The 57671-nt window shown below is 65.5% G+C and carries 45 protein-coding genes and 1 pseudogene (2 of these 46 cut by a window edge); 25 read left to right on the forward strand and 21 right to left on the reverse strand.

Annotated elements, in window-relative coordinates; all coding sequences use genetic code 11:
* The 5 genes from EDE12_RS01600 to EDE12_RS01620 form a co-directional block, all read right to left on the reverse strand.
* Nucleotides 1–318, reverse strand: partial view of a glycosyl hydrolase family 8 gene (locus tag EDE12_RS01600; protein ID WP_026599907.1) — the start only. 825 nt of this gene lie to the left of the window's left edge; the window shows 318 of its 1143 coding nt (coding positions 1–318); it begins with the start codon at nucleotides 316–318; its stop codon lies off the left edge, out of view.
* A complete protein-coding gene (locus tag EDE12_RS01605) occupies nucleotides 315–2987 on the reverse strand; it encodes a cellulose biosynthesis cyclic di-GMP-binding regulatory protein BcsB (RefSeq protein ID WP_026599906.1) in 2673 nt (890 codons plus the stop codon). The genes EDE12_RS01600 and EDE12_RS01605 overlap by 4 nt, the downstream gene beginning before the upstream one ends.
* 41 nt (nucleotides 2988–3028) lie before the next feature.
* Nucleotides 3029–5317 (reverse strand): UDP-forming cellulose synthase catalytic subunit, encoded by a 2289-nt coding sequence (gene bcsA / locus EDE12_RS01610; RefSeq protein WP_245275832.1) that lies wholly within the window; start codon nucleotides 5315–5317, stop codon nucleotides 3029–3031.
* A 65-nt stretch (nucleotides 5318–5382) separates the two neighbouring features.
* On the reverse strand, nucleotides 5383–6198 hold the full coding sequence (gene bcsS / locus EDE12_RS01615) for a cellulose biosynthesis protein BcsS (RefSeq protein ID WP_051592612.1): 816 nt from the start codon (nucleotides 6196–6198) through the stop codon (nucleotides 5383–5385).
* A 198-nt stretch (nucleotides 6199–6396) separates the two neighbouring features.
* On the reverse strand, nucleotides 6397–7191 hold the full coding sequence (locus tag EDE12_RS01620; RefSeq protein ID WP_036291309.1) for an alpha/beta hydrolase: 795 nt from the start codon (nucleotides 7189–7191) through the stop codon (nucleotides 6397–6399).
* Nucleotides 7192–7368: 177 nt separating this feature from the next.
* On the opposite strand from EDE12_RS01620, the gene EDE12_RS01625 reads away from it, so the two are divergent.
* Nucleotides 7369–8586 carry a glycosyltransferase family 4 protein gene (locus EDE12_RS01625; protein ID WP_134187963.1) on the forward strand — a complete coding sequence of 406 codons (1218 nt, stop codon included), beginning with the start codon at nucleotides 7369–7371 and terminating at the stop codon, nucleotides 8584–8586.
* Nucleotides 8587–8691: 105 nt separating this feature from the next.
* Nucleotides 8692–10104: a dihydrolipoyl dehydrogenase gene (gene lpdA, locus EDE12_RS01630; RefSeq protein WP_026599902.1), complete on the forward strand. Its 1413-nt coding sequence runs from the start codon at nucleotides 8692–8694 to the stop codon at nucleotides 10102–10104.
* Between the two features lie 149 nt (nucleotides 10105–10253).
* Here lpdA and EDE12_RS01635 read toward each other — a convergent pair.
* A pseudogene (locus tag EDE12_RS01635) lies at nucleotides 10254–10523 on the reverse strand (usg protein).
* A 178-nt stretch (nucleotides 10524–10701) separates the two neighbouring features.
* Nucleotides 10702–11193 carry a heme-binding protein gene (locus EDE12_RS01640; RefSeq protein ID WP_083967461.1) on the reverse strand — a complete coding sequence of 164 codons (492 nt, stop codon included), beginning with the start codon at nucleotides 11191–11193 and terminating at the stop codon, nucleotides 10702–10704.
* A gap of 215 nt (nucleotides 11194–11408) precedes the next feature.
* On the opposite strand from EDE12_RS01640, the gene EDE12_RS01645 reads away from it, so the two are divergent.
* Nucleotides 11409–11978 (forward strand): hypothetical protein, encoded by a 570-nt coding sequence (locus EDE12_RS01645; protein WP_026599901.1) that lies wholly within the window; start codon nucleotides 11409–11411, stop codon nucleotides 11976–11978.
* 21 nt (nucleotides 11979–11999) lie between these two features.
* Here the strand turns inward: EDE12_RS01645 and EDE12_RS22430 are convergent, their stop codons facing one another.
* From EDE12_RS22430 to EDE12_RS01655, 3 genes are all read right to left on the reverse strand, one after another.
* The gene (locus tag EDE12_RS22430) at nucleotides 12000–12134 is read right to left on the reverse strand and encodes a hypothetical protein (protein ID WP_256388657.1); all 135 of its coding nucleotides are present in this window, start codon (nucleotides 12132–12134) and stop codon (nucleotides 12000–12002) included.
* A 211-nt stretch (nucleotides 12135–12345) separates the two neighbouring features.
* Complete coding sequence (locus tag EDE12_RS01650; protein WP_026599900.1) at nucleotides 12346–13338, reverse strand: tyrosine recombinase XerC; 993 nt, start codon at nucleotides 13336–13338, stop codon at nucleotides 12346–12348.
* A 58-nt stretch (nucleotides 13339–13396) separates the two neighbouring features.
* The gene (locus EDE12_RS01655) at nucleotides 13397–13717 is read right to left on the reverse strand and encodes a DUF1476 domain-containing protein (protein ID WP_024878308.1); all 321 of its coding nucleotides are present in this window, start codon (nucleotides 13715–13717) and stop codon (nucleotides 13397–13399) included.
* A gap of 302 nt (nucleotides 13718–14019) precedes the next feature.
* On the opposite strand from EDE12_RS01655, the gene purC reads away from it, so the two are divergent.
* Nucleotides 14020–14814, forward strand: coding sequence for a phosphoribosylaminoimidazolesuccinocarboxamide synthase (gene purC, locus EDE12_RS01660; protein WP_018267133.1), 795 nt, complete (start codon nucleotides 14020–14022; stop codon nucleotides 14812–14814).
* A 346-nt stretch (nucleotides 14815–15160) separates the two neighbouring features.
* On the opposite strand, the gene hemA is transcribed toward purC, so the two are convergent.
* Both hemA and EDE12_RS01670 read right to left on the reverse strand, forming a co-directional pair.
* On the reverse strand, nucleotides 15161–16447 hold the full coding sequence (gene hemA, locus EDE12_RS01665; protein ID WP_026599899.1) for a 5-aminolevulinate synthase: 1287 nt from the start codon (nucleotides 16445–16447) through the stop codon (nucleotides 15161–15163).
* 265 nt (nucleotides 16448–16712) lie between these two features.
* Nucleotides 16713–18023 carry a histidine kinase gene (locus tag EDE12_RS01670; RefSeq protein ID WP_026599898.1) on the reverse strand — a complete coding sequence of 437 codons (1311 nt, stop codon included), beginning with the start codon at nucleotides 18021–18023 and terminating at the stop codon, nucleotides 16713–16715.
* A 109-nt stretch (nucleotides 18024–18132) separates the two neighbouring features.
* Between EDE12_RS01670 and EDE12_RS01675 the strand changes: the two genes are divergently transcribed.
* On the forward strand, nucleotides 18133–18753 hold the full coding sequence (locus EDE12_RS01675) for a response regulator transcription factor (protein ID WP_024878305.1): 621 nt from the start codon (nucleotides 18133–18135) through the stop codon (nucleotides 18751–18753).
* 228 nt (nucleotides 18754–18981) lie between these two features.
* On the opposite strand, the gene EDE12_RS01680 is transcribed toward EDE12_RS01675, so the two are convergent.
* Nucleotides 18982–19614, reverse strand: a complete 633-nt coding sequence (locus EDE12_RS01680; RefSeq protein ID WP_026599897.1) for a response regulator transcription factor — start codon at nucleotides 19612–19614, stop codon at nucleotides 18982–18984.
* Between the two features lie 104 nt (nucleotides 19615–19718).
* Between EDE12_RS01680 and EDE12_RS01685 the strand changes: the two genes are divergently transcribed.
* The 6 genes from EDE12_RS01685 to EDE12_RS01710 all read left to right on the forward strand — a co-directional run bounded on the left by EDE12_RS01685 (nucleotide 19719) and on the right by EDE12_RS01710 (nucleotide 25578).
* Nucleotides 19719–21125 carry a histidine kinase gene (locus EDE12_RS01685; RefSeq protein ID WP_026599896.1) on the forward strand — a complete coding sequence of 469 codons (1407 nt, stop codon included), beginning with the start codon at nucleotides 19719–19721 and terminating at the stop codon, nucleotides 21123–21125.
* A 94-nt stretch (nucleotides 21126–21219) separates the two neighbouring features.
* Nucleotides 21220–21624, forward strand: a complete 405-nt coding sequence (locus tag EDE12_RS01690; protein ID WP_036291307.1) for a calcium-binding protein — start codon at nucleotides 21220–21222, stop codon at nucleotides 21622–21624.
* A gap of 28 nt (nucleotides 21625–21652) precedes the next feature.
* Nucleotides 21653–22837, forward strand: a complete 1185-nt coding sequence (locus EDE12_RS01695) for an ABC transporter substrate-binding protein (protein WP_026599894.1) — start codon at nucleotides 21653–21655, stop codon at nucleotides 22835–22837.
* A gap of 74 nt (nucleotides 22838–22911) precedes the next feature.
* Nucleotides 22912–23961: a YVTN family beta-propeller repeat protein gene (locus EDE12_RS01700; RefSeq protein WP_036291304.1), complete on the forward strand. Its 1050-nt coding sequence runs from the start codon at nucleotides 22912–22914 to the stop codon at nucleotides 23959–23961.
* Nucleotides 23958–24710, forward strand: coding sequence for an ABC transporter ATP-binding protein (locus EDE12_RS01705; RefSeq protein ID WP_026599892.1), 753 nt, complete (start codon nucleotides 23958–23960; stop codon nucleotides 24708–24710). The genes EDE12_RS01700 and EDE12_RS01705 overlap by 4 nt, the downstream gene beginning before the upstream one ends.
* Before the next feature lie 43 nt (nucleotides 24711–24753).
* Nucleotides 24754–25578 carry an ABC transporter permease gene (locus EDE12_RS01710; protein ID WP_024878298.1) on the forward strand — a complete coding sequence of 275 codons (825 nt, stop codon included), beginning with the start codon at nucleotides 24754–24756 and terminating at the stop codon, nucleotides 25576–25578.
* 11 nt (nucleotides 25579–25589) lie between these two features.
* Here EDE12_RS01710 and EDE12_RS01715 read toward each other — a convergent pair whose 3' ends face one another.
* The 7 genes from EDE12_RS01715 to fdhF all read right to left on the reverse strand — a co-directional run bounded on the left by EDE12_RS01715 (nucleotide 25590) and on the right by fdhF (nucleotide 36242).
* Complete coding sequence (locus EDE12_RS01715) at nucleotides 25590–26426, reverse strand: nitroreductase family protein (protein ID WP_026599891.1); 837 nt, start codon at nucleotides 26424–26426, stop codon at nucleotides 25590–25592.
* A 50-nt stretch (nucleotides 26427–26476) separates the two neighbouring features.
* A complete protein-coding gene (locus EDE12_RS01720) occupies nucleotides 26477–27496 on the reverse strand; it encodes an enoyl-CoA hydratase/isomerase family protein (protein ID WP_166671816.1) in 1020 nt (339 codons plus the stop codon).
* Nucleotides 27497–27587: 91 nt separating this feature from the next.
* Nucleotides 27588–28232 (reverse strand): hypothetical protein, encoded by a 645-nt coding sequence (locus EDE12_RS01725; RefSeq protein ID WP_134187964.1) that lies wholly within the window; start codon nucleotides 28230–28232, stop codon nucleotides 27588–27590.
* 1 nt (nucleotide 28233) lies between these two features.
* The gene (locus EDE12_RS01730; protein WP_026599889.1) at nucleotides 28234–30564 is read right to left on the reverse strand and encodes a polysaccharide biosynthesis tyrosine autokinase; all 2331 of its coding nucleotides are present in this window, start codon (nucleotides 30562–30564) and stop codon (nucleotides 28234–28236) included.
* A 36-nt stretch (nucleotides 30565–30600) separates the two neighbouring features.
* Nucleotides 30601–31308 (reverse strand): polysaccharide biosynthesis/export family protein, encoded by a 708-nt coding sequence (locus EDE12_RS01735; RefSeq protein ID WP_024878293.1) that lies wholly within the window; start codon nucleotides 31306–31308, stop codon nucleotides 30601–30603.
* 102 nt (nucleotides 31309–31410) lie between these two features.
* A complete protein-coding gene (locus EDE12_RS01740; RefSeq protein ID WP_245275831.1) occupies nucleotides 31411–33015 on the reverse strand; it encodes a sugar transferase in 1605 nt (534 codons plus the stop codon).
* Between the two features lie 356 nt (nucleotides 33016–33371).
* A complete protein-coding gene (fdhF, locus tag EDE12_RS01745; RefSeq protein ID WP_026599888.1) occupies nucleotides 33372–36242 on the reverse strand; it encodes a formate dehydrogenase subunit alpha in 2871 nt (956 codons plus the stop codon).
* 444 nt (nucleotides 36243–36686) lie between these two features.
* Between fdhF and EDE12_RS01750 the strand changes: the two genes are divergently transcribed.
* The 12 genes from EDE12_RS01750 to EDE12_RS01805 all read left to right on the forward strand — a co-directional run bounded on the left by EDE12_RS01750 (nucleotide 36687) and on the right by EDE12_RS01805 (nucleotide 53845).
* Nucleotides 36687–37736, forward strand: a complete 1050-nt coding sequence (locus EDE12_RS01750; protein ID WP_026599887.1) for an ABC transporter substrate-binding protein — start codon at nucleotides 36687–36689, stop codon at nucleotides 37734–37736.
* Between the two features lie 12 nt (nucleotides 37737–37748).
* A complete protein-coding gene (locus tag EDE12_RS01755; RefSeq protein ID WP_026599886.1) occupies nucleotides 37749–38747 on the forward strand; it encodes an iron ABC transporter permease in 999 nt (332 codons plus the stop codon).
* A 136-nt stretch (nucleotides 38748–38883) separates the two neighbouring features.
* Nucleotides 38884–39696, forward strand: coding sequence for an ABC transporter ATP-binding protein (locus EDE12_RS01760; RefSeq protein WP_026599885.1), 813 nt, complete (start codon nucleotides 38884–38886; stop codon nucleotides 39694–39696).
* Nucleotides 39693–40424, forward strand: coding sequence for a hypothetical protein (locus EDE12_RS01765; protein WP_026599884.1), 732 nt, complete (start codon nucleotides 39693–39695; stop codon nucleotides 40422–40424). Before EDE12_RS01760 ends, EDE12_RS01765 begins: the two co-directional genes overlap by 4 nt.
* Complete coding sequence (locus tag EDE12_RS01770) at nucleotides 40424–41146, forward strand: hypothetical protein (protein ID WP_026599883.1); 723 nt, start codon at nucleotides 40424–40426, stop codon at nucleotides 41144–41146. The genes EDE12_RS01765 and EDE12_RS01770 overlap by 1 nt, the downstream gene beginning before the upstream one ends.
* 171 nt (nucleotides 41147–41317) lie before the next feature.
* A complete protein-coding gene (locus EDE12_RS01775; protein WP_026599882.1) occupies nucleotides 41318–43639 on the forward strand; it encodes a TonB-dependent receptor in 2322 nt (773 codons plus the stop codon).
* Nucleotides 43640–44045: 406 nt separating this feature from the next.
* A complete protein-coding gene (locus EDE12_RS01780) occupies nucleotides 44046–46001 on the forward strand; it encodes an autotransporter assembly complex family protein (RefSeq protein ID WP_245275830.1) in 1956 nt (651 codons plus the stop codon).
* Entirely contained in the window at nucleotides 46001–49762 is a 3762-nt protein-coding gene (locus tag EDE12_RS01785) for a translocation/assembly module TamB domain-containing protein (protein WP_026599880.1), read from the forward strand. The genes EDE12_RS01780 and EDE12_RS01785 overlap by 1 nt, the downstream gene beginning before the upstream one ends.
* A gap of 120 nt (nucleotides 49763–49882) precedes the next feature.
* Nucleotides 49883–51259, forward strand: coding sequence for a TldD/PmbA family protein (locus EDE12_RS01790; RefSeq protein WP_026599879.1), 1377 nt, complete (start codon nucleotides 49883–49885; stop codon nucleotides 51257–51259).
* Entirely contained in the window at nucleotides 51256–52551 is a 1296-nt protein-coding gene (locus EDE12_RS01795; RefSeq protein WP_026599878.1) for a metallopeptidase TldD-related protein, read from the forward strand. The genes EDE12_RS01790 and EDE12_RS01795 overlap by 4 nt, the downstream gene beginning before the upstream one ends.
* An 11-nt stretch (nucleotides 52552–52562) precedes the next feature.
* Nucleotides 52563–53087 (forward strand): signal peptidase II, encoded by a 525-nt coding sequence (lspA, locus tag EDE12_RS01800; RefSeq protein ID WP_026599877.1) that lies wholly within the window; start codon nucleotides 52563–52565, stop codon nucleotides 53085–53087.
* A 134-nt stretch (nucleotides 53088–53221) separates the two neighbouring features.
* Nucleotides 53222–53845 carry a hypothetical protein gene (locus EDE12_RS01805; protein WP_026599876.1) on the forward strand — a complete coding sequence of 208 codons (624 nt, stop codon included), beginning with the start codon at nucleotides 53222–53224 and terminating at the stop codon, nucleotides 53843–53845.
* A 24-nt stretch (nucleotides 53846–53869) separates the two neighbouring features.
* Here EDE12_RS01805 and EDE12_RS01810 read toward each other — a convergent pair whose 3' ends face one another.
* Entirely contained in the window at nucleotides 53870–54610 is a 741-nt protein-coding gene (locus EDE12_RS01810) for a carbonic anhydrase family protein (protein ID WP_026599875.1), read from the reverse strand.
* A 400-nt stretch (nucleotides 54611–55010) separates the two neighbouring features.
* On the opposite strand from EDE12_RS01810, the gene EDE12_RS01815 reads away from it, so the two are divergent.
* Nucleotides 55011–56429: a pitrilysin family protein gene (locus tag EDE12_RS01815; protein ID WP_026599874.1), complete on the forward strand. Its 1419-nt coding sequence runs from the start codon at nucleotides 55011–55013 to the stop codon at nucleotides 56427–56429.
* Nucleotides 56430–56446: 17 nt separating this feature from the next.
* Nucleotides 56447–57671, forward strand: the 5' portion of a protein-coding gene (locus EDE12_RS01820) for a pitrilysin family protein (RefSeq protein WP_026599873.1). It continues 56 nt past the right edge of the window; the window shows 1225 of its 1281 coding nt (coding positions 1–1225); the start codon lies at nucleotides 56447–56449; its stop codon lies off the right edge, out of view.

Here is a 57671-nt window from a genome sequence, read left to right on the forward strand (position 1 = left end):
GCGATCGAATGTGGCGCGGTCATTGGCGGCCACCGCGAGCAGCATGGCGTAGCCCTGCCCCTCGCTGTGGCTCACTTGGTCATTGGCCGTGTCGATGACGCGGCCCTGCTCGGCGATGAAGCGCTTCTTATAGGCGGTCCAAGCCTCCGGCGCGCGCAACGCGCCGCCGAGCTTGATCTTATGCGCGTCGAGCGACAGCGGCGCGCCGATGACCGCGGCGATTTCCGCTATCGGCTCGGCGCGCGGCGCGGCCGGCGCGAGCGCGATGGCGAGGCCGAGGGCCGCGAGAACGGGCGCGGCGAGAGACGCAATTCTCATCTCGAGCTCCTTCCGATATTGCGCGTCAGCCACAGGGTGGAAGCGGCGAAGAGCGCGGCGATGAGAATGGAGAGGCCGACATAGACGCCGGGATGCAGCGACATCCAGCCGGCGGCGATGAGCCTCAGATTGCCGAAGGAGAGCGGCCGCGTGACGATGAAGCGCGCGCTCTCGGCCGGCGTCGCCACCATTTTCGCGTCCTTCATGTCCAGCATGGCGAGCTGGCCCTGCACGCGGCGCGACACGCGCGGATCGACGAGACAGGCGGAGGCCTCCGCCAAAGTCGCCGCATTGGGCGCGGTGACGACGGTCCAGACATCCTTCGCCGTGTCGCCGAGGATGGATTGGCTCATCGCCAGCGAGGCCTGCTGCGTGGCGACATGATCGGCCGCCTCCGCCTCGAAGCCCGCGCGCAGCCATTGCGCCGCATCGGCGACGCGCGCCGCGCTCCACACGCCGGCGACGCGCAGACGCTCGACGACGCCATAGCCCCAGCGGCCCTCGCGGCGCAGATCGTCGCGCCAGGCCTCCAGCAGATCCTGCTCGCCCTCGCCGCGCTCCATGCTTTTGCGCACCGAGCCGACAGGCGCGAAATCGACGCGCTCCGGCTCGCCGCCCGGCGCCGGCGCAGCAGTCGCGCCGCCCGCCTGCGCGGTGATCGTCTTGTCGAGCATGTTGCGCGGCGCATAGCAGGCCATGGGAAAATTGCGCTGCAGGACGAAACGATTGCGCGCGGCGATCTCGAGCGGCGAGAGCCGCTTCTCCGACGCCTTGCGATGATCGGCGGTCAGATGCGGCCCCCAGGCCTCGCGCAGAGTGTCGGCCGGCATGTCGAGACGTTGCAGCAGCGCAGCGTCGAAGGAATCGAGCGGCGCCACGGCGAGCGTCGGTCCCTGCCCTTCGCCGGGCGGCGCATCGACGATCTCGAAATCGATCGGGCGTCCGGCGGCGACGGCGAAATGCGCGACGATCGTCGCCGCCGCGCCCACCGCATCCGTATCGAGCGAGGGCATGTAGAGCTTGGGCCGCCCCTTGGCGCCGGCATAGGGAAAGCCGCCGGTCGCCGTCACCGCGAGATCGGGCATGCGCGCGATGCGCGCGATCGGCGGCAGCTCGATCTCCGTCTCGTCGAGGAAGAGAAAGCGCTTGGCCGCGCGCATCGCCGCCAGCGGATCGCAATCGGCGTCCTGGCGCGTCGGCACATGCGCCTCTATCTCGATGCGATTGAGGCCGGGCTTGAGAAAGCCGAGCGGCAGCGGCAGCGGATTGTCGCGGAAGACATCGCCCGCGGCCTTCAGAAGATTGAGGCTCACCGCCGTGCGCTCGTCGACCTTGACGACGATCTGCGCATTGGAGTCGAGCCCGGCCGCATAGCCGCCGGCGAGGCGCAGCAGCGCATTGCCGTAATCGGCAGCATAAAAGTCCGGCGGCATGACGATGTTGAAGGCGGCGCGATAGAGATGGCCGGTGAACTCTTCGCTGGCGACGCCGAGATCGCGCAGCTTCACCTTGCGTCCGCCGTCGAGCCGATAGCCGGGAAAAGCGGCCGATGCGCGCAAGCCTTGCGGCGAGCCCTTGGGCGCGGGCGAGACAGAGAGACGACGGATCGCCTCGTCCACTTGCGCCGATGTCGCGCCGGTCACGACGATGCTGACGCGGCGCCCGGGCGCGGCCGGCAGCACGAAGGCGCGCGGCTCGTCTATGGGGCCGACGCGCGAGAGATCGACGCGGCCGACCAGCTCCGACGCGGGACCGACGAAGAGATTGACGCCGTAACGTCCGCTCGCCGCAGGGCCTGCGTCGACCACCGGCTGCTCGAAACGCCCGGCGAGCGAGATGGCCTGCGCCGCGCGCAGCATGCGCTCGATCTCGAAAGATTTGGCGTTGACGCCGAGCACGGCGCGGATCGGCAGCGCGCCTTGCTCATCCGGCGGCAGCGCGCCGAGATCGGAAATGCTGGTGACGCCGGCGTCATCCTCCGGCAGCACCAGGCCGGTCTCGGTCGGATCGATCTGCGTCCACAATTCGTACGTGGCCTCGAGCGAGCAATCGACGCGATGACGCTGGCTCGTCGCGATGCGCACGGAGTTGAAGCCCGGCCGCATCACGCCCGGCGGAATGTCGAAGACGATGGTCTCCACCTCCTGCACCGCGCGAATCTGCGTGTCGCCGATCGTCTGATCATTGATGGTCAGAGTCAGCGCGGAGGCCTCCGGCATCACCGACACGGCGGCGAGATAGCCGATGCGAAATTGCAGACGGCGCGCGGCCTGCGCCTCGGTGACATAGATCGGCCATTCCGAGGAACCGATCTCGCCGGCGAGACGATAGCCCTGAATATTATTGGTGAGATGCCGCAGCATGGCGCCGGCGACGGCGGGCCGCGATGCGACGGGCGCGACAGAAGCAGGCGATGGCGACGGCGCGATCGATGGCGCCCGCGTCGATGCGACGGGCGGCTCCACCGCGGCGATACGAGACGGCTCGCGCGCGGCGAAACGCGCGGGCATGATCGGCTGGAGGCCGGAAATCGCCGGCCTCGGCCTGTCGACTTTCAGATGAAACAGCTGCTCTTGCGGCGCTGTCGTGAAGATCGCCTGGGCGCCCACCGCGATCGGCGTCAGCGCCGTCGTGGTCGCGAGCAGAAGGGCGAGGACTCGGAACTGCATCTTGGCACTCATTTTTGCGAGAATGTTTTTGATGGAATGGATCAGGCGTTTTCATTCTTCGAAGACGGCGCGCGCTCCGCGGCGCGCGGGGCTGCGGCTTCCGCCGGCGGACGCAGGCGCGGCTGGCGCCGGCCGAGGAGATTGGACAGATCGGCGAAGGCCGGCGGCTCGCGCAGCGCGGTCTCGCTGGCGCGGGGGCGCAGATAGGCGAAGGCGCGCAGCGGCTCGATAACGCCCCACCAGAGAAACTGCACCGTGCCGGCGATAATGCCCTTGTGCTTGCGGCGCGCGGCCTGGAAGCGCTCGAGCGCGGTCGCGTCGCCATACATCAGATCGGCGAGCGCGAGATGATCCTGCGGCTGCGAGAGCGTGAAGGCGATGTGGCGGCGTCCATCCGGCGCGACGCCGACGATGCGCGCGGACAGGCTGGGACGGCGCGCGGCGTCGGCGATGGAGTCGATATAGAGACGCCCTTCCATCTCCTTCGCCGCTGCGAGCGCTTTGGCGTCGGCGTCGGTGGCGGCGCGCAGGCGGCAGCCGCCGGCGGAGACCTCCTCTATGGCGACGCGAACATGCTCCTCGCCGAGCGCGAGCGCGCCGCGCCGCTCCACCGGAAGACGCGGATGCGTCTCGCGGCGACGACGTTCCGCCACAGCGCCGAGCGCGACGCCGGCGGTGACGAGATTGAACATGTTCCACAGGCCGACGAAGAACATCAGCTGACGCACGCCGGGCTCGGCCACGCAGCGATAGACGGCGACGCCGGCGCCGAGCGCGAGCAATCCGTAGATGGCGAAGAAGGGCCAGGCGAGCTCGCTGAGACGATCCTGCGTCTGCGGAAGGCCTTTGGTCGTCACATTGAAGGCGGGGCTGCGCGGGCGTAGAAAGACCGAGACGATCGCCTTGGTCAGGAACACGCCCTGGCAATATTCATACAGCTCCGACACCCAAGGCCAGCGCACCTTGCCGAAGAGATAATTCTGCAGCATGGCGTTCACGACGACATAGGTCGCGGTATAGGCGATGGCCTCTTCTATGTTGGAGACGAAGATCTTCACATCGAAGAGAATGAAGGCGAGCGGCGCCAGCATGAAGACGAGGCGCGGGAAGGGAAAGAACCAGAAGCTCATGCTCGACAGATAGCCGAGCCGCTGCAGCGGCTCGAGGCCGCGCTTCAGCAGCGGATTGCGCAGCAGGAAAATCTGCAGCATACCCTGGCACCAGCGCACGCGCTGGCCGATGAAGGAGGCGAAAGTGTCCGGCTGCAATCCGGCGACGAGCGGCTTGTCGACATAGACGCTGGTCCAGCCTTGCGCATGCAGCTCCAGCGCGGTCTCGCAATCTTCCGTGACGGAGACGCCGGAGAAGCCGCCGGCCTCGTCCAGCGCGGCGCGCCGCAGCAGAGCCGCAGAGCCGCAGAAGAAGGCAGCATTCCATTTGTCCAATCCGCGCTGCGTGACGCCATAGAACATCTCGTTCTCGGACGGCATGCGGCGGAAGGTGCGCAGATTCTGCTCGATCGGATCGGGATTGAGGAAGACATGCGGCGTCTGCACCAGGAAGAGCCGATCATCCTCGAAGAAATAGCCGATCGTCTCGCGCAGGAAGGAGCGGAAGGGCGCGTGATCGGCGTCGAGCACGACGACGATGTCGCCACTGACATGCTCGAGCGCGGCGTTGAGATTGCCGGCCTTGGCGTGCTCATTGCGCTCGCGCGTCAGATAATAGCAGCCGAGCGCGGCGCAGAGCTCCTGCAGAGCGGCGCGGCGGGCGCGGGCGCGCTCGGCGATCGCAGGATCGGGATGCGCGCATTTTTGATCCGTGCCGCCGTCGTCGAGCAGAAAAATGTTCAACCGATCGGCGGGATAATCCATGGATTTCGCCGCGGCGAGAGTCGTCGCGAGAATGGAGGCGTTCTCGTCATAGCTCGGCACCAGCACATCGATGGTCGGCAGAGCCTCGTCCTCTATCTGCGGCGCCGGCTCGCGCTTCAGCGGCTCGGCGTTGACGACGAGAGTGAGGAGCAGCATCGCCACGCAATAGAGCTCGGCGGCGAGCAATATGGAGCCGCAGGTGAGTCCGACCGGATCGGACAGCGGCGGCAGAGTGGAGGTGATGCGCCAATAGACATAGCGCAGCACCACGAAAAGCGCGAGCGCGATGAACAGCTGGCGCGCTTCCGCGCCGCGCGAGAACTTCCACAAAAGGGCGAGGAGGAAGATGACCGAAACGCTGGTCGCCAGCTGCGCCTGCACGCTCACCGGCTGTGTGGCGAGAGCGACGGCGACGCCGCCGAGAAGAAGAAAGGAGAGAAAACGCAAGAGTGACATGGCGACGCCCATGAGCAAAGACGAACAATGAAACGGCGGTGGCCGAAAAATCTGCGGCCGTCGATCTAGAAAGCGATATGCGTGTCGAGAATTCCATAGGCGCCGCTGCCGCGCACGCGATCGCGCAGATAGCCGCTGGAGAGGCCGATCTGCAGCACGCCGAATTTCAGTCCGGTGAGATGCGCGCCGGCGCGCCATTGCGCGAAATAATCATCGCCGAGCGCCAGCGCCTCCGGGCCGACATAGACATAATCGGCGAGCTCCACGCCGAACTTCAGCCGCGTGTAATAGGAATTATGCACGGTCGAATAATAGGCGATGAGCGCGACCATGGTGGAGTCGGTCGGCCGCGCGAAAGCCTCGACGCCGACCTTGGCGCCGGCGGAGACGCCGCGCACCTGATTGCCCGGATCGAAGGGCGACAGGCTGTGATTCATCACATCCGGGCCGACATAAACAGCGACGCCGCCCTGATTGGTGACGACCTCATAGCCGACCATGAAGGAGCCGTCCTCCAGCGTTCCATGCACGCGGCCATAGCCGGTATTGCTCGGAATGAAAGCGGCGCCGACGGGGATGTAGACGGGAAGATCGCTGGCGTCATAGGCGTATTTGCCGATGACGGTGGAAACGCGAATGCGCGGTCCGCTCTCCACCAGCGAGCCGAAGGGCGCGATCTTGCCGATCGCGGCGCCGGCGATGGAGCTGCGCGACGTGCCGTCGACGGAAAGATCGATGGAAACCGTCGGCTGAGGCGTGGCCGGAGGCGGCGGCGCCGACGCCTCCGGCGTGGGGGCGCCCGTATACCAATCGGCGGCGCGCGCCGTCGACCAAATCGCCGCGAAGAACACCAGCGGCAAAGCTGTTCTCGAGAGCATCATGACTCTTCATTCCCAGGCCCGATCGGGTGACGCGCGCGGGAATGTCCGCGAACATTCGCGTCTCTCGATCAAGAGCGCCTGACATGGCGCCTTCCTTAAGAATGGAGGTTAATGGGACAATGTTTATTGAATGCTTTCGCGCTTCGCAAAGAAGCCGTTATGCCTAATGCGCGGTACTGCTCAGCTCACGCACATTTGTCAGAGCGCCTCTATCGTAGCTGTGAGATGCGCGAGATCCTCGCTGCGCGAAAGACGATGATCGCCTTCCATCACCAAGGTCAGCACGACAGGATCGCAGGCGAGACATTCCATCAGCCGCAACGCATGACGATAGGGCACATCCTCGTCGCGCATTCCCTGCATTATATGCACGGGCGCATTCACGCGAATGACGTCCTCGAGCATGAGATGCGCGCGTCCTTCCTCGATGAGCCGACGCGTGATCGGCGTCGGCTCCGGCGAATAGGGCGACGGACGCATCCATGCGCCGTCTTCGAGAATCGCGCGGCGAATATCGTCGTCGGCGTTCTTCCAGATGAGCTCCTCGGTGAAATCGACAGCGGGCGCAATGAGCATGAGAGCGTGCGGGCGACGGCCTTGTTCGGCGAGACGACGCGCCATCAGCAGAGCGAGCCAGCCGCCCATGGAGCTGCCGACGAGAATTTGCGGGCCGCGCGTCGAAGCCTCGAGGACGGCGAGACTCTGCGCCAGCCAATCGCCGATCGTTCCATCCTCGAAACATCCGCTCGATTCGCCATGGCCGGAATAATCGAAGCGCAGGAAGGCGCGCCCCTCGCGCTCCGCCCAGGCGTCGAGATGCGTGGCCTTGGAGCCCTGCATGTCGGATTTGAAGCCGCCCAGCAGCATCACGCCCGGGCGCTCCGCCCCGGCCCCGCGAGCGGCGCGAAAACGCCGGGCGATGCGCCAGGGCTCCCGCCCCGCGAGGGAAAGATCGACGAAGCTCAGCCCCTCCTCGACGCCGTCCACAGCCACCGTCTCCCCGCCGCGCGGGCGCGCCGGCCCGCAAATTAAAGGAATTTCATCGCTTGCTCAGTAACATGGTCCGATCCTGGGACCAAAGGGGCCATATTGCCGGCCCATTTCTGGGGCGAAGAGAGCCCCCGCCTCTCGACCAAGACGACGATCTCGTTTACTGGGCAGCTAGGCTCCATGCTAGAGAATTTCCACGCCTTCCCCTCGACCAGCCGTCCCCTCGCCGGTCGCGCCATTTTGCAGATCGTGCCGGCCCTCCAATCGGGCGGCGCCGAACGCACGACGATCGATATCGCCGAGGCGCTGCATATGGCCGGCGCACGGTCGCTCGTCGCCTCGGAGGGCGGCCGCATGGTCAGCGAGCTGCAGGCCAAGGGCGGAGTGTGGCTCCCCTTTCCGGCCGCGACGAAAAATCCGCTCGCCATGGCGCTCAACTCCTACCGCCTCGCCCGCATTCTGCGCGAGGAGGGCGTCGATATCGTGCATGCGCGCTCGCGGGCCTGCGCCTGGGTCGCGCATCACGCCGCGCGGCGGGCGGGCGCGCGCTTCGTCACCACCTATCACAGCATCTATGGCGGCGCCTCGGTCATCAAGCAGCGCTATAATTCCATCATGGCGGCGGGCGATCTCGTCATCGCCAACTCGCGCTTCACCGCCTGTCACATCGCCGAGCTGTTTCCGCAGGCGACGCAGCGCATCGTCGTCATCGCGCGCGGGCTCGATCTGCGCGCCTTCTCGCCCTCCGCCGTCGAACCCGCCCGCGTCGAGCGCGTGCGCTCCTCCTGGGGCGTGGCGCGGCACGAGCGCGTGGTGCTGCTGCCGGCGCGACTTTCGGCGCGCAAGGGCCATGCGACGCTGATCGAGGCGGCGAAGCTGCTCGTCGCCGAAGGTTTTTCGGATGTGCGTTTCATTCTGGCGGGAGACGCGCCGAGCGCCGGCTTCCGCGCCGAGCTGGAGGCGCATATCGCGCGCGCTGGTCTCGTTGGAATCATGCGCGCGACCGGCCATTGCGCCGATATGCCGGCCGCCTATCTCGCCGCCGCCGTCGCCGTCGCGCCCTCGACGACGCCGGAGGCCTTCGGCCGCGTCGCCATAGAAGCGCAGGCGATGGGCGCGCCGATCGTCGTCTCGGATATCGGCGCGGCGGTCGAAACCGTGCTCGCCCCGCCGCAAGTGGACGCGGCCGCTTCCACCGGCTGGCGCGCGCCTCCGGGCGACGCCGCCGCGCTGGCGCGTGCGATTCGCGAGGCGCTGGAGCTGCGCCCCTCGGCCCGCGAGGCGCTGACGGCGCGCGCGCGGCTCCATGCGCAGACGCATTTTTCCGTGGAGCGCATGTGCGCCGCGACGCTGGACGCCTATGAGCGGCTGCTGGCGCCGCAATCGGCGGGCGCATGACGCGCTCGCAGAAGAAATGGTTCGACCTCACCCCTGCGAAGCGGATATTCTCCTTGCATAAAAGCTATCTAGCGATCGATCGCAGCGCGACAAAGGAGTTGGCGGATGGCATATGATCTCATCGTCATCGGCACGGGGCCGGGCGGTTATGTCTGCGCGATTCGCGCGGCGCAGCTCGGCCTCAAGACCGCCGTCGTCGAGAAGCGCGCGACCCATGGCGGCACTTGCGGCAATGTCGGCTGCATCCCCTCCAAGGCGCTGCTGCACGCCTCTCACATGTTCGAGGAGGCGGGCCACGGCCTTTCCGATCTCGGCGTGATCGTCGAGCCGCCGCGGCTCGATCTCGCGAAAATGATGAAGCACAAGGCCGACACGGTCGCCGCCAATGTCGGCGGCGTCGCCTTTCTGTTCAAGAAGAACAAGATCGATTCCTACCATGGCGCCGGCCGCATTCTCGGCGCCGGCCGCGTCGAGGTGACGGGCGAGAATGGCGCGACGCAGATTCTCGAATCGCAATATATCGTCATAGCGACGGGCTCCGCCGTGGCGCCGCTGCGCGATGTCGACGGCAAGGAGATCGCCTTCGACGAGAAGACGATCCTCTCCTCCACCGGGGCGCTGGAGCTCGAATCGGTTCCGAGGCATCTCGTCGTCGTCGGCGCGGGCGTCATCGGTCTCGAGCTCGGCTCGGTCTGGCGACGGCTCGGCGCGCAGGTGACGGTGATCGAATATCTCGACCGCATTTTGCCGGGCGCCGACGCCGAGGTCGCGACCCGCTTCCAGAAGATTCTCGAGAAGGAGGGCTTCGCCTTCCATCTCGCCGCCAAGGTCACCAAGATCGACAAGACGCCGGAGGGCGTCTCCGTCTCCTACGCCTCCACCAAGGGCGGCGGCGGCACGCCGATAACGGCCGACGCAGTGCTGATCGCCACCGGGCGCATTCCCTATACGGCGGGCCTCGGCCTCGAGGAGACGGGCATCGCCACCGAGCGCGGGCGCGTCGTCATCGAGGAGCATTTCCGCACCAATGTGCCGGGCATTTTCGCCATAGGCGATGTGGTGCGCGGCGCCATGCTCGCCCATAAGGCCGAGGAGGAGGGCGTCGCCGTGGCGGAAATCCTCGCCGGCCAGGCGGGACATGTGAATTACGGGGTCATTCCCTCTGTGGTCTACACCAAGCCGGAGGTCGCCTGGGTGGGCCTGACCGAAGAAGAGGCGAAATCGGCGGGAATCGCCTATAATGTCGGCAAATTCCCCTTCGCCGCCAATGGCCGCGCGCGCGCCAGTCGGCAGACGGAGGGATTCGTCAAAGTGCTGGCCGACGCCGCCACCGATCGCGTGATCGGCGTGCATATTCTCGGCTCGGACGCCGGCGAGCTGATCGCCGAAGGCGGCGTGCTGATGGAATTCTCCGGTGCGGCGGAAGACCTCGCCCGCACCTGCCACGCGCATCCGACGCTGTCGGAGGCGATAAAGGAAGCGGCGCTCGGCGTCGCCAAGCGCTCGATCCATATGTGACAGGCTCGCAATTCCAGCCCCCTCGTCCTGAGGCGCTTTTTGCGGAACGCGAAAAGCCTCGAAGGACGCTCCAGGAGACGGGGCGAGGCCGCCCTTCGAGACGCCCGCTATGCGGGCTCCTCAGGGCGAGGGGGCCGGCCTCGAAGCCCTCAGTGCAGACGGAACTCCTTGTCCACCAAGGAGACTTCCGCCGGTCGAATGAGCCCGCTATGCGCCACTTGCACCGAGTGGAGCCGCCCGTCGAGGCTCTTCTGCCAAAAATCCAGAAACTTCCGCAATTGCGGAAATTCAGGCTACAGATCGTAGTCCTGCCAAATGTAGGACTGCATGATCGCGGGGTGATCGGGCAGACGGTAGAAAATATTGGCCGTCGTCAGCCCATAGCCTTCGAGCATTCGGCGAAATTCGCGCGACGCCATGAGACGCCTCCTCTTCGATCGCATGAGAACGATAGGTTCGACTGCGATCATCATGCAAGGCGAATGCCGAATAATCTTTTAAAAACAAAGTGCTAGCAGCAGTGGTGAGCGAGTGCTGATCGAAAGGGCGTCCGCGCTCCGAAAAATCGGGGAGCGCGGACGTCCTCGCGCGAAAAATTCACGGGGTCAGAGTGTCGGCGCCGATTTTCGCGACTTGCGCATCCTGCTGCGAGGTCGCTCCGGAAACGCCGATCGCGCCGATGATCTCGCCCTTGTAGACGAGCGGAACGCCGCCCTCGAGCGGGGTGACATTGGGCAGGCTCAGCAAAGCGACGCGGCCGCCGGCGACGGCGTCCTCGAGCGCCTTGGTCGGACGCTTGAACAGGGCCGAGGTGCGCGCCTTGCGCGTCGCCGTCTCGGAAGAGGAGGCCTGCGTGCCGTCGAGGCGTTGCAGATAGAGGAGATTGCCGCCGTCGTCGACAATGGCGATCACCACATTCCAGCCGTTCTTGACGGCTTCCGCCTCGGCGGCGGCGGCGGCCTTCTTGGCCCCGTCCAAAGTGAGGGAGAATTTCTGCTTCACGCCCTTATTCTCGCCCTCCGCCGCAGAGGCGCCGGAGAAGGTGAGGAAGAGAGCGCCGAGAGCGGCGGCGGCCGTGAGGAAGCGCATTTGTTATCTCCAATGTCTATAGAACTACTATAGTAGAATACGCCCCAAGGCACTCGTCAAGGCGCGGCCTGCGCTCGAGGCCGCCCACGATCGCCGCGAAGTTGTGGCGCAGCCGGAACAGAGCGCATATTTCTGTCACGGCTCCAACCCTTTGCGCATGGGCGCCACGATGGAGCGGGAACAGAACGAAACGCCCGGGAACAGGACGAAACACCATGGAATCGATCGGCCGCCGCCTCACGCGCGCATTCTGGTTCACCCTCGCCGTGCTGTTCCTCGTCGAGAGCTGGCTGTGGGACCATGTGAAGCTGTGGCTGCTGCGCCTCGCCGACGCGCTGGGCGTAAAGGAGCTGGAGGCGCAGCTTCGCGGCTTCATCGCCGGCCTCACGCCCATTGCGACCTTGGCCGTCTTCGCTCTGCCGGCGATCACGATCCTGCCCTTGAAGCTGCTGGCGGTGGCGGCCATCGCCCATGGCCATGTGCTCACCGGGCTGGCGGTGATCCTCGCCGCCAAGACGCTGGCCCTCGGCGTCACCTCTTTCCTCTTCGACGCCAGCAGAGAGAAGCTGCTGCAGCTCGCCTGGTTCGCGCGCGTCTATGATCTGACGCTGCGCGTCAGCCGCTGGGCGCATGAGCGGGTCGAGCCGTTCAAGCAGAAGATTCGGGAGGCGAAGGATTTTCTGATGGCGCAGATTTCCCGCGTTCTGGGCGAGGAGGGCCGCTCGCTGTTCTTGCGCAAGCTCGCCCTGCTGCGCGCCCGCGTCCGCCGCCGCGACGCGGCGTGAGCAAACGCCTCGCTCCGCCGCTCAGCGGCAGAGCGCATAGCCGAGGCAGGCGTCGGCCGAAGCCGCCTGTCCCGAGGTGACGATGATCCACACGCCATAGGCGAAAGCCATGGCGAGCACCACTCCGAGCAGCGACAGTCTCGGCGTCTGACCCATTTTCCCCTCCACCGATCGTCGGCGCCCGTCCCCACGGGACGCCGTCAACCTGCCTGAGCCAGAAAATCGCGGGCGTGCGCGAGAGCACGAAACGAAAAACCGGCAGGTTCGCTAGGAAGGAAGGGCGGAGCCAGAAAAAGGCGAGACCTCGCCGAGATTCAAAATTTCAGCGAGGAAGCGCTTGACGAGATCGATCCGAATGTAAGCAAAATCAATTCGATTTCGAACTGTCGCGGCCGCGGGGATGCGCCGAGCGCCAGGCATCCAAAAGCCGGTTCTTGTCGACGGCGGCGTAGATCTGCGTCGTCGAGAGCGAGGCGTGGCCGAGCAGCTCCTGAATGCTGCGCAGATCGCCGCCGCGCCCGAGCAGATGCGTCGCGAAGGAATGGCGCAGCGCATGGGGCGTGGCGCTCGCCGGCAGGCCCAGCGCGCCGCGCATGCGCTCCACGGCGAGCTGCAATATGCGTGGCGAGAGCGGCCCTCCGCGCGCGCCGACGAAGAGCGGCCCGCCGGCGAGCTGATAGGGGCAGAGCGAGATATATTCCTCTATCGCACGCCGGACCGGCTCGATGACCGGCACGACGCGCGTCTTGCCGCCCTTGCCGGTAATGGCGATGCGATCCACCGCGCCGATGGGCGCGCGGTCGCGCTCGATCGACAGCGCCTCCGAAATGCGCAATCCCGCGCCATAGAGCAGCGCCAGAGCGGCGGCGTCGCGGGCGAGAACCCAAGGCTCGCGCGCCTCGCCGGCGCGGGTCTCGGCGCGGGTGAGATCACGCGCGTCGGCGACGCTCAGCGCCTTGGGCAGGCTGTGCGGCTTTTTGGGCGCATGGATGGCGCCGAAGACATCGGTCTTGGCGAGGCCCTTCTTCTCGAGGAAACGCATGAGCGAGCGCACAGCGGCCAGAGCCCGCAGCAGCGAGCGATTCTCGAGCCCCTCGGTCCGCCGCCGCGCCATGAAGGCGCGTATGTCGGCGGGAGAGAGCGCGCTCAATGTGGCGGCGTCGGCCGGCGCTCCCTTATGCTCGGCGAGAAAGGCGAGGAAAAACCGCGCGTCCCGCGCATAGGCGTCGAGCGTGTGGCGGGAGGCGCGCCTCTCCCCGGAGAGATGCTGCAGCCAGGCGAGCGCCTCCGCGACGATATCGGGCGCCGCCAGAAAGGCGGCGCCCGATCTTTTGGTTGCGGCTCTTGGGGAATCGCGCATGGGATAAGTGGTGGCCCGCGCGGATAAAGGAAGGGTAAAGCGCGCCCTCTCCGCGCGCTCAGCCCTGTTTCAGCTCGAGCCGCGCCGTCTCCAGCAATTCGTCGAGGGTGCGGCGAAGCTGATGGTCGGACTGCTCGACGCCCGCCGCCGCGAAATCCGCCTTCACTGTGGAAAACACCTGCTCATCGGCATTCGCGGAAGCCTCGGCGACCACCAGCGCCTCGGCGTAGGCCTCCGCCTCCGGCCCTGATTTGCCGAGCTTTTCCGCCGCCCAAAGGCCGAAAAGCCTATTGCGCCGCGCCTCGGCGCGGAACTGGAGCTCCTGCTCATGGACATAGCGTTTTTCGAAAGTCTCTTCCCGGTTGTCGAATATGCTCATGACGACCCTCGGATGTTTCCTTCGGCAAGCGCTCGGATGGCGCAGGATCGAATCTAGGAGATTCGGCCTAGATTCCAATGACATTCGTGCAATTAACGAAAAATTCGGTCAAGTTGTGTCCGCCCCTCGATTCGGCTAGTCTCTTCTGGCGGGTTGTAACCGCGGCTGGAACAGGATAGGACCCGGTTCGATCCGCGGCCATGCGAACGCCGCTTCGGACGGGACGTCGCTCTTCCCGAGCCTAGCGCTCTGGCGGAGACGATCGTCACGCTGAAGCCGAACCGAGGAGCCACGGGCCAGTAATGGATTTTCTCAAGCCCCGGTTGATCCCGATGAATCGCCGCCGCCGCATCTACGAAGGCAAGGCCAAGGTCCTCTACGAGGGTCCGGAGCCGGGCACCTTGATTCAGCACTTCAAGGACGACGCCACCGCTTTCAACGCCAAGAAGCACGAGGTGATCGACGGCAAGGGCGTCCTCAACAACCGCATCTCGGAATTCGTCTTCCAGCACCTCAACGACATCGGCGTGCCGACGCATTTCATCCGCCGGCTGAACATGCGCGAGCAGCTGATTCGCGAGGTGGAGATCGTTCCGCTCGAGATCGTGGTGCGCAATGTCGCCGCCGGCTCGCTGTCCAAGCGCCTCGGCATGGAGGAAGGCACGCAGCTGCCGCGCTCCATCATCGAGTTCTATTACAAGAACGACGCGCTCGACGACCCGATGGTCTCCGAGGAGCACATCACCGCCTTCGGCTGGGCGAGCCCGCAGGAGATCGACGACATCATGGCCTTGGCCATTCGCGTCAATGATTTCCTCTCCGGACTCTTCCTCGGCGTCGGCATCCGCCTCGTCGACTTCAAGATGGAGTGCGGGCGGCTGTGGGAAGGCGACATGATGCGCATCGTCGTCGCCGACGAGATTTCCCCCGACTCCTGCCGGCTGTGGGACATCAAGTCCAACGACAAGCTCGACAAGGACCGCTTCCGCCGCGACATGGGCGGCCTCGTCGAGGCCTATACGGAAGTGGCCCGCCGCCTCGGCATTCTGCAAGAGAACGAGACGCCCCGGCCGAGCCAGCCCAAGCTGGTGCAGTAAAGCGCAAGAATCGAGCGCGCTTCCTTCTGCCACTCGTGGAGAAGGAAGCGCGCTTTTTTGTGGCCTCAGCGCCGGCGCCCGCACACCCACACCCACACCCTTTGAGCGCGAATCCTTCTCTCACTCGTGGGAGAAGGTGGCCCCGCCACAGGGCGTCCGTGAGGACGCCCGTCGCGAGCGACGGGCTCTGGCGGGGTCGGGTGAGGGCGGTTTCCAGGGACGATGACGATTTCAGCGCGCAAGGGCGGCGCGGACCCTCATCCGACCCTCGCTGACGCGAGGGCCACCTTCTCCCGCAGGCGGGAGAAGGAGACGCGAACCTTTTGGGTTTCGCTTTATCCACCGCTCACTGCGCGGCGAGCTTGATCTCGGGATAGGTACAGCGCTCGCGGCTCTCCGCGTCGATATGCAGATGCTGCGGCGGCTCCACGAAGGGGATGCCGAGCGTGTGCCACACATCCGCCACCGACTCCACCAGAGCGACGATATGCTCCGGCGTATGGCGCGGCGTCGGGGTGATGCGCAGACGCTCCGATCCGCGCGCGACGGTCGGATAATTGATCGGCTGGATGTAGATGTCGTGGCGCTCGAGCAGCATGTCGCTCGCCGCCTTGCACAGCTCGGCGTCGCGCACCATCACCGGCACGATATGCGAGCCATTCTCCAGCACCGGCAGGCCGGCCGCAGCCAGCGCATGCTTGGTGATATGCGAGGCGCGCTGATGCGCGGCGCGCAAATCGGAACGCGCCTTCAGCAGCCGAACGGCGGCCGTCGCCGCGGCGGCCACGGCCGGCGGCAAGGCGGTGGTGAATATGAAGGAGGCCGCATAGCTGCGAATGGCGTCGATGACCACGCGGTCGCCCGCCACATAGCCGCCGAGCGTGCCGAACCCCTTGGCCAGCGTGCCTTCGATGACGTCGATGCGATGCATGACGCCCTCGCGCTCGCAGATTCCGCCGCCGCGCGCGCCATACATGCCGACGGCATGAACCTCGTCGATATAGGTCATCGCGCCATAACGCTCGGCGAGCGCGGCGATTTCGGCGACCGGGGCGATGTTGCCGTTCATCGAGTAGAGGCTCTCGAAGACGATGAGCTTGGGCCTTGCGCCGGCCTCGATCAGCAGCTCCTCGAGATGGGCGAGATCATTGTGGCGGAAGATCTTGCGCTCGGCGCGCGAGCGCTTCACGCCCTCGATCATGGAATTATGATTGGAGGCGTCGGAGAGAATGACGCAATCGGGCAGAAGATCGGCGATCGTCGAAATGGCCGCGAGATTGGAAATCCAGCCCGAGGTGAAAACGAGCGCGGCCTCCTTGCCATGAAGGTCGGCGAGCTCGCTCTCCAGCTCCACGATCGCATGGCTGGTGCCGGAGATGTTGCGCGTGCCGCCGGAGCCGGCGCCGACGCGCGAAGCGGTCTCCACCATTGCGGCGATCACATCCGGGTGCTGCCCCATGCCGAGATAGTCATTGGAGCACCAGATCGTCACATCGCGCGTCGATCCGTCGTCGCGGTGCCAGACCGCTTGCGGAAAGGTTTCCACACAGCGTTCGAGATGGGCGAAGACCCGATATCGGCGTTCCTCCTGGAGACGAGTGACCGCCGTCTCGAAAAAGCGCCGATAGTCCATGTGACGACCCTTCATACCGCGATAGGAGGCCGATACTCTTGGCCCCGCGCGAAACGCCTGCGCGATGGAACCGCGCTGCTCCCGCTTTGTGCGTTTTGCTACATAAACTATCCGAAGAGGCTTGGCGAGAGGCAGATCGTCGCGCTGAGACGAAGTCACGAAAACGCCACGAATCCTTTTCTCTGCGCGAGCGTGAGCGTGAAAAATTTCCCTCTGCGGCGCGCAATTTCATTTTGCGCCGCACAATGGTCGACGGACGATATCTCTAGAGAGGGAGACGCGCCACTAGCAGCGCGCCGCGCGGCGTGGCGGTCTCCAGCGTCAGCCGCCCGCCGAGGGCGGCGACGCGCTCGCCCATGCCGCGCAGCCCAATGCCTTCGCGCGCGCCCTCGGGCACGCCGGCGCCGTCGTCGCGCACGGTGACGCGCAATTCCGTCTTGCCGCCGGCCTCTATGCGCTCCACCGACACATCGACGCGCGTGGCGCTCGCATGGCGGAACACATTGGTGAGCCCCTCCTGCACGATGCGATAGGCGGTGAGGGCGATCGACTCGTCGAGCGGCTCCCCGGTCTCGTCGATATGAAGGCCGAGCGCGACATCGGGATCGAGATCGCGCCAGCCTTGGGCGAGCGCCTGCAACGCGCCCTCGAGGCCCATCTCGTCCAGCGCCGCCGGCCGCAGCCGGCCGAGAATGCGGCGATTGACCTGCTGCAGCGCGCCGAGCTGCGCGTCGATATTCAGGCAATCTTCCCGACGCGCGCCCTCGAGCTTGCGGGCGAGCGCGCCGAGCCCGGCGCGAATGCTGAACAGAAAGGGCCCGATCTCGTCATGCAGATCGCGGGCGATGTCGCGCCGCTCCTCGTCCTGCACATGGATGATGCGCTCCACCAAGGCGCGGTTTTCCGCGTCGAAGCGCGCGAGCGTCTCCGCCAGCGCATCGACCCGTCCGGCGATGGCGACGAATTCCGGCGCGTCGCCGGCGGCCATGCGCACGTCGCGATCGCCTTGCTCTATGCGCCGCAGCGCCTCGGCGAGAGTGGAGACCGGCGCGAGGGCGCGGGAGAGGACCACCGACACCACGCCGAAGCCGGCGAGCGCCAGAGCCGCCGCGCCCAGCGCCAGCGCCCACACCTCCTCCCAAATCTCGTCGATCTCGTCCCCGGGATCGGCGGCGAGCGCCAGCTCCCCGCGCAGGCGCCCGCGGCCGTCGAGCGCGATGCGCGTCTCGCTGGGCGGCCCGGCGACCAGCGCCGCGAACCAGCCGGGCGCGCGCCGGCAGTCCCCCATCCGCGCCCCCGCCGCGCCGGAGCCGGCCATATAGATATGAATGTGCCGCAGCCGCTCCACCTCGGCGAGCCGGTCGCGCAGCGCCGCGAGCGGATCGTCGCTCTCCTCGACGCTGGCCAGCGCCGTCGCTACGAACTCCCGCGCGAGGCGCGCCGTGCTGTCCGATTCGGCGCGCACGCGCGAAGCGGCGTGCAGCATCAAGAGGCCGACGCCGAGGGCGAGCCCGGTCGCGAGCGTCGCGCCGAGCAGCGCCAGCAGCCTGGCGCGCAAGGACAATCCTTTCAACATGGGCCCCGCCTTTGCAAAGCGCGGCGACTTTACGTAAGGGTAGCCGCGGGTCAATCCATGCCGGCGCTTCGAAGCGAAGCGTCCCGAAACGAGGCGTCGCGAGCAAAGAATGCGTGTCCTGATCGTCGACGATCATCCGATCATCGTCTCCGGCTGCGCTTCCATGCTCTCCGGCGAGGGCGACATAGAAGCGCGCGACGCCGGCGATGCGGAGACGGCGCTGGCGCTCTTCGTCGAATGGCGGCCGGATATCGCCGTCGTCGACATCAACCTCCCCGGCGCCTCCGGCTTCGAGCTGACGCGCCGCATGCTGCGCCACGACGAAGAGGCGCGCATCGTCATCTTTTCCATGAACGACGATCCGATCTTCGCCGCGCGCGCGATAGAGGCCGGCGCCCGCGGCTATGTGACCAAGAACGACGATCCGTTTCTGCTGCTGCGCGCGGTGCGCGAGGTGGCGGCGGGAGGCGTGTTCCTGATGCCGCGGCTCGCCAATCGGCTGGCCTTCGACAAGACCGCGGCGCTCGCCAATCCTCTGGCGGAGCTGAGCTCGCGCGAGCTGGAGATTTTGCGCCTGCTCGGCAAGGGCTCGAGCATGACCGAGATCGCCGATGCGGTGCATGTGTCCTACAAGACGATCGCCAACACATGCTCGCTGCTGAAGCGCAAGCTCGGCGCGCGCACGCCGATGGATCTGGTGCGCATAGCGATAGAGCAGCGGCTGGCGTGAAGGGGCGTTTCTTCCTTCTCCCGCGCGCGGGAGAAGGTGTCGCGCGAATGCGCGACGGATGAGGGCGCGAGGGGGTTCGCTTCCAAAACTTCCCGAAATAAACGTCTAAAAATTCCCGCGCGGATAAATCGGCAATTCTGAACACGATGCGCCCTCATCCGACCCTCGCTAACGCGAGGGCCACCTTCTCCCGCACGCGGGAGAAGGAGCGCGCACGACGATCGTGGGTCACACCAATTCTTTCGCGAGCTTATTCTCGACGGCGATGCGGATGAGATCGGCGCGCGAGCGGGCGCCGAGCTTGCGCTTCAGCAGCGAGCAGCTGTTCGCCACCGTCTTGTAGGACACGCGCATGATATGCGCGATCTCCGCCATTCCCTTGCCTTCCGCGAGCAGGCGCAAAATCTCCAGCTCGCGGCCGCTCAGCCCCTCGAGCGGATTGGCGCCGTGCTTCTGATCGAAGAAGGCGAGCTTTTGCGCCACCTGATTGGAGAGATAGCGCTCGCCCGCCGCGACCATGCGCACCGCCTTGAGGAATTGCGCCGGATCCTCGCTCTTGGCGAGATAGCCCTTCGCGCCATGCTCGATGGAGCGCGCGGCGAAGACGGGATCGTCATTCATGGTGAAGACGATCGCCTTCGTATCCGGCTTGCGCTTCAGCATGCGCCGCAGCAGCTCGAAGCCGGAGAGCCCAGGAAGATTTATGTCGAGCACGATGACGTCCGGCTGCGCGGACGCATGCGCCTCAAGCGCCGCGTCAGCGTCGCGCGCCTCCAGCACTTCTATGTCCGATTGCCCGGACAACATGCCGCGGCATCCGGCAATCACCATGGGATGGTCGTCGACGATCAGCACGCGCATCGGGCATAGCCATTGTTCTAGAGAAGATTACTATGCGAATACAAAATCTTGTTTGTCAATCACCGGCGCCTCGCGCCGACGCGACGCGAAAATGGGAGTGTTCCATGTCCTTGAAGGCGAGGCTCGGCTGGCTCATCGCCATCGTCCTCACTGCAATGCTCGCGGTCAATGTAGCGATCATGATCGGCCACGCCGGCCCGCGCGTGCGCGCCGAGGCCGAGAGCATAGAGCATTTGGCGCATGAGCTGGTCGAGACCGCGCTCGCCAGCGTGCAGGAGACCAAGGACCCGATCCCCGCGCTGCGCAGGCTGTTCGACAATCTGCGCAATCTGCGCCACATAGAGATAGAGATATTGCCCAATGACGATATCGCGCCGAGCTTCGACTCGAAGTGGCGCAAGGAGATGCAGACGGGCGTGCCCGACTGGTTCGTGAGCCTGTTCGCGCCGACGCCCAAGATCGACATCATCCCCGCGCGCATCGGCGACGTCCAATACGGCAACATCGCCATCATCTTCGATCCGGTAGACGAGCTCGCCGAAATCTGGTCGGACCTCCTATGGCTCGGCGCCATCAGCCTCGCCGTCACATTGCTAATGCTGGCGCTGGTGCTGACGCTGCTGAGCCGCACGCTCTCGCCTTTCGACTCGCTGGGGCGCGGATTGGCGCGGCTCGAGGCGGGCGAGAAGGATGTGCGTCTCGATCTGCGCGGCGCCTCCGAATTCAGGAATATTTCCCAAAAGCTCAATTCGCTCGCCGCGACGCTCGATCGCGTGACGGAGGAGAATCATTCGCTCATCGATCGGCTGTTCGCCGTGCAGGATTCCGAGCGCCGCGACATCGCCCGCGATCTGCATGACGAAGCCGGCCCATGTCTCTTCTCCATCCGCGCCGGCGCCGCGACGCTCGTCGCCTCGGCCTCGGGAAATTTTCCCGATGGCGAGCTGCTGCGGCGAACCTGCGCCAATATAGACGCCGCCGGACAGGCGCTGCAGACGCTGCTGCGGCGAATGCTCGAGCGGCTGCGCCCGCCGGCGATGAGCGAGCTCGGCCTCGAGGCGGCGTTGCGCGGGCTCTTCGCCTCCTGGACCGGCAGCCGCGCCGATGTGCGGCTATCGCTGCGCATCGCGCATGATCTCTCCTGCCTCGACGAGAAGATCGCGCTGACCGCCTATCGCGTGGTGCAGGAATCGCTCACCAATATTTTCCGTCACGCATCCGCCGCCAATGCCGAGGCGCGGCTGGAATTCGTCGAGTCGCCGCCGGAGCTCGCAGAGGCGGGCGGCGCCGAGGCGCTGCGCGTTCTCGTCGAGGACGATGGCGTCGGCCTGCCGGACGAGCGCAGATTCGGCCTCGGCCTCATCGGCATGAGCGAGCGCGTCCATGCGCTCGGCGGGCTGATGCGCATGGAGCCGCGGCCGAAAGGCGGCACGCGGATAGAGGTGCTGCTGCCGCTGCCCGAGGTGGAGGAGCCGCCCGAGGCGGACGAGCGCGAGGGCGACGATCTGTAGCGGGGCCGCGTGCATATGTACGCTTTGTGTGATCGGCCGGCTCCGACTATATTGGGAGAATCTCGCGATTTTCGTCGGGAAAAGGAGGCAAGATATGACGGCCAAGTTTCACATTATCGCCCTCGGCGCTGGACTGTGCCTCGCATCGGCCATGGTCGCGCAACCTGTTTTCGCGGCGCCTTCGCCGATCAAGAGCTTCGACACGGATAATGACGGCACGCTCGATCTCGCCGAGGTGAGCAAGGCCGCCGCGGCCGTCTTCGACAAGCTCGAGAAGGACAATGACGGCACGGTCGACCGCAAGGAGGTCGGCGCGCGCATCGGCAAGAAAGATTTCGCCGCCGCCGATCCGGACGATGACAAAACGCTCACGAAAGAGGAATATCTCGCCCTCGTCGGCAAGCTGTTCAAAGCGGCGGACAAGGACAACGAAGGCACGCTCGACGCCAAGGAGCTGAAGTCCAAGGCGGGTCAGGCGCTGCTGAAGCTGATTCGCTGAACAAAAAAAGGAGCGGCCGACACGCGTCATGATCAAGCGTTGCGTCATCGGGGCGTCGGTCGCCGCCATTCTCGCCATCATGCCCGCCGCGGCCGAGCCGCTGCGGGTGAAATTCGGCGTGCTGCGCCAGCAGCATTCGAGCGAAACTCTGTCGATCCTCGACCTGCCGGCCGAGGACGACACGCTCGCCGGCGCGCTGATCGGCGTCGCCGACGATAACACCACCGGCCGCTTCACCAATCAGAGCTTTGAGGCGATCGACGAGAAGCTCGCGCCCGGCGATGACGCCGTCGCCGCCGCGCAAAAGCTGCTCGACCAGGGCGCCGTCGCGATACTCGCCGATCTTCCCGCCGACGATCTTCTACACGTCGCCGATGCGCTGAAATCGCGCGACACGCTCGTCCTCAATGTGAGCGCAGCCGACGATAGGCTGCGCGAGGAAGACTGCCGCGCCAATGTCATTCATGTCGCGCCGACGCGCTCCATGCTGACCGACGGGCTGGCGCAATATCTCGTCTGGAAGCAATGGCGCCGCTGGCTCGTCATCAAGGGCTCGCATCCGCAGGACGAGCTGCTCGCCGCGGCCTATCGCGCCAGCGCGAAGAAATTCGGCGCGAAGATCGTCGACGAGCGCGTCTATGTCGACACTGAGGGCGGACGCCGCTCCGATTCCGGCAGCGTGCAGACGCAACGGCTGATTCCACCGCTGACGCAGGGCGCCAGCTATGACGTGCTGATCGCCGCCGACGAGAGCGAGGTTTTCGGCAATTATCTGCCCTATCGCAATTTCGATCCGCGTCCGGTGGCGGGCTCGGCCGGCCTCGTTCCGACGAGCTGGGACGCCTCGCATGAGCAATGGGGCGCCGTGCAGCTGCAAAATCGCTTTCGCGCGCAGTTTCACCGCGGCATGAACGCCCGCGATCATCAGGCGTGGGTCGCCGCGCGCATGATCGGCGAAGCCGCCACGCGCGCCTCCTCGGCCGATCCGAAGGCGCTGCGCGACTATCTCTTGGGGCCGGAGTTCACCATTGCGGCCTTCAAAGGCGTGCGCCTGTCGCTGCGACCCTGGAATCGACAGCTGCGCCAGCCTATTCTGCTCGGCGACGGCCGCATGATTGTCTCGGTGTCGCCGCAGGAGGGCTTCCTGCATCAGACCTCCGAGCTCGACACATTGGGCGTCGACAAGCCCGAAACCAAATGCAGGCTGAAATGAAAGCGATCAGAAATCTCGGCGCGCGATTCCTTCTCCCGTTTACGGGAGAAGGTGGCCCGGCGCAGCCGGGTCGGATGAGGGTCCATTCGAGACAGCTCAGCGACTCGCCCTCATCCGCCGCGCATTCGCGCGACGCCTTCTCCCGCGAGTGGGAGAAGGGACGCGCGTTCTGCTCGGCTGCGGTCGCGGCTCTTCTTCTCGCTGCTCCGGCGCAGGCCTTCACCGCCTATGTCAGCAATGAGAAAGGCAATAGCGTCACCATCATCGACACCGACAAGATGGAGGCGATCAAAACGATCAAGGTCGGCCGCCGGCCGCGCGGCATCGAGATCTCCAAGGACAATTCCGAAGTCTATATCTGCGCGGGCGACGACGACACGATTCAGGTGCTCGACACCAAGACGCTCAAGATCACCGGCAATCTGCCCTCCGGTCCCGATCCCGAGCTGATGATATTGAGCCCCGACGGCAAGACCGTCTATGTGTCGAATGAGAACGACAATCTCGTCACCATGATCGACACCAAGACCAAGCGCCAGATCGGCGACGTGCCTGTCGGCGTCGAGCCGGAAGGCATGGCGGTGAGCCCGGACGGACGCATTCTCGTCAACACGTCCGAGACCACCAATATGGCGCATCTCATCGACACGCAGACGAAGCAGATCATCGCCAATGTGCTGGTCGATGCGCGTCCGCGCTTCGCCGCCTTCAAGCCGGATGCCTCCGAGCTGTGGGTGTCGTCGGAGATCGGCGGCACGGTCGCCGTCATCGATCCGCAGAGCCATAAGGTGACGCAGAAAATCCGCTTCGAGATTCCGGGCCTCTCCAAGGAGGCGATCCAGCCGATCGGCATCGCCTTCACCAATGATGGCAAGCGCGCCTTCGTCGCGCTCGGCCCGGCCAATCGCGTCGCCGTCATCGACACGGCGACGAAGAAAATCGAAAAATATCTGCTCGTCGGCCAGCGCGTCTGGCATCTCGCCTTCACGCCGGACGAGAAATATCTCCTGACCGCCAATGGCGTCTCCAATGATATTTCCATCGTCGACGCGGCCAGCCTCAAAGTGCTGAAGTCGATCCCCGTCGGGGCCTTCCCCTGGGGCATTGCGGTCGCCGGCAAATGACCGACGAACCGCTCGCGCTCAACGTCGAGCATATCGGACACAGCTATGGCGCTCGGCGCGCGCTGGACGATGTGAGCTTCTCCGTCGCGACGGGAAGCTTCACCGTGCTGCTGGGCCTCAATGGCGCCGGCAAGAGCACGCTGTTCTCGCTCATCACACGCCTCTACGCCGCGCGCGAAGGCAAGATCGAGATCTTCGGCCATGATGTCGCGCGCGAGAGCGGCGCGGCGCTACGCCGACTCGGCGTCGTCTTCCAGGCGCGCACGCTCGATCTCGAATTGAGCGTGATGCAGAATTTCGTCTATCACACCGCGCTGCACGGCATAGGCCCCGCCGAAGCGAAGCGCCGTGGGGAGGCCTTGCTGGAGCGCGCCGGCCTCGCGGATCGCGCCAAGGACAAGGCGCGCGATCTCTCCGGCGGCCAGATGCGCCGCGTGGAGATATTGCGCGCGCTGCTGCATGAGCCGCGCGTGCTGCTGCTCGACGAGCCGACTGTCGGCCTCGACATAAAGGCCCGCGCCGATATTCTCGCGCAAGTGCGCGCGCTGGTCGCCGAGCGCAAGCTCGCCGTGCTGTGGACCACGCATCTCATCGACGAGGTGACGCCAAGCGATGATGTCGTCGTGCTCCATCAGGGCAAAGTTCTCGCCGCCGACACATCGGCGAATATAATGGCGGCGACATCGACAGAGTCGATCGGCGCCGCATTCGAGCAATTGACCGGCGCCAAGGCGCGAGACGCGGCATGATGCGGCCCTCACGCCGCGCGCCCGAAGACAAAGCGGAACAGCGATGACGACCGAAACCAGCGGCTTCACCGCGCGCCAATACGCCATCTGCCTCGCCGGCGTGATCTGGCGCGAAGCCTTGCGTTTCCTGCATCAGCGAGAGCGCTTCGTCTCCGCTCTGGTGCGTCCCTTGGTGTGGCTGCTGATCTTCGCCGCCGGCTTTCGCCAAGTGCTCGGCGTCTCCATCATCCCGCCCTATGAGACCTATGTGCTCTATGAGGTCTATATCACGCCGGGATTGATGGCGATGATCCAGCTGTTCAACGGCATGCAGTCCTCGCTGTCGATGGTCTACGACCGCGAGATGGGCAATATGCGCACGCTGCTGGTCTCGCCCTTTCCGCGCTGGTATCTGCTCGGCGCCAAGCTTCTCGCCGGCGTCGCCGTGTCGATATTGCAAGTCTACGCCTATCTCTTCATCGCCTATTTCTGGGAGATCGAGCCGCCGACGCCGCTCGGCTATCTCACCGTGCTGCCGGCGCTCGTGCTCGCGGGACTGATGTTCGGCGCGCTCGGCATGCTGCTCTCATCCGCGATCAAGCAGCTCGAGAATTTCGCGGGCGTGATGAATTTCGTCATCTTTCCGATGTTCTTCGCCTCATCCGCGCTCTATCCGCTGTGGCGCGTGCAGGAGTCGAGCCCCGTCCTCTATTGGATTTGCCTCGTTAATCCTTTCACCCATGCGGTGGAGCTGATCCGCTTCGCCTTTTATGAGAAAATCTCCTGGGACTCGCTCGCCGCCGTCGCCGGCTACACGACGTTCTTCTCCGCCGGCGCGCTCATCGCCTATGATCCCGCCAAGGGAATGCTGATGCGCAAGGGCGGCTGAGCCGCCCCCGCTCACTGGGCCGCTTCGAAAACCCGCTCGTCGCGACGCGCTGCAACAACTCCGGGCGTCGTCTCGATCCAATCGACCGCGACGGGCTTGCGCGTTCGGAACATTTCCGGCGCCGGCAGCGCATCGTCGGCCTTGTAGCCGATCAATATGGAAGCGACGATATCGATCTCCGCGCCGAGACCGAGATAATGTCGAAGATCGCGCTGCACATTGAGATAATTGGATTGAATGCAGGTCGATAGGCCACGCGATTGCGCGGCGAGCGTGAGCGCATAAGTGAAATTGGCCAATCCGAAAGTGCGCGTCAACGCATTGACGCGCACCAGCACGGGCACGTTGCGCAGCGATGCGAAAAAGCAGCGCAGCCCTTGCAGAAGGCTCGGCTCGCGCGCCGCCCGCCGCAGCAGCGCAGTGAGCGACAAGCGCACGAGATCGACGTATCTGCGCCGGTCCGCGGTGCGATAGACGAGCACCAGCCGCGGCGCGCCTTTGACCTCGAAGAAGCGCCGATACATGCCGGTCACATAGCGCCTCCATTCATCCGCCGTCGCCGGCCTGCGCTCGTCGACCTTGGAAGGCTCCGCGCCGCCATTGCGCAGCACCTGCTCCAGCACCGGAAAGACGGACTCCCATCCGGCGAGCTCGAAGCGCGCGATCACATCCTTCGAGGCGTCATGGCCAAGGACGATCACCTTCCAGGCTTGCGTGTTGCCCGGCGACGGAGCCCATGATGCGAGCTCGAATATTTCCGCGAGCAATGCGTCGTCGACCGGCGCATCGCTGTAATGCCGAATGGCTCTTCTTTCGCGCAATCCTTGTTCGAGACCGATATCGTCCATGCGCTCACTCCTTCGATTCCACCGACGCTGCGCTTCCATCGCGATGAGCCTCAATTCGGCATCGAGATGCGAGCGCTTTCGCCATCGCCTGACTCCTCGCCAGCGCCGATCGCTTTCGAGAAGTGGCGATTGAGACGCTTCGGCCTCTGGCGATGCGCCGCGATCGATTCCGCCAAGCGCGCTCCGACGCATGAGGATGCGCGCACGCGCGGCGCGTCGATGATCTCGTGCAGCGCCGTCGACAGATCGTCCATTTCATCGACGAAAGCGACATGAGCGAGGATTTGCAGCAAATGCGCTTCGGCGATATTGCGCGTCTCGCCCGTTCGATCTTCGACAGTGAAGAAGGCGTCGCCGATGCGCGCCGGGCGTCCTTGAAAGACCGCCGCCATGCGGTCGATCGCGATTTTCGCGTCGGCGATCCGCTCGGCCAGGGTGAAGCGCTCTATCCTTTCGCGATCGGCGAGAACCTCGGACAGCAGCACGGGAATGGCGTCCGTCACCATGGCGCGCGACATGACATCCCATCCGACGAGCCCGGCCATATGGCAGAGCCCTAATGTATGATAAGGAACGCCGATCCGAAGATGCGGCATCAATATTTTTATATCCGATCGCGCGCAGACGACCTCGCGGCAGCTGAGCGCCAATTCGACGCCGGCGCCGACGAGATGGCCTTCGACGCGCGCCATTGTCGGGACGCTGCGGCCGAGCTCGCGGAGAAGCTGCGTCACGCGGACGAAATAATTGTCCTCGCCCAGCAGATCTTCGCCAGGACTGACGCGCCGCGCCGCGGCTTCGAAATCGTTCAGATTGAGACCAGCGCAAGCGACCGAGCCCGAGGCCGTATCGAAAGCGATCTCGAGACGATCGAAGGGCAGCTCGTGAAATCGGCGAAGCGTCTCATAGAGACTATCGGTCGCGGCTTTCGTCAGCGCATTGTGGTTCGGCGGGTCCGAAACAATGACGTGAAGCACGCCGTCGCCGGCCTTGTAGCGCAGGCCCTCGACATCGCCGAGCCCGAGCACGGCGCGCTTCGCCTCTTGTTGAAAATTGACGTCGTGCTGCATTTTGAAATCTCCAATCCGCATGAAATTGGACGCGTCGAAGCTGACGCGCGATAGAGGAGCCGTTCGGCTGCGCCGATGTCGCCTCGCGCGCCTATGATCCGGCGCCCGATTTCGGCGCCTCGACCGCGCGAAGCAGAAATGTCGCGAGCCAGGACGTCTCCGCCTCGACGAAGCTGCTCGGAACCAATATTGCGATCACGATGATCGCGACCGCGATGAGGAAAAGCGACGGCATCAGCAATCGCGACGGACGCCGCTCGATCGGTCGCGGAACCCATGGGATATGGCGCATCGGCGCCGCCACGCGTCGCGCGCTCGCCTGAATCTTGCGTCGATCCGGCGATTCTTGCGCCTCCCGCCACGCGGCGAGCACTCGACGCGCGAAAACGGTCTTCCATTCGGCATGGGCGTGATCGGGATGCAGCCAGATCATCAGCCAGCGCATATGCTTTCGCATATCGGCGCGGCTCGCGCCGGGACGCACGCCGAGAATTCTATGGCTGTCGGCCGTAGGAAAGAACAGGATCTGCTGCACATAAAATTCCGCCGCCGCTTTCACATAGCTCTTGTCCTTGCCGGAGCGCCGCGCGGCCTCCTCGAGCGTTTCCTCGCAGCCGGCCGCGATGCGAATGACCTCGAGCACGTCGTCGGGCAATGGCAGCTCGCGCGCGCGCGCCGCCATCGGCGGGATCGACGCGAGAGCGAGCGCGCATTGCAATGCCCTGCTTCTCGGCACGTCACTGTTCCATCGTCGCGGAAATTGCGCGATCCTTTTGGTTTTTCGCTCCATAGCCGAAATATTCGCCGCCATAGGCAGGACCGTGGCCGTAAGCGTCGCCATAGGCGTAGCCATAAGAATGACCGACGTTGGTCGCGTCGAACTTATTCAGCAGGCAGCCGAGAATACGCGTGCGTGCGAAATCCAGCCGCTTGACCGCCGCACGGACGACGCGCCGGCGCGTGTGCATCGAATCGACCACGAACACAGCGCCATCCACTATGCTGCCGAGCAGGGGCGCGTCGGCGAGGCCCACGACCGGAGGACCATCGATGACGACAATGTCGAATTTCTCTCGCGCCAGCGCGAGCAGCGAGGCGAAGCGCGGTCCGGCCAAAAGCTCCGCGGGATTCGGCGGCACAGGACCGGACGACATGAAGGTGACGCCATAGATGAGATTTTCGGTGACGGCGGCGGAGGCGTCCAATGCCCCGGTCAGCACATTGGCGAGGCCGCTGCTGTTGTCGACGGAGAGTATGTCGTGCAACGACGGCTTGCGCATATCTGCATCGATCAGCAGCACCTGCATTCCGAGCTGCGCGAAATTGGCCGCGATGCAGACCGATGTCGTCGACTTGCCCTCTCCTGGCCGCGAGCTCGTGACGAGGAGCGTCTTGGGCGCGCCCGTGGCCGTCGAGAATTGCAGCGACGTCCGCAGCGAGCGATAGGCTTCCGCCATTGAGGACAGAGGATCGCCGATGACCTCGTTCGCGACAGAATAGGACGGGTCGCGGGCTTTCTCGTCATCCCGCCGCACGAGTGGAATGACGCCGAGCACGGTGAGGCCGAGCGCCTCCTCGATCTCTTCCGGAATCTTGAACGTATCGTCGAGAAATTCGCGCACCGCGATCGTCGCGACCGAGATGAGCAGGCCGAGGACAATGGCGAGGCCGAGATTCTTCAGCAGCCGCGGACTCGACGGGCTCTTCGGCCGCTCCGCCTTGTCGATGACCGAGACATTGTTGGTCCCGATCGCGCCGGTCACGCCGACCTCCTTATATTGCTGCAGCAGGCCGTCGTACAAGGACCGGTTGGTGTCGACCTCTCTTTGCAGAATAGTGTATTGAATGCTGCGATCCCGCAGATCGAGCGCATCTGCCTTCAGGCTTTCGATGCGCTTGAGGAACGACGATTCCTGATCGCGCGCGGCTTCATAGCGCGCCTTGATCGCCTGACGAATGAACTCGACGTGCTCCCTGATCTGGCGATCATATTCCGCGATCTGCGCCCGCAACTGCCTCATCTCTGGAAAGTCCGGCTTCATGACGCCGAGCTTGTCCTGATATTCCGCCATCAGCTCGGTGCGGCGTTCGCGGGCTTTCTGAATGCTCTTGTCGTCCAGCACCTGCGGCAATCCCAATCCGCTGCCGCTCTGCGCCTGCATCCACAGCTGCTCTTCCTTGATGCGCTGCGCCATGGCGGCGCCGAGGGAGTCGTTGAGCGATTTGAGATTGGCCCCGGTGATGGAGAGCTTGTCATCGACATTCACAATGCCTTCGCGTTGCGCATAGGCGACGAGCTGCTTCTCGGAGTCTTCCAATTTGAGCTTCACCTGCTGCAGCTTCTCCTCGAGGAAAGTGCGCGCATAGGCGGAGGCGCTGTAGCGGCGGTCCAGCGTCATCGCTACGAAATTCTCGGCGACCGCTGCGCTGACCTGCTGCGCGAGAATGGCGCTTTTGCTGCTGAAGCTGACCTTCACGATGCGCGACATCGGAATCGGCTGCACCGCAAGGCCTTTCAGCACGGCGTCGACCGCCAAGCGTCGCCTGCGGACATTTTCGGGCTCCTCCTCGCGTCGCTCGAACAGGCCTTGAAGCACGCGCCCGAGGAGAGAGACCTCCACATCGACGAAGCCCTTCTTGTCCGCGAGGGAGAGCGAGGACACGACGCGCTCGGCGAGCGCGTGACTCTTCAAAAGCTCGTATTGAGTCGTGTAGAATTGCGGATCGTCGGTTTTCTCCACCAGCGCGTCTTGAATGCGCACGACCTTCGCGGCCTCGCGATCGATCTGCATCGTCGTCGTCGCCGTATAGATTCGCGGCATCAGGAATGTGATGACGAAGGCGCAGAATATCGCGCCGGCGCAGATAGCGGCCACGAGAATGCGATACTTGATGAGCAAGCCGACATATTTGAGGAAGTTCGAGGCGCCGCTATTCTCGTCGAAGCTCGGCTGCCGTTCGTCACAAGGGGCAGAGTAGCGTCTGCCGGCGACGATCGCTCGCTCCGATTGCGTGGCGTCGAGAGCGACGGCAGACGCACCCGTCTCTGGCCTTTGATCCGCGCTCATTCCAAAAACGACCTTTCTAGCGTTGACTTTGGAGCGTCACCAAGGTCTCGCTCCGATGCTGAGCATTGCGGGGACCGCCGATTTGATGACTTGCACGCCTGTGCGCGCCAAGGATTCATCGACGACGATCGTGTCTCCGCCATAGACCAGCGGATCGGGCGCCTGGCCGGAACGAATGGCGGCGACGTCGAATTTCGCGCTGACGCGCCTTTGATCGGAGACGCGGATCAGCGTCACCGCTGAGTCGCCGACGTCATTGATCCCTTCCGCCATCGCCAGCGCTTGCAGCAGCGTGTTCTTGCCCTTGAGCGCATAGACGCCGGGCTTTTTGACCGCGCCTTCGACCGTCACGCGAAGCCCGACCGATTCTCTCACGAACACCGACACCTGCGGCGATTGCAGATATTTCGCCGCGAGCTTGCGCGTGAGCTCGGCTTCCAGCTCGCTCACCGTGCGACCTGCGGCGACGACTCCGCCGATCAAGGGAAAGGAGATGCGGCCATTGCCGTCGACCTGCGCCACGCGGCTGAGATTGGTAAAGCCGAATATGTTTATTTCCAGCACGTCCTGCGCGGAGATGCGATAATCGCTCTGTGTGAAATCCGTGTCGGCTCTCGCCGTGTCGGGCTCTGGAAGGCTGGCGGTGTAGGACGGGTCGACGCCCACGCCGACCTGCGGAGAGCATCCGGAAAGCGTGACGCAAATGGCGGCGAGCGCCGAAAATCGGAATAGACACACAATCATAATCTGGCCTTTGCTCCCGTGGGCGCGCATCCTCTGCTCGACCGAAACTCTTGTGAAAAAGGCTATCGAACAGCGCGCCGCGCGAAATCTCCGGCGCCTCGGTCAGCTGGGCTCGACGGCGCGATAGGGGTAATCCATCGCCACCGCGTCGAGCGCCGGTAGCCTCTCGGCGCGTTCCGCGACCGCGCGGCGACGGTCGCGCGGCGTCTCGCGCTCGCATGGGGCATCGCGACGCGATGCGGCATGCGCTGCAAACTCTTGGCGATACCAGCGGATCGCATGCTCGACCGCGCGTCCGTTCAGCTTCTCGCCGCCGAGCGCGACGAGCAGCGTCCCAATGACGATGTCGAGATCGAGCCGCGGGCCGGCGTGCTTGATGTACCAGAGGTCGAGCGCGTTTTTTTCTTCCGGCGTGACGATGGCGCCGCCATTGATCTGCGCCCAGCCGGTGACGCCCGGACGCACGCTGAGTCGCGGTCCCGGATCCTCGGGCTGATCCTGCGGCAAGAGCGGCCGCGGGCCGATGAGCGACATTTGGCCCGCGATCACATTATAGAGCTGCGGAATTTCGTCGAGGCGGCTCGCGCGGATGATGCGGCCGATGCGGGATAGACGCTGCTCCTCCGGCGCCGGACGGCCCTTGTCGTCGAAAGGCGCGCGATAGGTACGGAACTTATAGAGCAAGAATTTCTGGCCGTTCTTGCCGATTCGCTGCTGCCAGAACAATATGGGCGCGCCGACATCGATAAAGACGACATAGGCGACGCAGATCGCGAGTGGAAAGGCTGCGACGAGCAGCAGGCTCGCGGCGCAAATGTCGATGACGGGCTTCGCCTTGAAGTATGCGGGCGTCTCGAACGTCTCGATCGCGCCGAGCTCCTGCGCCGCGGCGGGCGGCGCAGCGATGAAGTTCCACGCTTCCGTTATGCAGTGGATCGGCACGCCGCGCGCCGCGCATTGCGCCTCGACCGTAGCGAGAAGATCGGCGGGCAGGAAGGTCATGTCCTCGGCGCGCCACACCTCGTCGACTTCGACGCCATGGACGGCGTATTCGTCGATGACGGCGCCGATGTCGCTGGGGTCGCCGACGATGGAGACGCCGGCGATCTTGCGGCCGAGGAGCGCTGGGCGCGCGTCGAGCGCAGCGACGATCTGGGTCGTGCGCGGCCGCAGATAATCCGTCAATTTGATCGCCGCCGAGGCGAAGCGATCGACGCCGACGACGATCACGCGGCGCAATTCGGCCTCGGCCTCCGCGCTGTCGAGCTCGTGCTTGCGCGAGAGATCCTTGTGAAGCGCGCGCATCGTCATGCGCGTGGCGATCATGCCCGCGACGAGCACCAATCCGAAGATCAAGGGCGTCGAACGCGGCACGCCTTCGAAGCGCGTGAGCGCGAGAAGAATGGCCGAGCTGGAAGCGACCGCGCAAGCGGTGGCGCCGCAGAGGGCGAAGGCGTCGCGCAGGGAGAAGAACTGCCCCATGCGATCGCTCAGCCGAAAGGCGAGGATCATGACGATGGCGCAGCCTGCGGAGATGACCGCATATTGATAAGGCGCTGGAAATGCCGCCGGAAAATCGCCGGGGTCGAGCAGCAGAGGATCGCGCAGAGCGAGCGCGATAATCGGCGCGATGATCGCCGACAGAAGATCGGCGGGCTCGATACGAAAACGAATGCGGTCTCTCGATGCTGGCGAAGCCAATCGCATGGCGCAAATTCTCCGATCGCGATCGGAAACTGGCGTGCATTTTTCGAAAAGTCACTCCGGGCTGGCGTCTAAGGCCAATGACGGACGCACGCATCTGCGCAAGCGCGCGGACGCGTGCGCACAATCGCGAAAAGGCCAGAAAATCATTGTCGGAAGGTGTGGCGCAGTCGCCGCGAAAGACACGCGGGATGACGCCGGCGGCGCGTCTGGAGCCGCGGGAAAATTCGGCGCGCGGAGGCGCCGAGCGAGCGAGTCGTTTGTGGATAAGCTCGCTGGCGCAGCCTGCGAACGCGACCGCCTCGCCGCTCGAGCGGCGAGGCTGGATGATCGGCGAAGATCGCGCGGCTAGATCAGCGCTACTCGCCAGCGGCCGCGATCTGTCGGCTCTTCTCCGACATTTCGCGATAGCGCTCCTGCCATTCGGTGGGGCCGTTGGAAGGCGAGACCTGCACCGCCGTCACCTTATATTCCGGACAATTGGTCGCCCAATCGGAATTGTCGGTGGTGACGACATTGGTCTGGCAGAGAGGATGGTGGAAGGTGGTGTAGACGACGCCGGGCGCGACGCGATCGGTGATCTTGGCATGCAGCGTCGTCTCGCCGGCGCGGCTCTGCACGCGCACCCAATCGCCCTCGCGCACGCCGCGCACCTCGGCGTCATGCGGATGGAGCTCCAGCACATCCTCGGGATGCCATTGGCTGTTCTCGGTGCGGCGCGTCTGCGCGCCGACATTATATTGGGAGAGTATGCGCCCCGTCGTCAGCAACAGCGGGAAGCGCGGCCCGGTGCGCTCCTCCGTCGGCACATATTCGGTGATGACGAACTTGCCCTTGCCGCGCGCGAATTTGTCTATGTGCATGATCGGCATGCCTTCCGGCGACAGATCATTGCAGGGCCATTGCACCGAGCCCACCTCGTCGAGCTTGGCGTAGGAGACATGCGCGAAGGAAGGCGTGAGCTTGGCGATCTCGTCCATGATCTCGCTCGGATGCGAGTAGCTCCAATTGCAGCCGAGCGCATTGGCGAAGAGCTGCGTCGCCTCCCAATCGGCATAGCGCGCCTTGGGGCTCATCACGCGGCGCACGCGCTGAATGCGCCGCTCGGCGTTGATGAAGACGCCGTCCTTCTCGAGGAAGCTTGCTCCGGGCAGGAAGACATGCGCGTAATTGGCGGTCTCGTTGAGGAAGAGATCCTGCACCACGAGACATTCCAGCGCGCCGAGACCGGCGGAGACATGCTTTATGTCCGGGTCCGACTGCAGAATATCCTCGCCCTGCACATAGAGGCCCTTGAACACGCCATCGACGGCGGCGTCGAACATATTGGGAATGCGCAGGCCCGGCTCGCCGTCCAGCGGAACGCCCCAGGCCTCCTCGAACAGCTTGCGCACATTGTCGTCGGAGACATGGCGATAGCCGGGGAACTCATGCGGGAAGGAGCCCATGTCGCAGGAGCCCTGCACATTGTTCTGGCCGCGCAGCGGATTGACGCCGACGCCGGGGCGGCCGAGATTGCCGGTCGCCATGGCGAGATTGGCGATGGCCATCACCGTGGTCGAGCCCTGGCTGTGCTCGGTGACGCCGAGGCCATAATAAATGGTGGCGTTGCCGCCCGTGGCGTAGAGACGCGCGGCGCCGCGCACGAGATGCGCGGGAACGCCGGTGAATTTCTCCACCGCCTCGGGGCTGTTGTTCTCCTCGCCGACAAAGGCGGCCCATTCCAAATACTCGTCCCAATCGCAACGCTCGCGCACAAAGGCCTCATTCACGAGCCCCTCTTTCACCACCACATGGGCGAGAGCGGTGACGATGGCGACATTGGTTCCCGGCCGCAGCGGCAGATGGAAGGCCGCGCGGATGTGGGGCGAGCGCACCAGCTCCGTGCGGCGCGGATCGACGACGATGAGCTTGGCGCCCTCGCGAATACGCCGCTTGATCTGCGAGCCGACCACCGGATGCGCGTCGGTCGGATTGCAGCCGATGATGAGAATGACATCCGCCTCGGCGACCGAGTCGAAATCCTGCGTGCCGGCGGAGGTGCCGAAGGCTTGGCTGAGGCCATAGCCGGTCGGCGAATGGCAGACGCGCGCGCAAGTGTCGACATTATTATTGCCGAAGCCGCTGCGGATGAGCTTCTGCACGAGGAAAGTCTCCTCGCTGGTGCAGCGCGAGGAGGTGATGCCGCCCACAGCGAGCCGGCCGTATTTCGCCTGAATGCGCTTGAACTCGGAGGCGGCGTGGGAGATCGCCTCCTCCCATGACACTTCGCGCCAGGGGTCGGTGATCTTCTCGCGGATCATCGGGCTGGTCACGCGATCGCGATGCAGCGCATAGCCATAGGCGAAGCGGCCCTTGATGCAGCTGTGGCCGTGATTGGCCTTGCCGTCCTTCCAAGGGACCATGCGCACGATCTCCTCGCCGCGCATCTCCGCCTTGAAGGCGCAGCCGACGCCGCAATAGGCGCAAGTGGTGACGGCGGAATGTTCCGGCTGGCCGATGGCCACGACGGAATTCTCGGTGAGCGTCGCCGTGGGGCAGGCCTGCACACAGGCGCCGCAGGAGACGCATTCCGACTCCATGAAGGCCTCGCCGGCGCCGGGCGAGACGCGGCTGTCGAAGCCGCGGCCTTCGATCGTCAGCGCGAATGTGCCTTGCACTTCCTGGCAGGCGCGCACGCAGCGATTGCAGACGATGCATTTGGCGGGATCATAGGTGAAATAAGGATTGGATTTGTCCTTGGGCTTCCAATCCTCATTGCGGCGGCCTTCGAGGCGCGCCGTCACATGGTTACGCCCGCTATAGCCATAGCGCACCTCGCGCAGGCTCACCGCGCCAGCCATGGACTGCAGCTCGCAATCGCCATTGGCCGGGCAGGTGAGACAGTCGAGAGGATGGTCCGAAATATAGAGCTCCATTATGCCGCGGCGGATGGAGTCGAGCCGCGGCGAGAAGGTCTTCACCGCAATGCCGGGCATGACCGGCGTGGTGCAGGAGGCGGAGAGATTGCCGCGCCCTTCGATCTCTATGAGGCAGAGACGGCAGGAGCCGAAAGAATGGAGATTGTCGGAGGCGCAGAGCTTTGGGATTTCAATGCCGATCTGCATCGCCGCGCGCATGATCGACGTGCCTTCCGGCGCGGTGATCTCCGTCCCGTCGATGGTCAGAGTGACTTCCTTCTCGGAGCGGGAAGCCGGCGTTCCATAGTCGATTTCCTTGATGAGGCTCATGATTCTGGTCCCCGCGAGGCCGGAAGGATTCGATATAGTATAATTACATAACGATCGACAGGGAGGTTTTTGTCAATATCCGCATATCGTCGCTCGATAGGCGAAGCCTATAATCTCGTCCAGATGACCGCCGATACGCGGGAATGGCCGCAGCTGTTCAAAAGCATATGCGCCGAATATATCGATATGAAAGACGATGGCCGAGGGCGCTCGGTGCGAGCCTGAAGGCTCGCGATCCAATCCCCGCCCCGGACCGCGAGCCTTCCGGCTCGCTCTTTTCCGACGATCGGCCGAACAGCAGGCCGCCGCCTCGAAAAGGACAGGCGAGGCTAGAATTTGGCCTTGCGCGGCGCAGCCTTCGGTCTCTATGGTCGCTATCTATATAAGATGCATATATATCGTATGCGTCTTCCCGCCATCGCCGAAGGTCGAAAGGCCTCGCCCATGCCCTCGACGCATCGCTTCGTCCGGAACAGCTTCCTCTGCGCCCTGCTGGCGCTGCTCGCGCTCGCGGGTCCGGCGCGCGCCGGCGAAATGCGCGAGGTCACGGACATGGCCGGCCGCAAGGTCGTGATCCCGGCCGATCCCAAGCGCATCTTCGGCGCGGCTCCGCCGGTGGCGGTGACGCTCTACGCCATAGCGCCGGAGCGGCTCATCGGCATCAATGTGCCGATGCGCGGCGACGAGAAATCTCTCTATCGCAAGGAAGCGCTCGATCTGCCCGTGCTCGGCAGCAATGCGGGCATGGGCCGCCAGCTCAATCTCGAGGAGATTGCGACGATGCGCCCCGATCTCATCATCGCCTGGCTCGGCTTCTATCAGGAGAAGGCGAAAGTCGTGGAGAGCTTCGCCAAGATCGGCGTTCCGGTGATCTTCTTGAAGCTCGACACGCTGGACGATTATGCCGACGCTTTCGCCTTTCTCGGACAGATCGTCGGACGCGAGGCGAAAGCCGCCGAAATGTCCGCCTATATTCGCGACGCGCTTCTCCGCGTGCGCAAGGCGACCGCCGATATTCCGCCGGCGGAGCGGCTGCGCGTCTATTACGCCGAATCCGCCGACGGGCTCGCGACCGATTGCGATAAGAGCTTCCATACGGAGCCGATCGTCATTGCGGCGGGCGACAATATCTATCATTGCGAGCAGAGCTCGCATGTCGGCATGGACAAGATCAGCGTCGAGCAGATCGTCGCGCTGAAGCCGTCGCTGATATTGACGCAGGACAAGAGCTTCGCGGCCCTCGCCAAGAGCAGCGCGCTCTGGCGCAATGTGGAGGCGGTGAAGAACGGCCGCATCGTCACCGTGCCGCATGCGCCCTTCAACTGGCTGGATCGTCCGCCGAGCTATATGCGCGCGCTCGGAATTCAATGGCTGGCCAATCTCTTCTATCCGGCCCGCTTTCCGCTCGACGTGAAGGACGAGACCAAAAAATTCTATCGGCTCTTTCTCGGCGTTGATATTTCCGACGCCGATTTCACCCGCATAATGGAATGAGCGACGGTTCCGATGCGCCTCGCCCTTCTGCCCTTCCTCCTGCTGGCGGTCGTTGTTCTGGCTCTCTCGGTCGGACGCTATCCGCTCGCGCCAGGGGATATTTTCGCCTATCTCGGCGCCGTGCTGGGGCTCGTCGAGCTTTCCCCGGAGCGTTTCGATCTCCTGCATAATCTCATCGTGGAGATTCGCCTGCCGCGCGTGCTGGCGGCGGGGCTCATCGGCGCCGCGCTCTCGGCCTCGGGCGCGTCCTTCCAGGCGGTGTTCCGCAATCCGCTGGTCTCGCCGGGCATTCTCGGCGTGCTGGGCGGCGCCGGCTTCGGCGCGGCGCTCGGCATTCTGCTCTCCGGCGATTTTCTCACCATTCAGCTCTCCGCTTTCGCAATGGGGCTGGTCGCGGTCGGCGTCGGCGTCATCGTCGCCAATCTCTTCGGCGCCGCCTCCATGGTGACTCTGGTGCTCGGCGGCATGATCTCCGGCGCGCTGTTCACCTCGGCGCTGTCGCTCGTCAAATATGCCGCCGATCCTTACGATCAGCTGCCCGCGATCGTCTATTGGATGATGGGGAGCCTCGGCGCCGTCGATCTGAAGCAATTGCGCGGCGCCGCTCTGCCCATCCTCGCCGGCGTCGGCGCTCTGGCGGCGGCGGGCCGCGCGCTGGATGCGCTCTCTATGGGCGATGACGAGGCGCGCTCGCTCGGCGTGCCGGTGCATGCGACGCGCTATGGCGTCATCATCGCGGCGACTCTGGTCTCCTCGCTGTCCGTCTCGCTCGCCGGCATGATCGGCTGGGTCGGGCTGGTCGTGCCGCATGTGGCGCGGCTCGCCATAGGGCCGACCAACAGCCGGCTGCTGCCGGCGAGCGCGCTGCTGGGCGCGACCTTTCTCATCGCCGCCGATTGCGTGGCCCGCAACATCACCCGCGCTGAGATACCGATCGGCGTCGTCACCGAATTGCTCGGCATACCGGCTTTCATCCTCGTGCTCGGCCGGGCGCGGAGGGCCTGGGCGTGAGGAGGAGGGCAGTGGAGCGCCCCCTCCTCGACGCTCGCCCGCAGCGCGGGAGAGGGGGCGCCAGCGATAGGCGCGCGCGCCGTCTCGAAGAGGCGCGACGCCTGCCCCCTCTCCCGCATCGCCGAGAGGCCGTATCGTGAGAGCGCCGTCTGCGACCGCGCAGCTGCGCGGCGTCGATCTGCATTTTTCGCGCGGCAAGCGCAGCGTGCTCAATGGCGCGACGCTCGGCTTCGGGACTGGCGAGATCGTCGCCCTGCTCGGCGCCAATGGCGCGGGCAAGAGCACATTGTTTCGCCTGCTGCTCGGCTTTCTCACGGCGAGCAGCGGCGAGGTTCGGCTCGACGGCCTCCAGCTCTCCTCCTTTTCGCGACGCGAGATCGCCAAGCGCGTCGCCTATGTGCCGCAGGGACATGTCACGCCTTTTCCCTATACGGTGCGCGAGGTGGTCACGCTCGGCCGCCTGCCGGAGACGGGCCTGCTGCGCGCGCCCCGCGCCGAGGATCGCGAGATCGTCGAAAGCGTCATCGCGCGGCTCGGCATGGAGCGGCTGATCGACCGGCCCTATACGGAGATTTCCGGCGGCGAGCGGCAGCTCACGCTCATCGCCCGCGCGCTGGCGCAAGGCGCGCGCCTTTTGGTGATGGACGAGCCGGCGACAGGGCTCGACTATGGCTATCAGCTGCGGCTGATGCGGCATTTGTCCGATCTTACCGCCGACGGCCATGGCGTGCTGGTCAGCACCCATCATCCCGAACATGCGATGCAGCTGGCGACGCGCATCGCCATTTTGAACGAGGGCCGCATAGAGGCCGATGGCGCGCCGCAGGCGGTGGTGACGGCGGAGCGCATCTCGCGCCTCTATGGCGTCGAGGTGGCGGTGTTCGACGATCCTTTCGGCGCACGGCGGCTCGCGCCCATCGCCGGGCGGAATGGAAGGGCCGAAGGATGAAGCTTTATATGGGCTTCGACGACACCGACGTCGCCGGAGCGAAGATCGGCACCGGCCGGCTGGTGCGCATGTTCGAGCGCAAGCTCCCGGAAGGCGCGCGGCTCTGGGGCGCGCTGCGCCATCAATTGCTCGTCGATCCGCGCATTCCCTTCACCTCGCACAACAGCCCGGCCTGCGCCGTGGTGGAGATAGAGGACGAGGCGCTGGTCCCTGTGCTCGCCGCCCGCGCCATCGCCCATATCGCCGAGCTGGCCAGCGACGGCTCCGACCCTGGCCTCTGCATCGCGCGGGAGACCGACGATCTTTCCGAGATCATCGCATTCGGCCTCTCCTGCACGCATGAGATCGAGACGCAGGATCATGCGAGAGCGGTGGCCGCCCGCGCTGGCGTCGAGCTGCTCGGCCTCGGCGGAACCAATGACGGAATCATCGGCGCGCTGGCCGCCGTCGGCCTCACCGCCTATGGCTGGTGCGGCCGCTTTCTGGAATATGGAAGGCTGCGCCGCCTGCCCGATCCGATCTCTGTGGCGGCGCTGGCCGAGGCCGGCATAGAAGCGGCCGCGATCGACAAATATGCGCGCGCGCTCGATCCAGAGGCGCTGATTCATACGGGCGGCTGGCTATCGCCGCGGCTCTGGGGCGGGCGCGCCGTCGCGCCGGTGGAGGAGAAAGACGGCCGCCTCATCGCCATAGGCAAGCGCCCACGCGACGCCGAGGTCGCCGACTGATGCGCATCCTCATCGGCATGGACGACACAGACGGCGCCGGCTGGGCGGCCAGCACGGCGCGGCTGGCGCGCGAATTCGGCGACACGCTCGCGAGCGAGACGCGCTTCATCGGCTCGGTCGGCCATATTCTCTTTTCCGGCGTGACGGCGACGACCAATAACAAGGCCTCCTGCCTCGTCGTCGAGAGCGAGCGCGCCGATGCGGCGGATTTTCTGCTCGCCCAGGCCGCCGCCTATGTGGAAGCCAATGCGGCGCCCTCCAGCGCGCCGGGAATCGTCGTGGCCGGCGCGGAGGCGGAAGCGCTCATCGACTTCGGCCGCGCCGCCAGCCGGCGCGAGATTCGCCCCGAGGAGCTGCCGCCCTTGATCGAAGGGCTGCGCGTCGCCGGCCTGCGCGGAGGGCGCGGCCTCATCGGCGCAGCGGCTGCGGTGGGGCTGACGGCGCGCGGGTGGTCCGGACGCTGGCTCGAATTCGGCGGGCTGCGCCGGCTCGACCGCGCCGTGCAGGCGCGAGAGCTCAGAGCGCTCGGCATTTTCCTCGTCTCGCTGGAGACGGACGCCGAGGCGCCCGCGCCCGACGATTGGATCGACACACATGGCCGGCTACGGCCGCAGCTCGCCGCCGGCCGCGCCGTCCTGCCCTTGCGCCGCATCGGCGAGGGCATGTGGGAGGCGGCGACAGGGGAGGCGGCCGACGCCGCGCCGGCGAAGAAATCTCGATAGCTAGAGAAATTACATATATTCTATATCGAGATATATGGCGTTAGATGCATCGCTTTGCCGATATAATGGACTTGCCGCCACGCTCACGCCTATTTACGTAATTGCGTTACATCACGAATCGAGCGGCGGGCGAGCGGCGCGTCGGCCGAGGGCGGTGAAAGGCTGACAGCAATGACGATGTTCGCGCGCAAGAGACGCGGCTCCTCCCTTCTTCTCGGCGGCGCGTCCTTGGCCGCGCTGCTCGGCGCCGCCCATGGCGCCGGCGCGCAGAGCTTCACCCCGCTGCCGGAAATCTCGATCGGCCCGGCGCCCGCCGCGCCGAAGAAAAAGCCCGAGAGCTCCATTCTCGGCTCGGCCTCCGATAGCTCGACCGCCTATGCCGCGGATGCGCGCGGGCTCGATCTCGCCAGCGGCGGCGGCGGCTCCAACCCGATCCGCGGCATCTCCTGGCTGCCCTCCGTCGATGCGCCGGCCATCGATCCCTACGGCCTCGCCAATCTTCCCGGCGGCAACAAAGGCCTGCGCATTCGCGGCGAGGTCAGCCAGCACGGCAACAGCATCGGCACGGTGGAGGGACTGCCGCTCTCCGGCATCAATCCCGGCCCCGGCGTCACTTGGCTCATCGACAATGAGAATCTGAGCAAGATCGTGCTGCGGCAGGGTCCAATGCCCTCCGATGTGAACTCCTATTTCACCGTCGGCGGCAGCTTCGACAGCCGCCTGCGCTGGCCGGCGGAGAAATTCGGCGGCGAGATTTCGCAAAGCGTCGGATCCTTCTCCTTTCTGCGCACTTTCGCCCGCATCGACTCGGGCGAGATTTTGAACGGCACGACCAAGCTCTTTGTCTCCGGCTCCTTCACCGACGCCGACAAATGGCGCGGCTCCGGCAAGGACCCGCAGGGCAAATCGGGCTTTGCGGTCGGCATAGACACCAAGCCCGTCGATGGGCTGGAGGCGAAATTCTTCGTCGCCAAGAGCAGCTTCGACCAGCACAGCTATCAGGGACTGAATTATCAGCAGGCGAGCAATCTCGGCGCCTTCCGCCGCTATGATTTCGCCGCCTATCCAGGCCCGACGACGGCCAGCCAGATCAATTACTACGGCTATAATCTCCAGCATTTCGACTCTTGGACCGCATTCGGCGATATCGCGATAGAGGTCGACAAGACGACGCGCTTCGTCTTCAAGCCCTATTATTTCCGCGAGGACGGCTATTATCTCGACGGTCAGGCCAATGGCCGCATCCGCAAATGGATCATCGACCACGACATGTGGGGCGTGGTGAGCGAATTGCAGACGCGCGTGCTGGATACGGACGCCAAGCTCGGCTTCTGGCATGGCGTGCAAAATCCCCCCGGACCGCCGACGGCCTGGGAAGTCTTCGCCCCCAATGCGGGCGGCGGCCTCATCAATCCGAGCTGGGCGATCCTCGGCAAGCAGACCGCGCCGCATGTGTTCGATTCCGCCTATGGAATCGCGAGCCGCGACTTCGGTCCGCTGCATATGGAGGCGGGCGCGCGCTATATTTGGGAACGCATGGCGGGCATAGACGCCTATAATTCGACCGGCATAGGCGATGTGCCCTATGACACGGCGCTGGCGCTCTCCTCCGGAGTCATCGCCAATCGCAGCGTCAAGCCCTTCACCATCGGCACTTTTCTGCCCTTCGGCGCGCTCACCTATCGGCTGACCGACGATCTATTGCTGAAATTCAGCGGCGGCGGCGGCTATGGCGGACCGGGCTATGACGCCTGGCCGGTGTTCCAGCAGAATTCGGCGACCTTCCTCGCCAAGGGAATCACCGCCGATCAATTCTGGCATTCGATGAAGCCGGAGACCTCGACGCAGCTCGATCTCGGCCTGCGCTGGTCCTTCGACGGCGCCTATGGCTCGGGCTATGTGGAGCCGACGGTCTATTACTCGCGCAACCACAATAAGCTCGTCTCTTACGATCCCGGCATAGGCACGCAATATGGCGCCAATGTCGGCGAGAGCCAGAATTACGGCGCGCAGGCCGTCGTCCATTATTCCCCGCTCGAGAGCGTCTCTCTCTTCGCTTCGCTCGGCTATCAGCGCGCCGAATTCGTCGAAGACCTGCCGCTGCTGCCCGGCGCCTCCGCGGCCAATTATTGGTCGACGCGGGTGAAGGGCAAGCAATTGCCGGACGTGCCCTATTTCATCTCGACGATCGGCGGCGATCTGCGCATAGAGGAATTCACCATCACGCCGATCCTGCATATCGTCGGCTCGCGCGCGGGCGACACATCCGGCTATCAGCCGCTCGCCGGCTATTCCACATTCGATCTCACCGTGAAATACGAGCACAAGATCGACTGGGGAACGATCACCGCCAGCGTCACCTGCATGAATATGTTCGACACCGCCTATATCGGCCAGATCAGCAGCGGCTATTATCAGCAGACGTCGGCCAACGGCATTTATTACCCGGGCGCGCCGCGCACCGTGCTGGCCAAGGTCGGCTTCAAATTCTGAACCCGCCCCCCGCCGCCGACGCGACCAGAGCCCCGCCGGCGCGCGTCGCCCTCGCCCCCGCGACGTCATGGCCGGGCTTGTCCCGGCCATCCACGCCCGGACGCCGAGGCGTCTTAGAAATTTGGTGTGGCGCCGAAGCTACGGTGGCGCCAATCGCGAGATCAAATCCGTCGATAGCGGACGCTTTCATTCGGTTTCTCAGTGGCTTGGCGTGGATGGCCGGGACAAGCCCGGCCATGACGGCGTAGCATACGCAATATGTGAACCCGATAGCGACGCGCGTCGGCGGGAGGTAAGGCTTACTTAACCATAGGTTGCGCTGTTAAGCTTAACGCGATGGACCGCTTGCAAGGCTGCGCTTATGGTGTGGCAATCCTCGGTTCGGGTCGTTGGCGAAGTGAAATACGTGAAGCGTTTTCTGGGCGTGACGGCGCTCTTGGCGTTCGGCGGCCTGGAAGCCGCCTCCTCCGCCCGCGCATTCGATTTTTTCGGCCTCTTCGGCGCCGCCGAGGAGACGCCGGAGCCGAGCCGCGACGCGCTGCCCTACACTCTGGAATTCGGCGGCCTCGACGAGGCGGAGGGCCTCGCGCGCAATCTTCAGGACGCCTCCAACACATGGCGGCTGCGGCTGCAGGCGCCGCCGACCGGCGCCGGCCTCGCGCGGCGCGTGGTCGCCGATTTTCCGCGCCTCGCCGAGGCGCTATGGGCGAGCGGCTATTATGACGCGGAAATTAAGGCGACAGTCGCCGGCGTCCCGGTGCGGCCGGACGGCCATGGCGCCGATGTCGCCGCCGCCGCAGCCGAGCGGCTGCGCGGCCAGGCGCTGGCGCCCATCCGCATAGAGATCGTCCCCGGCCCGCTGTTCCATTTGCGCAATGTCGTCCTTCTCGACGCCCGCAGCGGCAAGCCGCTCGACGAAGCGCTGCTCTCCAAAAAATCGCTGGAGCGCAACAAGGACGAGCCGGCGCGCGCCGCCGCCCTGCAATCCATGCAGACCGCCTGGGTCGACGCGCTGCGCGCCAATTCCTATCCGCTCGCCAAAGTGGCGACCGCGAAGCCGACGATCATCCACCCCGAAAAGGCGATGGATGTCGTCGTGACGATCGATCCCGGCCCGCGCGCCGGCATAGGCGAAGTGAGGACCAGCGGCTCGCCGGGCATAGATCCGGACGTCATTCGTTCCTACATCTATCTCGAGCAGGGCGAGACCTATAGTCCGAAGAAGCTCGCCGAGCTGCGCAGATCCATCGGCCGCCTCGAGGCCGTCGGCTCGGTGAAGGCGGAGGATGGCGACAAGCTCGACGCCAATGGCAATCTGCCGATCCTCGTGCAGACCAGCGAGCGCAAGCCACATGCGGTGGGCGCGGACGCCTTCTTCTCCAATGTCGATGGGCCGGGCCTGCGCGCCTATTGGACCGATCGCAATCTCTTCGGCGGCGCCGAGCGGCTGCGCTTCGATGTCGAAGGCGGCCTCGCCCCCTTCGGCGGCGCGGCGAGCTACAAGGGCCTCTCCTCGATCCGCCTGAGAGACGTCATCGGCCGCGCCAAGGCGAGCTTCGTGAAACCTGCTCTGTTCGGCTCGCGCAACGATCTGCTGCTCGATATGAGCTTCGTGCGCGAGAGGACCGACTATTACGGGGCAGCGTTCGGAAACGCCACGGCGGCGATCCGCCATCGCTTCAGCGACACGGCGTCCGTGCAGGCGGGGCTCGAATTCGAGCGCGGGCATACGTTCGACGCTTTCGGCCCGCATGATTATTCGCTGCTCGGCTTTCCGCTCTCGGCCAATTACGACGGAACCGACGATCTCCTCGCGCCGACCAACGGCTTTCGCGCCATCGCCAATGTCACGCCTTATGTGAAGGCCTTCGGCGACAGCGTCGGCATGGTGCAATCGAAGACGCAGATCACCGGCTACAAATCGCTGGACGAGGATGGCTGGTATGTGCTCGCCGGCCGCATGGCGGCGGGCTCCATCGTCGGCGCGAGCATAGAGAATATTCCGGCGAGCCATCGCTTCTTCGCTGGCGGCGGCGGCTCGGTGCGCGGCTATCGCTATCGCTCGCTGAGCCCGGACGCCGGACTCGGCTTTCCGGTCGGCGGACGCAGCCTGCTCGAAGGCTCGGCCGAGGCGCGCATAAAGGTGACGCGCGATATCGGCGTGGTTCCCTTTTACGACATAGGCTCCGCCTTTTCGTCGCCATTCCCCGACTTCCAATCGTCCATGCGCTCCTCCGTCGGCATAGGCCTGCGCTATTACACAGGGATAGGCCCGGTGCGCCTCGATGTGGCGACGCCGCTCGGCCGGCGTCCCGGCGAGAATAAATTCGCGATCTTCATCGGCGTCGGGGAGTCGTTCTGATGGGCTTTCGCCGCATTCTCGCCTATGCCTTCGGCGCGCTGCTGCTGCTCGCCGTCGCTGGAACGCTCACGCTGCGGATGCAGACGCGCGAGGGCAAGAGCTTCCTCGCCGATCTCGTCTCGCGCGCCGCCTCCTCGCCCGATATGAAGATCGACATAGGCGCCTTCGAGGACCCGCTGTCGGCGCATCCGCTGCTGCGCGATATCTCCATCGCCGATAGGGACGGCCCCTATCTGAAGATCGATCAGATCGCCCTGGACTGGTCGCCTTCCGCGCTCTTCTCGCTGCGCCTCGATATAGAGAAGCTCGCCATTGGCGCGATCGATATCGCCCGCCTCCCGGCGCCCTCGCGCGCTGCGGCGACGACGCAAAAGAGCGGCGGCGGCTTCTCGCTCCCCGATCTGCCTGTGCGCATACGCCTCGGCCGATTGGCGCTGGAAACACTGTCGCTCGGCGCGCCCGTTCTCGGAACCACAGCGAAATTCACCGTGACCGGCGACGCGGCGCTCGACAAAGGCGCGCATGTTTCGCTCGACATTCGCCGGCTCGACGCGCCGGGCGCCATTACGGCGAAAGCCGATGTCGCGGCGGGCGGCCAAAAGATCACGCTCGCCCTTATGGCGCAGGAGCCGGAGGGCGGGGCCATCGCCCGCCTCGCCGCTCTGCCCGGCCTGCCGCCCGTCGATATTTCGCTGACCGGCGAAGGAACGCTCGACGATTTCGCCGCGCATCTCGCCGCCAAGGCTGGAGAGAAGATCGGCGCCGAAGGCGCGGCGCGCATCATTCACAAGGATGCGGCGCGGCGGCTCGATTTCGACATGGGCGTCCGCCTCGCCCCGCTGCTGCCGCCGGCCGCAGTTCCGCTGCTCGACGGCGTAACGCAGCTCGCCGGCGCCGCCACTCTGCGCGACGATGGCGCGCTCGAGGGCGATATCGCCATCCGCAGCCGCGCGAGCGCCGAAGATGCGTTGCGCCCGCTCGATCTCGCCATTGCGCTGAAGGGCGTTCCAAAGGATGAGCGCATCAGCGCGATTCTGAGCGGAACGCTCGCCGCCCCGGCGCTCTCCGCGCCTGCGCTCGAGAAGCTGCTCGGCAAACGTCTCGCGCTCGGCGGCGCCGTCGCGTCGCTTCCCGGCGGCGGGCTGCGCTTCGAAGGCCTTTCGCTGCGCGGCGAACATGTTTCCGCGAAGATCGACGGCGCCGCGATGCGCGAAGCGCTCGACGTCGGCGCGAAGGTCACGATCGCCGATCTGAAACCCGCCGATCCGCGCCTCTCCGGCCGCGCAGAAATCTCGGTGAAGGCGACCGGCTCCGCCGACAAGCCCAACGCCGATTTCGAGGCGCTGCTGGAAGGCGCGCATCTCGACGGCCATGCGATTCAAAAGCTCGCGCTGCATGGCGCCGCGCGCGATCTCACCGGCGCGCTCGCCGCGACCGCGACGCTGGACGGCGCCATAGACGGCAGCCCCGCGCGCGGCAAGCTGAACGCGCGCAAGGACGCCGGATGGACGATCGACAATCTCGATCTTTCCGTCGGCCGCGCGGCGCTCCACGGCGCGCTCACGCTCGATGCGCAAAGCCTCGCGAGCGGGCGCCTCTCTCTCGTCGCGCCCGATCTCGACGATCTCTCGGCGCTCGCTCTGCGCAAGCTCTCCGGCGCGCTGAAGGCCGATATCATCCTCGACGCGGCGCAAGGCGCGCAGAACATATCGATCGACGCGCAGGGCGCGCGCATCCGCGCCGCCGACACGACAATCGAGAAGCTCAGCGCCAAGCTCTCTGGCCATGATCTCCTGCGCCGACCCGCGCTCGACGGAAACATCGCCGTGGATGCGCTCCATGTCGGCGGCAAGACCATTTCCAAAGCGCGTCTCACCGCGACGCCCGCCGGCGCCGCCACGGCGCTCGATCTCGCAGTGGATGCGGAAGGCTTCGCCATAGCGAGCCGCGCGGCGCTGACGCCGGGCGAAAAGACGCGGCTAGACATTCAATCGCTGTCGGCGCAACGCGCCGGCAAGCGCATCGCCCTCGCCGCTCCGGCGAGCGTCACCCTCGGCGGCGGCGCGGTGGAGCTGAAAGGCGTCGCCTTCGCTGTCGGCGCAGGCCGGCTCGACATAGACGGAACCATCGGCGAGCGGCTCGATCTCACCGCGAGAGCGCGGAGCGTGCCGCTCTCCATCGCTTCCATCGCCGACGCCAGCCTCGCGCTCGAGGGCGCGTTGGACGCCGAGGCGCGCATCACCGGCGACAAGAAATCGCCGAGCGGCGATTGGAAGATAAAGGTCGCCAAGCTCTCCGCCCCGCAATTGCGCAGCAATGGCCTGCCGCCGCTGGACATAGACGCGCGTGGCGCGCTCGCCGGCGCGCGCACGAGCCTCGACGCGACGATCGCGCTCGGAGCCGGCGGGCGCTTCGCCATCACGGGCTCGGCGCCGATCGACGCCGCCGGCGCGCTCGATCTGAAGGTCAAAGGCGAGGCCGACGCCAAGCTCGCCGACACCGCGCTCTCCGTCAACGGCCAGAGCCTGCGCGGCAAGGCCAATGTCGATCTGCGCATCGCCGGCTCCGTCTCGGCGCCGGCGATCGAAGGCGGCGTGACGCTCGCCAACGGCTCCTTCTCCGATCCGCTGAACGGCGTCTATCTCGATCACATAGACGCCAAGCTCGACGGCCACGGACGCGAGATCGCCATCACGCGCCTGACGGCGCTGACCAAAAATGGCGGGCAGATCGCCGCGACCGGCAATATCGCCGTCGAGCCGCAGGCTGGCATGCCCGGCGCCATTCGCATCAAGGCCAAGAATGCGCAGCTCGTCAGCAGCGATCTCGTCTCCGCCACCGCCGATCTCGATCTCGACATAGGCGGCCCGCTCGCCCGTTCGCCGAAGGTCTCCGGCCGCGTGACGCTGACGACGATGGAGGTGAATGTTCCCGATCGCCTGCCCGCCTCCTTTCAGGCGCCGCGCGGCGCGGTGCATATTTCGCCGCGCGCTTTCGCCAAAGAGATGCTGGCGCTGGAGGCCAAGGAGAAAGCGCGCGCCGCCAAGCATTCGCCCTTCGACGCGACGATCGATCTCGCGCTCGCCGCGCCCAATCGCATCTTCGTGCGCGGACGCGGCATAGACGCAGAATTCGGCGGCGAGCTGAAGCTGAATGGCACGATCCAAAAGCCCGCCGTCAATGGGGCTTTCGATCTGCGCCGCGGCAAGCTGCAATTGCTGACCCAGCGCATCGATCTCACGCGCGGAAAATTGAGCTTCGCGGGCGGCCTCGTTCCGCAGCTCGATTTCACCGCCGAGACGACGGCCAGCGACGTGACCGCCAAGATCGGCGTCTCCGGCCCCGCCTCGCTGCCGAATTTCTCCTTCTCCTCCTCGCCGGAGCTGCCGCAGGACGAGGTGCTCTCGCGCCTGCTCTTCGCCAAGGCGTCGGGCTCGCTGTCGGCCTTTCAGGCGGTGCAGCTCGCCACGGCTCTCGCGCAATTCTCCGGCGCCGGAACCGGCGTCGACGCTTTCGAGAAAATGCGCAAGGCGCTCGGCGTCGACTCGCTCGATCTCGAGGCCGGCGGGTCCAGCGGGCCGACGGTCGGCGCCTCGCGCTATATCTCCGACAATATCAGCGTGGGCGTGCGCACGGGCGCCAAGCCGGAGCAGACCGCCGTCAGCGTCGGCGTGGACGTCACCAAGAATGTCCGCGTGAAGGGCGAAACCAAGGTCGACGGCAAATCGTCTTTGGGCGTCGGCGTCGAATGGGAATATTGACGGGGCGCCGCTATTCGCAAATGATGGTCCGAGACCGCGGCCGATAGGCCGTCATTCCACTCGCGGCCGCGTTCCGCTATATTGCCGCTAGAAGCTCATTTCACCCGAAAGGCCGCGAACATGCTCGACCGGCTCGTCGCGCGCGCGGCGCAATTGCCCGCCTATGGGGAATTACGCTGGCACGCCAATCATTCCTCCCGCATCATGATGCGCAAAGGCGTGCTGCTCGCCAATGGACGCTCGCGCGACAGCGGCGTCTCCGCTCGGCTCTATCGCAACGGCGCCTTCGGCTTCGCCGCCGCGCCCGCCGATGACGAGGCCAGCCTCTCCGCCGTTATCGCCACCGCCAAGGACAATGCCGAATTCGCCGGCGGCCACGCCGCGAGCGGCGCGCTCTCCACCGCGGCCGGAAGCGGAAGCTATGATTATCGCAGCACGCGCGCGCCGCTCTCGGCCGAGCAGCGCGTCGATATCGTGCGGCGGCTCGACGAGGCGATCCGCGCCCGCTATCCGGGCCTCGTCAATGTCGATATTTCGCTGTCCAGCCATGCGAGCGAGAAGATTCTCGCCAATAGCGACGGCGCGGCGACCTATTCCTTCGTGCCGCGCGCGGCGCTCGTCGTCTCCATGAGCGTCACCGCCAATGACGGAATCGTCGAGCTCTATGACATTCTCGGCGGCTTCGGCGAGATAGAGGATCAATCCTTCGACGAGGCGACGCTCGCGCCCTGGCTCGAGGATCTGCACGAGAATTTGCGGCGCAAGGCCGAGGGCGGCCAATGCGAGGCCGGCGATCACGACGTCGTGCTCGATTCCGCGCTCGCCGGCATTCTCGCCCATGAGGCGATCGGCCATACTTGCGAGGCCGATCTCGTGCTCGCGGGCTCGGTCGCCGGCGACCATCTCGGCGAGCTGGTGGCGAGCGAGAAGATCACGCTCGGCGATTATGGCGGACGCGGGCCGGACGGCAAATCCTCCTTCGCCATTCATGTCGATGACGAAGGCACGCCGTGCCGCGACGTCGCCATCATCGAGAATGGCGTGCTGAAAAACTTTCTGCACAATAAGCGCACCGCGCAAATGCTGGGCGCGGAGCCCGCCGGCAACGCGCGCGCTTTCTCCTTTCAGGACGAGCCGCTGGTGCGCATGCGCAATACCTGCATCGCCAAGGGAAACGACAAGCTCTCCGACATGATCGGCGCGATCGAGCGCGGCTATTATCTGAAGCGCTCGACCAATGGCCAGGCGGACGCGACGAGCGAATTCATGTTCGGCGTCAATTGCGGCTATGAGATTCGCGACGGCAAGCTCGGCCGCGCCATTCGCGACACCACCATCTCCGGCGTCGCCTTCGACATGCTGAAGAGCGTCACCCATGTCGGCGATGATTTCCACTGGTCGGCGGGCGGCGGCTGGTGCGGCAAGAAGCAGGTGATCGCCGTCGGCATGGGCGGCCCGTCGATCAAATGCCGCGTCACTCTGGGAGGACGCGGATGAGCGCGCCGACGGATGATTTTCTCGACCAGATTCTCGCGCGAGCGAAAGCGGCCGGCGCCACAGCCGCGCAGGCGCTGAGCAGCCGCACGCGCTATTTCGAGATCGAATTCGATCATCGCAGCGTCGATCTCGTGCGCTCCACCGAGAATGAGACGACGATGATCACCGTGTTCCGCGACGGCAAGCGCGGCGGCGCGACGCTCAACGGCCGCCGGCCGGAGGAGGTCGAGGCTGCGATCGCCGCCGCGGCCACGGCGGCCGAAGCGGGCGTCGCCGATCCCGCGAACGACATCGCCGCGGCGCCCTCGCTGCCGCCCGGCGATCACGGCCCTTCGGAGCCGGACCGCGCCGCCATGCGCGCGCAGGTCGATGAGTTTCTGGCGAGCCTGCCCTCGCGCCATCCGCTGCTGCGGCTGCGCGACAGCCTCTACACTTTCACCGACCATGAGACGGAATTCGCCAATTCGAACGGGCTGCGCCAGCGCGAGCGGCGCGGTGGTCACGGCTTTCGCGCCATGTTCATGGCCAAGGACGGGGCGCTCACCACATCTTTCAACGCGGCGGGGGGAAGGTCCTTCACGCCCTTCGCCTCGCTCTATGACGCCGCCGGCGTCGGGCGGCTGATGGCGGAATGCGAGCGCTCGCTGGAGCGCCGGCCGGTCACGGGAAAATTCGTCGGCGACGTGATCGTCACGCCGCATTGCCTCACCGGGCTGCTGCCCTCCATTGCGGGCGCGCTCTCCGGCCCCGCCCTGCTCGCCGGCTCCTCGCCGTTCAAGGACAAGCGTGGCGAGCGCATCGCCAGCCCTTTGTTCTCGCTCGACAACGCCCCGCGCTCCGCGGATTTCGTGGACGGCTCGGATTTCGACGAATTCGGCGTGCCGACGCGCGATCTGCCGATCATCGAGGATGGCGTGCTGAAGGATTTCCTCATCGGCTATTTCTTCTCGCGCAAGCTCGGTCTGCCGCAGACGGCGGGCGTGCGCAACAGCCGCGTGCGGCCGGGAGAGACGAGCCTCGCCGATATGATCGCCGGGGTGAAGCGCGGAATTCTGTTCTCCCGCTTCTCGGGCGGCGCGCCCAATGACAATCTGGATTTTTCTGGAATCGCCAAAAACTCGTTCTATATCGAGGACGGCGAGGTGCGGCACGCCTCGAGCGAGACCATGGTGAGTGGGAATTTCCAACAATTGCTGCAAGATATTCACGCCGTCTCGAAAGAGGTCGTGAATTTCGGCGATTGCGTCTATCCCTTCATCGCCGCCTCGGGCGTGACCATTTCGTCGAAATGAGAGGAAGCGCCTTGGTCTATCGCCCCTGGTTCTCCGCCCCTCGCGCCTTCGGCCTCGTGGCGGTGGTTCTCGCTCTGGCGCTGGATCAGGCGCATAAATTCTGGATGCTGCATGTCTTCGACATCGGCCTGCGCCAACCGATCCGGCTCACTTCCTTTCTCGATCTCGTGCTGTCGTGGAATTTCGGCGTCTCCTATTCGCTGCTCTCCTCGCAGACAGAGCCGACGCGGGCGCTGCTCGTCGCCTTTCAATTGTCGATCGTCGGCTGCCTCGGCTACTGGCTATGGCGGGCGCCGCGGCGGCTCACCGCGGCGGCGCTCGGCCTGGTGGTGGGCGGGGCGCTCGGCAATGTCGCGGATCGGCTGACGCGCGGCGCGGTGGCGGATTTCTTCTTCTTCCACACCGCCCTGCCGGTGGGACCGCTGGCCAATTACGTGTTCAATGTCGCCGACGCGGCGATTTTCCTCGGCGTCGTCCTGCTGCTGCTGGAGAGCTTTCGCACCGGCGCCGCGCGGCCGACCCCGGCCGCCGGATAGCGAACAGCGTCGATTTCGGCTGGCCCGGAGCCTCACACGCCTCTAAAATGCCGTTAAGCTGGCCGTAACAATTCGGCTCTTTGGGAATCGCGCGCGCTCGGACGGGGCCGCGCCCATGGGAGGAGATCTGGGCGATGAAACGGGCGACAGCCTCTCTGCGTCTTACGCCGGCATGCGTCGGGCTCGCGCTCGTGTTTCTCGGCGGAACGGGCGTCGTCCCGGCCGCGGCCTATGACGACAAATCGACGCTCACCTCGGTGCTCGGCTTCATCGGCGTCTATTCCGACGAGGACGAGAGCCAGAAGATCGTCTTCCGCGAGCATCCCAAGCTGGTCGTGCCGCCCAATCGACAGGGGCTCCCCTCGCCGCAGGCGGAGACCGAGCGCCCCGCCTCCTGGCCGGTGGATCAGGAGATCGCGCGCCGCAAAGGCGCGCCGGCTCCCGCGCGCCAGCCGGGCCTCAACGAGAATCCCAATGTCGCCGGCTCCAAGAATGGCGAGCATGACGGCCCGCGCAAATGCCTCGTCGCCGCCTCGGACGGCCATTGCACCATCGCCACAGACGCGGACGAGCCGGGCGCCGCTACCGGCCCGAAGACGCGCGGCGCCGGCGAGGCCTCGACCCGCTCCTATCTGACCGAGCCGCCGCAGGCCTATCGCCAGAAGGTGGCGGGCGGCAAAGGCGTGAAGGAAGCGGAGGAAAAGCCGGGCTGGACCAATCCGATCGGCATGATCGGCAGCCTTTTCGGCGGCTCCTGAGCCGCCGATCCAGCGCCCCACCGCTCAGCCGCCGCTCAGCACGATGCGGCGATGCGTCGGCTGCAGCGGGCGGGCGTTCATCGGGAACAGCGTCTTGAAGGCGTCTATGTCCGCCTTCGCCACGGCCACCGGCTCGGCGAAGACATTCCAATGCACCACCTCCGAACAGGGCGGCGTGGTCAGCGAGCCCTCGTAGCGGAAGAATTTCTTTCCCTTCGGCAGCAGAGCGGAGGCGTCGACCGGAGCCTTCAGCGCAGCTTTGCCCTCCTCCTTCGGCGCGGCGGCCATCAGCGCGGATAGCGCCTTATTGGGCGCGCCGGCGACGAGGAAGGAGCCGACCACCAGAAGATCGCCATTGTCGCCGGCGTGGACGAAATGCGCCTCCATCGCGAGGCGCTTGCCGCCGAGGGCGTGCTCGCTCGGCGTGTGGAAATGGAACTGCTTCAGCTCGAACTTGCGGCCGCCGAGCTCGGCGACGCCGCTCCCGGCAGCGGCATTGGCCTGGATCGTATGGCCATTGTTGACGATCTCGAAAGCCTGCGGCTTCCAGCCGAGCTTGGGCGGGCGAATGTCGGCTTTCACCGCATCGGCGAGGTCGATCGGCGATTGTTCCGCGCCCAGCGTGCAGGCCTTCGCCGCCTCGTCATGCGCGCCCCAATGCTGCGCATCGTCATAGGTCCAATGCGCCCCCTCGGCGCGGGCCGCGGCGGCGCAGAACGGGCAGGCCGCGAGACCGGCCAGAAAAGAACGTCGTGTGAAAGCCATGCGATCCCCCCTTGCGGCGCTTCGGTCGCGGCGCATTGGCCGCCGCGCCGTCGAATTTTGACGATTCGAGGGGGAGATGATGCCATGAGAGCTTCAGCTGCGGCAACGCTGGCGCGGAGCGTCCGGCGACGCCCTCACAACGGGTATAGTCGTACAGCCTGCTCGCCATTCATCGACAAAGCGATGCGGCCCAGCAACGCCGCGCCCTCTCGCGCGCGGCGCCTGACATGCCTCGCATTCACGCTTATATAGATCGAATGCTTCCGTCGAAGCGTCCGGGGGAAAGCCCACGGCCGAACTGGCGCCGAATTCTCTTGGCCGGGCCGAGGTTCGGTCGGACCGTTCTTGCCGTTCAGCACACGCCCGAGCGCCGGACGCGCTATAGCGAGGAAAGATTATCATGCCGATGACACAGCCGGGGGCCGAGGCGATCGCGGCCGATCACGCCGCCAGCCCCGCCTCCGCCAAGATCGACGCGCGCGCCGGAGCCGCCAAAAGCGAGAGCGCCGCCGCCGGGGTCGTCCATTCGCGCCTCGCCAATGGAATGGAGATCGTCGTCATCGCCGACCGCCGCGCGCCGGTCGTCACCCATATGGTCTGGTATCGCAACGGCTCCGCCGACGATCCGCTCGGCAAGTCGGGAATCGCGCATTTCCTCGAGCATCTGATGTTCAAGGGCACGCACGCCCATCCGCAGGGCGAGTTCTCCAATCTCGTCTCCGAGCTCGGCGGCCAGGAGAACGCCTTCACCAGCTATGACTACACGGCCTATTTCCAGCGGATCGGCAAGGAGCATCTCGGCACGCTGATGGAGTTCGAGGCCGATCGCATGACGAATCTGGTCCTCTCCGACGAGATTGTGGGGCCGGAGCGCGAGGTGGTGCTCGAGGAGCGCCGCATGCGCACCGAGAACGACCCTTCCGCCCAGCTCGACGAGGCGGTGCAGGCCGCGCTGTTCCCGCATCACCCCTATGGCACGCCGATCATCGGCTGGGGCCATGAGATCGAGACGCTCGGCCGCGAGGACGCCCTGCATTATTATCGTCGCTTCTACACGCCGGAGAACGCCATACTCATCGTCGCCGGCGACGTGGATTTCGAGACCGTGCGCGCGCTCGCCGAGACGAGCTATGGCCGCATTCCCGCGCGCGACGACGCGCCGAGCCGCAAGCGCCCGCGCGAGCCGGAGCCGCGCGCCCATCGTCTGGTGACGCTCGCGGACGAGAAGGTCGAGCAGCCGACGCATGAGCGCGTCTTCCTCGTGCCGTCCTACACGACCGGCGCGCCCGGCGAGGCCGAGACGCTGGAAGTTCTCGGCCATGTGCTGGGCGGCGGGCCGTCGAGCGTGCTGTATGATTCTCTCGTGGTGGAGCAAAAGCTCGCGGTCAACGCCGGGGCCTATTACATGGGCTCGGCGCTGGACGACACCCGCTTTTGGGTGTTCGCCACGCCGGCGCCCGGCGTCTCGCTGCAGCAGCTGGACGACGCCATCGGCGCGGTGATCGACAAATTCGCCGCCGCCGAGATCGCCGAGGCCGATCTGAAGCGCGCCAAGAATCGTCTCGTCGCCGAGGCGGTCTATGCGCAGGACAGCCAGGTCTCGCTCGCCCGCTGGTATGGCGAATCGCTGGCCACCGGCCTCGCGGTGGAGGATGTCGCCGCCTGGCCGGACCGCATCGACGCCGTCTCCGCCGCCGACCTCGCCGCCGCGGCCCGCAAATGGCTGCAGAAGCGCCGCGCCGTCACCGGCTTCCTCGAATCCGAGGGCCAGGACGAAGCCAAAGACGCCGAAGCCAAAGACGCCGTGCTCGCCGCCTGACATCGGAGCGTAAATCAATGACAGCCCACGCCATCGCGCCTGCGCGCAGCCGCGCCGAGACCATTCAGCGCGTCGTCACGCCCGGCGGGATCGAAGCCTGGCTCGTCGAGAGCTATGCGGTTCCGCTCGTCGCGCTCGAATTCGCCATGCGCGGCGGCGCCTCGCAGGACCCGGCCGGCAAGGCGGGTCTCGCGACGCTGCTCGCCGGTCTGCTCGACGAGGGCGCCGGCCCCTATGACGCCCGCGCTTTCCACCTCGCCATAGAGGATCTGGCGATCCGGCTCGGCTTCGGCTGCGACCGCGACGCCATCTCCGGCCATATGCAGACGCTCTCCCGCAACAGCGACGAGGCTTTCGAGCTGCTGCGCGTCGCGCTCTGCGAGCCGCGGCTCGAGCAACAGGCGATCGACCGCGTGCGCGGCCAGATCGCCGCCGGGCTGAAGCGCGACGCCAACGATCCCGATGCGCTGGTCGCTAGAGCCTTCCGCGAGGCCGCCTTCCCCGACCATCCCTATGGGCGGCCGGTGCGCGGCGATCTCGAGAGCCTCGCAAATCTGACGCGCGACGATCTCGACGCGCTGAGGATTCGCCTGCTGACGCGCAGCGATCTGAAAATCGCCGTCGTCGGCGCCATAGACGCGGCGACGCTCGCCGCCAAGCTGGACGCGATCTTCGGCGCCCTGCCGGCGCAGAGCCTTCTCACCCCCGTGCCCGAGATCGACATTCACGCGCTCGGCGAGCGCCGCATCATCGATCTCGACGTGCCGCAATCGGCGATCCGCTTCGGCCGTCCGGGCATGCAGCGGCATGATCCCGATTATTTCGGCGCCGTGGTGGTCAACCACATCCTCGGCGGCGGCGTCTTCACGGCGCGCCTGTTCAACGAGGTGCGCGAGAAGCGTGGTCTCGCCTATTCGGTCTATTCGCATCTCAACGAATATGACAAATGCGCCATGCTGGTCGGCGGCGCGGCGACGAAGAACGAGCGCGCCCGCGAATCGCTGGAGGTGATCCAGGCCCAATTCGCCGATCTCGCCAATGAGGGGCCGAGCGCGGACGAGCTCGACAAGGCGAAGAAATATCTGACCGGCTCCTATGCGCTGCGCTTCGACACATCGACGAAGATCGCCGGCCAGCTGGTCAATCTCCAGCTCGACGGCTTTGCACCCTCCTATCTCGACGAGCGCAATGGCCGTATCGACGCGGTGACGCTGGACGACGCCCGCCGGGTGGCCAAGCGCC

The sequence above is a fragment of the Methylosinus sp. sav-2 genome (assembly GCF_004366495.1).
Taxonomy (GTDB): domain Bacteria; phylum Pseudomonadota; class Alphaproteobacteria; order Rhizobiales; family Beijerinckiaceae; genus Methylosinus.

Excerpts from the sequence above, each read along its gene's own strand:
- bcsS (WP_051592612.1), bottom strand. The coding sequence starts at position 6,198 with ATGATGCTCTCGAGAACAGCTTTGCCGCTGGTGTTCTTCGCGGCGATT.
- EDE12_RS01675 (WP_024878305.1), top strand. The coding sequence starts at position 18,133 with ATGCGTGTCCTGATCGTCGACGATCATCCGATCATCGTCTCCGGCTGC.
- EDE12_RS01765 (WP_026599884.1), top strand. The coding sequence starts at position 39,693 with ATGAAGCTTTATATGGGCTTCGACGACACCGACGTCGCCGGAGCGAAG.
- EDE12_RS01645 (WP_026599901.1), top strand. The coding sequence starts at position 11,409 with ATGGAATCGATCGGCCGCCGCCTCACGCGCGCATTCTGGTTCACCCTC.
- EDE12_RS01770 (WP_026599883.1), top strand. The coding sequence starts at position 40,424 with ATGCGCATCCTCATCGGCATGGACGACACAGACGGCGCCGGCTGGGCG.
- EDE12_RS01730 (WP_026599889.1), bottom strand. The coding sequence starts at position 30,564 with ATGAGCGCGGATCAAAGGCCAGAGACGGGTGCGTCTGCCGTCGCTCTC.
- EDE12_RS01735 (WP_024878293.1), bottom strand. The coding sequence starts at position 31,308 with ATGATTGTGTGTCTATTCCGATTTTCGGCGCTCGCCGCCATTTGCGTC.
- EDE12_RS01695 (WP_026599894.1), top strand. The coding sequence starts at position 21,653 with ATGATCAAGCGTTGCGTCATCGGGGCGTCGGTCGCCGCCATTCTCGCC.
- EDE12_RS01790 (WP_026599879.1), top strand. The coding sequence starts at position 49,883 with ATGCTCGACCGGCTCGTCGCGCGCGCGGCGCAATTGCCCGCCTATGGG.
- EDE12_RS01805 (WP_026599876.1), top strand. The coding sequence starts at position 53,222 with ATGAAACGGGCGACAGCCTCTCTGCGTCTTACGCCGGCATGCGTCGGG.
- EDE12_RS01640 (WP_083967461.1), bottom strand. The coding sequence starts at position 11,193 with ATGCGCTTCCTCACGGCCGCCGCCGCTCTCGGCGCTCTCTTCCTCACC.
- EDE12_RS01720 (WP_166671816.1), bottom strand. The coding sequence starts at position 27,496 with ATGCAGCACGACGTCAATTTTCAACAAGAGGCGAAGCGCGCCGTGCTC.
- hemA (WP_026599899.1), bottom strand. The coding sequence starts at position 16,447 with ATGGACTATCGGCGCTTTTTCGAGACGGCGGTCACTCGTCTCCAGGAG.
- EDE12_RS01795 (WP_026599878.1), top strand. The coding sequence starts at position 51,256 with ATGAGCGCGCCGACGGATGATTTTCTCGACCAGATTCTCGCGCGAGCG.
- bcsA (WP_245275832.1), bottom strand. The coding sequence starts at position 5,317 with ATGTCACTCTTGCGTTTTCTCTCCTTTCTTCTTCTCGGCGGCGTCGCC.
- EDE12_RS22430 (WP_256388657.1), bottom strand. The coding sequence starts at position 12,134 with ATGGGTCAGACGCCGAGACTGTCGCTGCTCGGAGTGGTGCTCGCCATG.
- EDE12_RS01785 (WP_026599880.1), top strand. The coding sequence starts at position 46,001 with ATGGGCTTTCGCCGCATTCTCGCCTATGCCTTCGGCGCGCTGCTGCTG.
- EDE12_RS01755 (WP_026599886.1), top strand. The coding sequence starts at position 37,749 with ATGCGCCTCGCCCTTCTGCCCTTCCTCCTGCTGGCGGTCGTTGTTCTG.
- EDE12_RS01650 (WP_026599900.1), bottom strand. The coding sequence starts at position 13,338 with ATGCGCGATTCCCCAAGAGCCGCAACCAAAAGATCGGGCGCCGCCTTT.
- EDE12_RS01705 (WP_026599892.1), top strand. The coding sequence starts at position 23,958 with ATGACCGACGAACCGCTCGCGCTCAACGTCGAGCATATCGGACACAGC.
- EDE12_RS01625 (WP_134187963.1), top strand. The coding sequence starts at position 7,369 with ATGCTAGAGAATTTCCACGCCTTCCCCTCGACCAGCCGTCCCCTCGCC.
- EDE12_RS01690 (WP_036291307.1), top strand. The coding sequence starts at position 21,220 with ATGACGGCCAAGTTTCACATTATCGCCCTCGGCGCTGGACTGTGCCTC.
- EDE12_RS01680 (WP_026599897.1), bottom strand. The coding sequence starts at position 19,614 with ATGCGCGTGCTGATCGTCGACGACCATCCCATGGTGATTGCCGGATGC.
- EDE12_RS01700 (WP_036291304.1), top strand. The coding sequence starts at position 22,912 with ATGAGGGTCCATTCGAGACAGCTCAGCGACTCGCCCTCATCCGCCGCG.
- EDE12_RS01750 (WP_026599887.1), top strand. The coding sequence starts at position 36,687 with ATGCCCTCGACGCATCGCTTCGTCCGGAACAGCTTCCTCTGCGCCCTG.
- purC (WP_018267133.1), top strand. The coding sequence starts at position 14,020 with ATGGATTTTCTCAAGCCCCGGTTGATCCCGATGAATCGCCGCCGCCGC.
- lpdA (WP_026599902.1), top strand. The coding sequence starts at position 8,692 with ATGGCATATGATCTCATCGTCATCGGCACGGGGCCGGGCGGTTATGTC.
- EDE12_RS01775 (WP_026599882.1), top strand. The coding sequence starts at position 41,318 with ATGACGATGTTCGCGCGCAAGAGACGCGGCTCCTCCCTTCTTCTCGGC.
- EDE12_RS01815 (WP_026599874.1), top strand. The coding sequence starts at position 55,011 with ATGCCGATGACACAGCCGGGGGCCGAGGCGATCGCGGCCGATCACGCC.
- EDE12_RS01810 (WP_026599875.1), bottom strand. The coding sequence starts at position 54,610 with ATGGCTTTCACACGACGTTCTTTTCTGGCCGGTCTCGCGGCCTGCCCG.
- EDE12_RS01655 (WP_024878308.1), bottom strand. The coding sequence starts at position 13,717 with ATGAGCATATTCGACAACCGGGAAGAGACTTTCGAAAAACGCTATGTC.
- EDE12_RS01605 (WP_026599906.1), bottom strand. The coding sequence starts at position 2,987 with ATGCAGTTCCGAGTCCTCGCCCTTCTGCTCGCGACCACGACGGCGCTG.
- fdhF (WP_026599888.1), bottom strand. The coding sequence starts at position 36,242 with ATGAGCCTCATCAAGGAAATCGACTATGGAACGCCGGCTTCCCGCTCC.
- EDE12_RS01740 (WP_245275831.1), bottom strand. The coding sequence starts at position 33,015 with ATGCGATTGGCTTCGCCAGCATCGAGAGACCGCATTCGTTTTCGTATC.
- EDE12_RS01685 (WP_026599896.1), top strand. The coding sequence starts at position 19,719 with ATGTCCTTGAAGGCGAGGCTCGGCTGGCTCATCGCCATCGTCCTCACT.
- EDE12_RS01670 (WP_026599898.1), bottom strand. The coding sequence starts at position 18,023 with ATGTTGAAAGGATTGTCCTTGCGCGCCAGGCTGCTGGCGCTGCTCGGC.
- EDE12_RS01715 (WP_026599891.1), bottom strand. The coding sequence starts at position 26,426 with ATGGACGATATCGGTCTCGAACAAGGATTGCGCGAAAGAAGAGCCATT.
- EDE12_RS01710 (WP_024878298.1), top strand. The coding sequence starts at position 24,754 with ATGACGACCGAAACCAGCGGCTTCACCGCGCGCCAATACGCCATCTGC.